Source organism: Type-C symbiont of Plautia stali, from assembly GCF_059730935.1.
This window is the reverse complement of the sequence record NZ_AP035923.1, coordinates 230,015-287,685: the sequence shown is the minus strand read 5'-3', so window position 1 is coordinate 287,685 and position 57,671 is coordinate 230,015. Positions and strand designations below refer to the sequence as shown.

42 protein-coding genes and 1 pseudogene (1 of these 43 cut by a window edge) are annotated in these 57,671 nt (G+C 56.9%); 20 read left to right on the top strand and 23 right to left on the bottom strand.

The window, feature by feature from the left end; all coding sequences use genetic code 11:
• The 4 genes from malP to glpE all read right to left on the bottom strand — a co-directional run.
• Window positions 1-2,304, bottom strand: the 5' portion of a protein-coding gene (gene malP / locus AC6I7J_RS01255; RefSeq protein WP_498006581.1) for a maltodextrin phosphorylase. Its footprint begins 102 nt before the window's first position; only the first 2,304 of its 2,406 coding nucleotides appear in the window; its start codon is at window positions 2,302-2,304; its stop codon lies off the left edge, out of view.
• A gap of 238 nt (window positions 2,305-2,542) precedes the next feature.
• On the bottom strand, window positions 2,543-3,301 hold the full coding sequence (locus AC6I7J_RS01250) for a DeoR/GlpR family transcriptional regulator (protein ID WP_058759319.1): 759 nt from the start codon (window positions 3,299-3,301) through the stop codon (window positions 2,543-2,545).
• 43 nt (window positions 3,302-3,344) lie between these two features.
• On the bottom strand, window positions 3,345-4,169 hold the full coding sequence (gene glpG / locus AC6I7J_RS01245) for a rhomboid family intramembrane serine protease GlpG (protein ID WP_088517946.1): 825 nt from the start codon (window positions 4,167-4,169) through the stop codon (window positions 3,345-3,347).
• A 32-nt stretch (window positions 4,170-4,201) separates the two neighbouring features.
• The gene (glpE, locus tag AC6I7J_RS01240; RefSeq protein ID WP_021313438.1) at window positions 4,202-4,528 is read right to left on the bottom strand and encodes a thiosulfate sulfurtransferase GlpE; all 327 of its coding nucleotides are present in this window, start codon (window positions 4,526-4,528) and stop codon (window positions 4,202-4,204) included.
• Window positions 4,529-4,755: 227 nt separating this feature from the next.
• Here glpE and glpD point away from each other — a divergent pair, with 227 nt between their 5' ends.
• From glpD to AC6I7J_RS01225, 3 genes are all read left to right on the top strand, one after another.
• Window positions 4,756-6,264, top strand: coding sequence for a glycerol-3-phosphate dehydrogenase (gene glpD / locus AC6I7J_RS01235; RefSeq protein ID WP_058759321.1), 1,509 nt, complete (start codon window positions 4,756-4,758; stop codon window positions 6,262-6,264).
• Between the two features lie 180 nt (window positions 6,265-6,444).
• A complete protein-coding gene (locus AC6I7J_RS01230; RefSeq protein ID WP_088516548.1) occupies window positions 6,445-7,281 on the top strand; it encodes a DUF3289 family protein in 837 nt (278 codons plus the stop codon).
• A complete protein-coding gene (locus AC6I7J_RS01225) occupies window positions 7,281-7,730 on the top strand; it encodes a DUF943 family protein (protein ID WP_125309883.1) in 450 nt (149 codons plus the stop codon). Before AC6I7J_RS01230 ends, AC6I7J_RS01225 begins: the two co-directional genes overlap by 1 nt.
• Before the next feature lie 80 nt (window positions 7,731-7,810).
• Here the strand turns inward: AC6I7J_RS01225 and iolE are convergent, their stop codons facing one another.
• From iolE to iolD, 3 genes are all read right to left on the bottom strand, one after another.
• Window positions 7,811-8,707 carry a myo-inosose-2 dehydratase gene (iolE, locus tag AC6I7J_RS01220; protein ID WP_211727642.1) on the bottom strand — a complete coding sequence of 299 codons (897 nt, stop codon included), beginning with the start codon at window positions 8,705-8,707 and terminating at the stop codon, window positions 7,811-7,813.
• 69 nt (window positions 8,708-8,776) lie between these two features.
• Window positions 8,777-9,790, bottom strand: a complete 1,014-nt coding sequence (gene iolG / locus AC6I7J_RS01215; protein ID WP_021507394.1) for a bifunctional inositol 2-dehydrogenase/D-chiro-inositol 1-dehydrogenase — start codon at window positions 9,788-9,790, stop codon at window positions 8,777-8,779.
• A gap of 64 nt (window positions 9,791-9,854) precedes the next feature.
• The gene (iolD, locus tag AC6I7J_RS01210; protein ID WP_498006578.1) at window positions 9,855-11,789 is read right to left on the bottom strand and encodes a 3D-(3,5/4)-trihydroxycyclohexane-1,2-dione acylhydrolase (decyclizing); all 1,935 of its coding nucleotides are present in this window, start codon (window positions 11,787-11,789) and stop codon (window positions 9,855-9,857) included.
• 59 nt (window positions 11,790-11,848) lie between these two features.
• On the opposite strand from iolD, the gene AC6I7J_RS01205 reads away from it, so the two are divergent.
• The 3 genes from AC6I7J_RS01205 (at window position 11,849) to AC6I7J_RS01195 (ending at window position 15,756) form a co-directional block, all read left to right on the top strand.
• The gene (locus tag AC6I7J_RS01205; protein ID WP_153002038.1) at window positions 11,849-12,034 is read left to right on the top strand and encodes a hypothetical protein; all 186 of its coding nucleotides are present in this window, start codon (window positions 11,849-11,851) and stop codon (window positions 12,032-12,034) included.
• 300 nt (window positions 12,035-12,334) lie between these two features.
• Window positions 12,335-14,248, top strand: a complete 1,914-nt coding sequence (locus AC6I7J_RS01200; protein WP_021507392.1) for a bifunctional 5-dehydro-2-deoxygluconokinase/5-dehydro-2-deoxyphosphogluconate aldolase — start codon at window positions 12,335-12,337, stop codon at window positions 14,246-14,248.
• 665 nt (window positions 14,249-14,913) lie between these two features.
• Window positions 14,914-15,756 (top strand): MurR/RpiR family transcriptional regulator, encoded by an 843-nt coding sequence (locus AC6I7J_RS01195; protein WP_031279682.1) that lies wholly within the window; start codon window positions 14,914-14,916, stop codon window positions 15,754-15,756.
• 184 nt (window positions 15,757-15,940) lie between these two features.
• On the opposite strand, the gene iolB is transcribed toward AC6I7J_RS01195, so the two are convergent.
• The 3 genes from iolB to AC6I7J_RS01180 all read right to left on the bottom strand — a co-directional run bounded on the left by iolB (window position 15,941) and on the right by AC6I7J_RS01180 (window position 20,077).
• Window positions 15,941-16,756 carry a 5-deoxy-glucuronate isomerase gene (iolB, locus tag AC6I7J_RS01190; RefSeq protein ID WP_058759327.1) on the bottom strand — a complete coding sequence of 272 codons (816 nt, stop codon included), beginning with the start codon at window positions 16,754-16,756 and terminating at the stop codon, window positions 15,941-15,943.
• A gap of 23 nt (window positions 16,757-16,779) precedes the next feature.
• Complete coding sequence (locus tag AC6I7J_RS01185) at window positions 16,780-18,285, bottom strand: CoA-acylating methylmalonate-semialdehyde dehydrogenase (protein ID WP_021507389.1); 1,506 nt, start codon at window positions 18,283-18,285, stop codon at window positions 16,780-16,782.
• Between the two features lie 568 nt (window positions 18,286-18,853).
• The gene (locus AC6I7J_RS01180) at window positions 18,854-20,077 is read right to left on the bottom strand and encodes an MFS transporter (protein WP_498006575.1); all 1,224 of its coding nucleotides are present in this window, start codon (window positions 20,075-20,077) and stop codon (window positions 18,854-18,856) included.
• A gap of 208 nt (window positions 20,078-20,285) precedes the next feature.
• Here AC6I7J_RS01180 and AC6I7J_RS01175 point away from each other — a divergent pair, with 208 nt between their 5' ends.
• From AC6I7J_RS01175 to AC6I7J_RS01165, 3 genes are all read left to right on the top strand, one after another.
• Window positions 20,286-21,362 carry an AI-2E family transporter gene (locus AC6I7J_RS01175; RefSeq protein ID WP_058759330.1) on the top strand — a complete coding sequence of 359 codons (1,077 nt, stop codon included), beginning with the start codon at window positions 20,286-20,288 and terminating at the stop codon, window positions 21,360-21,362.
• A 339-nt stretch (window positions 21,363-21,701) separates the two neighbouring features.
• Window positions 21,702-23,306: an EAL domain-containing protein gene (locus AC6I7J_RS01170; protein WP_498006573.1), complete on the top strand. Its 1,605-nt coding sequence runs from the start codon at window positions 21,702-21,704 to the stop codon at window positions 23,304-23,306.
• On the top strand, window positions 23,281-24,240 hold the full coding sequence (locus AC6I7J_RS01165) for a D-2-hydroxyacid dehydrogenase family protein (RefSeq protein ID WP_264250288.1): 960 nt from the start codon (window positions 23,281-23,283) through the stop codon (window positions 24,238-24,240). Before AC6I7J_RS01170 ends, AC6I7J_RS01165 begins: the two co-directional genes overlap by 26 nt.
• A 27-nt stretch (window positions 24,241-24,267) precedes the next feature.
• Here AC6I7J_RS01165 and AC6I7J_RS01160 read toward each other — a convergent pair whose 3' ends face one another.
• The gene (locus AC6I7J_RS01160) at window positions 24,268-24,738 is read right to left on the bottom strand and encodes a hypothetical protein (protein WP_021508122.1); all 471 of its coding nucleotides are present in this window, start codon (window positions 24,736-24,738) and stop codon (window positions 24,268-24,270) included.
• Window positions 24,731-25,522 carry a hypothetical protein gene (locus AC6I7J_RS01155; RefSeq protein WP_215480651.1) on the bottom strand — a complete coding sequence of 264 codons (792 nt, stop codon included), beginning with the start codon at window positions 25,520-25,522 and terminating at the stop codon, window positions 24,731-24,733. The genes AC6I7J_RS01160 and AC6I7J_RS01155 overlap by 8 nt, the downstream gene beginning before the upstream one ends.
• A gap of 358 nt (window positions 25,523-25,880) precedes the next feature.
• Between AC6I7J_RS01155 and proP the strand changes: the two genes are divergently transcribed.
• The 3 genes from proP (at window position 25,881) to AC6I7J_RS01140 (ending at window position 29,731) form a co-directional block, all read left to right on the top strand.
• Window positions 25,881-27,386 carry a glycine betaine/L-proline transporter ProP gene (proP, locus tag AC6I7J_RS01150; protein WP_058759333.1) on the top strand — a complete coding sequence of 502 codons (1,506 nt, stop codon included), beginning with the start codon at window positions 25,881-25,883 and terminating at the stop codon, window positions 27,384-27,386.
• Window positions 27,387-27,662: 276 nt separating this feature from the next.
• On the top strand, window positions 27,663-28,640 hold the full coding sequence (hemB, locus tag AC6I7J_RS01145) for a porphobilinogen synthase (RefSeq protein WP_031279816.1): 978 nt from the start codon (window positions 27,663-27,665) through the stop codon (window positions 28,638-28,640).
• A gap of 116 nt (window positions 28,641-28,756) precedes the next feature.
• Complete coding sequence (locus AC6I7J_RS01140) at window positions 28,757-29,731, top strand: GGDEF domain-containing protein (RefSeq protein ID WP_498006570.1); 975 nt, start codon at window positions 28,757-28,759, stop codon at window positions 29,729-29,731.
• A gap of 7 nt (window positions 29,732-29,738) precedes the next feature.
• Here the strand turns inward: AC6I7J_RS01140 and AC6I7J_RS01135 are convergent, their stop codons facing one another.
• Window positions 29,739-30,707: an alpha/beta fold hydrolase gene (locus tag AC6I7J_RS01135; RefSeq protein ID WP_498007199.1), complete on the bottom strand. Its 969-nt coding sequence runs from the start codon at window positions 30,705-30,707 to the stop codon at window positions 29,739-29,741.
• A 372-nt stretch (window positions 30,708-31,079) separates the two neighbouring features.
• Here AC6I7J_RS01135 and AC6I7J_RS01130 point away from each other — a divergent pair, with 372 nt between their 5' ends.
• Window positions 31,080-31,574, top strand: coding sequence for a helix-turn-helix domain-containing protein (locus tag AC6I7J_RS01130; protein WP_058759336.1), 495 nt, complete (start codon window positions 31,080-31,082; stop codon window positions 31,572-31,574).
• An 81-nt stretch (window positions 31,575-31,655) separates the two neighbouring features.
• A complete protein-coding gene (locus AC6I7J_RS01125; protein WP_498006568.1) occupies window positions 31,656-32,339 on the top strand; it encodes a hypothetical protein in 684 nt (227 codons plus the stop codon).
• Here the strand turns inward: AC6I7J_RS01125 and AC6I7J_RS01120 are convergent.
• A complete protein-coding gene (locus tag AC6I7J_RS01120; RefSeq protein ID WP_498006566.1) occupies window positions 32,304-32,651 on the bottom strand; it encodes a hypothetical protein in 348 nt (115 codons plus the stop codon). The genes AC6I7J_RS01125 and AC6I7J_RS01120 overlap by 36 nt on opposite strands.
• A 169-nt stretch (window positions 32,652-32,820) precedes the next feature.
• Between AC6I7J_RS01120 and AC6I7J_RS01115 the strand changes: the two are divergent.
• The 3 genes and pseudogenes from AC6I7J_RS01115 (at window position 32,821) to AC6I7J_RS01105 (ending at window position 35,477) form a co-directional block, all read left to right on the top strand.
• Window positions 32,821-33,582, top strand: a pseudogene (locus AC6I7J_RS01115) (S6 family peptidase).
• Between the two features lie 25 nt (window positions 33,583-33,607).
• On the top strand, window positions 33,608-33,931 hold the full coding sequence (locus tag AC6I7J_RS01110; RefSeq protein ID WP_498006564.1) for a hypothetical protein: 324 nt from the start codon (window positions 33,608-33,610) through the stop codon (window positions 33,929-33,931).
• Window positions 33,932-34,079: 148 nt separating this feature from the next.
• A complete protein-coding gene (locus AC6I7J_RS01105; protein WP_498006562.1) occupies window positions 34,080-35,477 on the top strand; it encodes an autotransporter domain-containing protein in 1,398 nt (465 codons plus the stop codon).
• Between the two features lie 163 nt (window positions 35,478-35,640).
• Here the strand turns inward: AC6I7J_RS01105 and AC6I7J_RS01100 are convergent, their stop codons facing one another.
• Genes AC6I7J_RS01100 through AC6I7J_RS01090 form a run of 3 tightly spaced genes read right to left on the bottom strand, consistent with a single transcriptional unit; the run spans window position 35,641 to window position 40,151 of the window.
• Window positions 35,641-35,877: a hypothetical protein gene (locus AC6I7J_RS01100; protein WP_058780205.1), complete on the bottom strand. Its 237-nt coding sequence runs from the start codon at window positions 35,875-35,877 to the stop codon at window positions 35,641-35,643.
• 21 nt (window positions 35,878-35,898) lie between these two features.
• Window positions 35,899-39,522 carry a response regulator gene (locus AC6I7J_RS01095; RefSeq protein WP_498006560.1) on the bottom strand — a complete coding sequence of 1,208 codons (3,624 nt, stop codon included), beginning with the start codon at window positions 39,520-39,522 and terminating at the stop codon, window positions 35,899-35,901.
• Window positions 39,523-39,524: 2 nt separating this feature from the next.
• Window positions 39,525-40,151 (bottom strand): response regulator, encoded by a 627-nt coding sequence (locus tag AC6I7J_RS01090; RefSeq protein ID WP_059012542.1) that lies wholly within the window; start codon window positions 40,149-40,151, stop codon window positions 39,525-39,527.
• 229 nt (window positions 40,152-40,380) lie between these two features.
• On the opposite strand from AC6I7J_RS01090, the gene AC6I7J_RS01085 reads away from it, so the two are divergent.
• On the top strand, window positions 40,381-41,001 hold the full coding sequence (locus AC6I7J_RS01085; RefSeq protein WP_338670653.1) for a hypothetical protein: 621 nt from the start codon (window positions 40,381-40,383) through the stop codon (window positions 40,999-41,001).
• Window positions 41,002-41,177: 176 nt separating this feature from the next.
• Here the strand turns inward: AC6I7J_RS01085 and AC6I7J_RS01080 are convergent, their stop codons facing one another.
• Both AC6I7J_RS01080 and AC6I7J_RS01075 read right to left on the bottom strand, forming a co-directional pair.
• On the bottom strand, window positions 41,178-41,525 hold the full coding sequence (locus tag AC6I7J_RS01080) for a hypothetical protein (protein WP_394515767.1): 348 nt from the start codon (window positions 41,523-41,525) through the stop codon (window positions 41,178-41,180).
• 348 nt (window positions 41,526-41,873) lie between these two features.
• Entirely contained in the window at window positions 41,874-43,058 is a 1,185-nt protein-coding gene (locus AC6I7J_RS01075; protein WP_498006557.1) for a BaiN/RdsA family NAD(P)/FAD-dependent oxidoreductase, read from the bottom strand.
• A 240-nt stretch (window positions 43,059-43,298) separates the two neighbouring features.
• Here AC6I7J_RS01075 and pitA point away from each other — a divergent pair, with 240 nt between their 5' ends.
• The gene (pitA, locus tag AC6I7J_RS01070; protein WP_021508108.1) at window positions 43,299-44,798 is read left to right on the top strand and encodes an inorganic phosphate transporter PitA; all 1,500 of its coding nucleotides are present in this window, start codon (window positions 43,299-43,301) and stop codon (window positions 44,796-44,798) included.
• A gap of 78 nt (window positions 44,799-44,876) precedes the next feature.
• On the opposite strand, the gene uspB is transcribed toward pitA, so the two are convergent.
• A complete protein-coding gene (gene uspB, locus AC6I7J_RS01065) occupies window positions 44,877-45,212 on the bottom strand; it encodes a universal stress protein UspB (protein ID WP_010618665.1) in 336 nt (111 codons plus the stop codon).
• Window positions 45,213-45,634: 422 nt separating this feature from the next.
• Between uspB and uspA the strand changes: the two genes are divergently transcribed.
• Complete coding sequence (uspA, locus tag AC6I7J_RS01060) at window positions 45,635-46,072, top strand: universal stress protein UspA (RefSeq protein WP_021508107.1); 438 nt, start codon at window positions 45,635-45,637, stop codon at window positions 46,070-46,072.
• Between the two features lie 84 nt (window positions 46,073-46,156).
• Here uspA and AC6I7J_RS01055 read toward each other — a convergent pair whose 3' ends face one another.
• The 3 genes from AC6I7J_RS01055 to AC6I7J_RS01045 form a co-directional block, all read right to left on the bottom strand.
• A complete protein-coding gene (locus tag AC6I7J_RS01055) occupies window positions 46,157-47,047 on the bottom strand; it encodes an OmpA family protein (RefSeq protein WP_498006555.1) in 891 nt (296 codons plus the stop codon).
• Window positions 47,048-47,120: 73 nt separating this feature from the next.
• Window positions 47,121-48,326 carry an Ig-like domain-containing protein gene (locus AC6I7J_RS01050; protein ID WP_498007198.1) on the bottom strand — a complete coding sequence of 402 codons (1,206 nt, stop codon included), beginning with the start codon at window positions 48,324-48,326 and terminating at the stop codon, window positions 47,121-47,123.
• Window positions 48,327-48,329: 3 nt separating this feature from the next.
• The gene (locus AC6I7J_RS01045; RefSeq protein WP_498006553.1) at window positions 48,330-57,293 is read right to left on the bottom strand and encodes an Ig-like domain-containing protein; all 8,964 of its coding nucleotides are present in this window, start codon (window positions 57,291-57,293) and stop codon (window positions 48,330-48,332) included.
• Window positions 57,294-57,671 lie beyond the last annotated feature (378 nt).

Genomic DNA, 57,671 nt, shown 5'->3' with positions numbered 1-57,671 from the left:
CGCTTCCGGATCGCGCCACAGCGCTTCGACGCGCTGCTGCGCCGCGATATAAGCGGCGAAATCGGCCAGCACCAGCCACGGATCGCCCTGTTTGCTCAGGCTCTCCAGCAGCGGCGCAAATACCTGCCGGTCGCCGTCGCTGAATTTGCCCTTTTCCAGCTCCTTCAGCAAACCGTCGAGATAGCGATCGTGCTTGCGCAGTTTCTTCGGACTGTAACCGTCGGCCTTCAGTGCTTTTACCTCATCCACCGTGTTGCCAAAGATAAAGATATTTTTCTCACCGACCGCCTCGGCAATCTCCACGTTAGCCCCGTCCAGCGTGCCAATGGTCAGCGCGCCGTTGAGCGCCAGCTTCATGTTGCCGGTACCGGAGGCTTCGTAACCGGCCGTAGAGATCTGCTCCGAGAGATCGGCTGCCGGAATCATCAGCTCGGCGGCGGTAATCCGGTAATCCGGCACAAACACCACCTTCAGGCGATCGCCCACCAGCGGGTCGTTGTTGATCACCTCCGCGACTTTATTGATGGCACAGATGATGTTTTTTGCCAGCAAATAGCCGGGCGCCGCCTTGGCGCCAAACAGAAAGACGCGCGGCACGAAGTCGGGATTGTCCGGGTTATCGCGTAGCTGGCGATAGCAGTGCAGAATGTGCAGCAGACTGAGATGCTGGCGTTTGTATTCGTGCAGGCGCTTGATCTGCACATCAAATAGCGCGTCAGGATTGATATCAATGCCGGTCACGCGTTTGATGTACACCGTCAGCCGCAGTTTGTTTTGCTGCTTGATGGTGCGGAACTGCTGGCGAAAGCTTTTCTTCTTCGCCAGCGGCGCCAGCCATTCCAGCGCGTCGAGATCGTTGGCCCATTCCACCTGCAGGCTGTCGTCAATCAGCGCGGACAGCAGGGGATTGCACTGCTTCAGCCAGCGGCGCGGCGTAATGCCGTTGGTGACGTTATGAAACTTGTGTGGCCACAGCTGGTGATATTCCGGGAACAGATCGTTAACCACCAGCTGCGAGTGCAGCGCTGCCACACCGTTGACGGCGAAACAGCTCACCACGCACAGATTGGCCATGCGCACTTCGCCGTCGCTCACCACCGCCAGCTTGTGCCAGAGGGCGCTGTCATTCGGCCAGCGCTGTTTAACCTGCTGCTTCAGCTGGCGATTGATCTGTTTGATGATTTGCAGATGGCGCGGCAGCAGTTCGCGCAGCAGGCTCACCGGCCAGCGCTCCAGCGCCTCCGGCATCAGCGTATGGTTGGTATAGGCAAAGGTGCGGCTGGTAATGTGCCAGGCGTCGTCCCAGCTCAGGCCATGCTCATCCAGCAGCAGACGCAGCAGCTCCGGAATAGCGATGGTGGGATGGGTATCGTTGAGCTGAATCACTTCGAAATCCGCCAGCGTATGCAGCGCACGGCCCGCCAGCCGGTGACGACGCAGTATGTCGCTCACCGCGCAGGCGCACTGGAAATACTGCTGCATCAGCCGCAGACGTTTACCTGCCGCATGGTTGTCATTGGGATAGAGCACTTTGGTCAGCTTGTCGGCTTCAATGCCCGGCTGCTCCGCCTGCAGGAACTTCCCGGCGTTAAACAGCGTCAGGTCAAACGGCTGCGCGCTGGTGGCTTGCCACAGGCGCAGCGGCAGCGTGATGCCGTTGCGATAGCCGATTACCGGCAGATCCCAGGCCTGGCCGATCAGCTGCTGTGCCGGACGCCACTCGACGCTGCCGTCGTCGCGCTTTTTGACCTTACCGCCCAGCCCCACCGGCACATCCAGCGCGGCGTTGTGGCGGAACCACGGATAGCGATCGCGCTGCCAGTCATCCGGCGCTTCGTGCTGCTGTCCGGCCACAAACGACTGACGAAACAGACCGTACTGATAGTTGAGGCCGTGCCCCATCGCCGGCTGGCCGACCGTCGCCATCGCATCCATGTAGCAGGCCGCGAGCCGTCCCAGACCGCCATTGCCCAGCGCCGGATCGACCTCCTCCTCCAGCAGTTCATTCAGCTCAACCTCGTGCTCTGCCAGCGCGGCAGCCACCTCGTTATACCAGCCGAGATTGAGCAGGTTGTTACCGGTCAACCGGCCGGGCAGAAACTCCATCGAGAGATAATTAACGTGGCGCTGAGCGCTTTTCGGCGGCACGGGCGGCTGTGCGGCGAGCAGTTCCATCAGCGCCCGGCTGAGCGCCTGCCACCACTGATGCGGCGTCATCTGCCGGGCGGAAGTCAGTCCGAGCTGCTGCCACTGGCGGGTCAGCGCGGCGTCAAAGCGGGTTTTATTGAATTTTAGCGGCGACATAGTGCATCCCTTTGCATCCGAAACGGTAAACACGGGCAAGCGCAAATCTGAAAGAGTAAGTTAAGCCGGGGACGCTGAAAAAAGCGACAGGGAAATGAAGATGCAGTGAAAAAAGGCGTGCCGCTGCGGCCTGGTCGCCATCAATGGCGACCCTACAATAAGCGCGATGACCCAGGGTGCGGTTTGGTAACGATGGCCAGGTGCCTCACAGGGTGCGCATTGATGCGCACCTGGGAAATCAGCACAGCTCCAGATGCACTTCGTGCTGTTCAATCACCTTCAGTACGCTTAACGGCGGGGTTTGATCGGTATACAGGTAATCAATCAGGCTCATGTTGCCAAGGTTAACCATGGCGTTACGGCCAAACTTCGAGTGATCCACCACCAGCATCACGCAGCGCGAGTTTTCGATAATGGCGCGTTTGGTGCGCACTTCGTGATAGTCGAACTCCAGCAGCGAACCGTCCATATCAATACCGCTGATGCCGAGAATGCCGTAATCGAGCCGGAACTGAGAGATAAAATCGAGCGTGGCTTCTCCCATGATACCGCCGTCGCGCGTGCGCACTTCACCGCCGGCGATGATCACACGGAAATCCGGCTTGCCCATCAGCAAAATCGCCACGTTAAGGTTGTTGGTGACAATACGCAGATTGTTGTGGTTGAGCAGCGCATGCGCCACCGCTTCCGGCGTGGTGCCGATATCAATAAACAGCGTGGCGCCGTCCGGGATCTGGCTCGCCACGCGCTCGGCGATGCGTGCCTTTTCCGCCGACCACATCATTTTGCGATCCTGCCACGCGGTGTTTTCCGAGCTGGAAGGCAGCGCTGCGCCGCCGTGATGACGCTGAATTTTGTTTTGATCGGCCAGATCGTTCAGATCGCGCCGGATAGTCTGCGGGCTGACCTCAAAGTGATCCACCAGCTCTTCCGTACTGACATACCCCTGACGCCGGACCAGATCGATAATGGCGTCATGACGTTGCGTCTGCTTCACATCTCTCTCCTCGGCTCAAGGCCGTGTTCTTTTTATCCTGCTGCTAGCGACGTGCGCGTTTGCGCGTATCAACGAACGCCATTGCCAGCCCCACCAGCAAACCGGTGACGTGCGCAGCGTTCGCGATCGACAGGCCAAAGGCGCCGTACCAGCCAATCACCAGCCATACAATAGCGAAGCCAATCAGGCCGCGCTCGAGATAAATGCCACTTTCGGGATCGCGCTCGCCGCGCAGCCAGCAGTAGCCCATCAGCGCATAGACCACGCCGGACAGCCCGCCAAACAGCACGCCGCTGAACTTCGCCTGCATCCAGCCGCTCAGCAGCGCTGAAATCAGCATGATAACGAACAGTTTGCCGCTGCCGAGGCGCTTCTCTACCGCACCGCCGAGATACCACCACCACATCAGGTTGAACAGAATGTGCAGCAGCGAGAAGTGCAGCAGCGCGTGGCTGAACCAGCGCCACACCTGAAAATACTGGGAGGAATCCGCCGGCCAGGCCAGCCAGCTGAGTACCACATCGTCGCCGACAATCTGCATCAGGATAAACACCGCCACGCAGGCGATCATGATGGTCAGCGTGAGCGGACCCGCGCGTTCGCGAATGTTTGCCCAGATATTACCACGCTCATAACGCAGACCGCTGTCGGTGGTACCGCTGTGCCAGCTCGCCGCCTGATAGCGTGGATGGTTGGGATCGCGCACGAACTGCGCGAGTTCGTTTTCGACCATCTCCAGCTTGCTGTCGTCATCCAGCACAATGACACAGTGACTTTCGCGCTCAATGCGCAGCGTGACGCCACGCGTCGCCATGTAATCCACAAACGCCTGCGCCATGCGCGGCTGGTTAAACTGGGTGATGCGCATCGTGCGGTGCTCTCCTTCCTTTAATCGGTCAATCAGAGGCTGCCGGTGGCGACCTGCGTCGGAAACGCCGCGCGCCAGGCATCAAAACCGCCGTCGATGCTGTAGACGTCGCTAAAGCCCTGGCTTAACAGGAACTGCGCCGCGCCTTTACTGCTGTTACCGTGATAGCACATCACCAGCACCGGCTGGTCGTGCCGGGCGCCGGCAATGAACGTCGCCAGATTGTCATTGGTCAGATGTTGCGCACCGGTGGCATGGCCCATGGCGAAGCTTTGCGGATCGCGGATGTCTACCAGTTGCGCTCCCTGTGCCAGATGCTCGTTAGCCTGCAGGACGTTAATACACTCGAAGGTTTCCATGGGTCTCTCATTACCTCGTCATCAATTGGCGTTAGTTTACCCTGATAAGCCGCCGCTATAACCTGACAAATCCTGTGGATATGTGATTTTTTTCCTGCCGAAATGTTAGCTATATCACGCAAGAATGTTTTTATTGAGTTAAGCGCTGGCGTCAATGTTGGTTTCCGATTATTATTACGCTCGAAAACGAACATTTTAGAACTATTCCGAACATCGGAGGAGATGACGTGGAAACCAAAGACCTGATCGTGATCGGCGGCGGCATCAACGGTGCCGGCATTGCAGTGGACGCTGCAGGACGCGGCCTGTCAGTGCTGATGCTGGAGGCGCGGGATTTGGCCTGTGCAACCTCCTCTGCCAGTTCCAAGCTGATTCACGGTGGCCTGCGCTATCTGGAACATTACGAATTCCGTCTGGTGGGCGAAGCGCTGGCCGAACGTGAAGTGCTGCTGAAAATGGCGCCGCACATCGCCTTCCCGATGCGTTTCCGTCTGCCACACCGCCCGCATCTGCGTCCGGCGTGGATGATCCGCATGGGCCTGTTTATGTACGATCGCCTCGGTAAGCGCACTACGCTGCCAGGCAGTAAAGGTCTGCGTTTTGGCGCGGAATCGGCCCTGAAGCCTGAAATTACGCGCGGTTTCGAATATTCCGACTGCTGGGTGGACGATGCGCGCATGGTGGTGCTTAACGCGCAGGAAGTGGTGAAACAGGGCGGCGAAGTGCGCACCCGCACCCGCGTAACCCGCGCCTGGCGTGAAGCCGGCCTGTGGATGGTGGAAGCGGAAGACGTCGATACCGGCAAAACCTACACCTGGCGCGCCAAAGGGTTGGTTAACGCCGCCGGCCCCTGGGTGAAGCAGTTCTTTGACGATGGCCTGAAGCTGAAATCGCCGTACGGTATTCGCCTGATCAAAGGCAGCCATATTGTGGTGCCGCGCGTGCACACCGAAAAGCAGGCTTACATTCTGCAGAACGAAGATAACCGCATCGTGTTTGTGATTCCGTGGATGGATGAGTTTTCAATCATCGGTACCACCGACGTCGAATACAAAGGCGATCCGAAAAATGTCAAAATCGATGACAATGAAATCAGCTACCTGCTGAAGGTGTATAACGCGCACTTTAAAAAGCAGCTGACCAGCGACGATATCGTCTGGACCTACTCCGGCGTGCGTCCGCTGTGCGATGATGAATCCGATTCACCGCAGGCGATCACCCGTGATTACACGCTGGACGTGCACGATGACAACGGTCAGGCACCGCTGCTGTCCGTGTTCGGCGGCAAGCTGACCACCTATCGCAAGCTGGCGGAGCATGCGCTGGAGAAACTGGCGAAATACTACCCCGATGCCGGTCCGGCGTGGACCAAAAACGCCGTGCTGCCAGGCGGTGATTTCTCCGGTACGCGTGAAGATTACGCTGCCAGCCTGCGCCGTCGCTATCCGTTCATCAGCGAAGGCATGGCGCGTCACTTTGCCCGCACCTACGGCAGCCGTACTGAAGTGCTGCTGGAAGGCGCGAAGAGCCGTGAAGATCTGGGTGAAAACTTTGGCCACGAATTCTATGAAGCCGAACTGCGTTACCTGGTGAAACACGAGTGGGTGCGCGAGCTGGACGACGCCATCTGGCGCCGTACCAAGCAGGGTATGTGGCTGAGCGAAGCCGAACAGGCGCGCATCCGCGACTGGCTGGCGGAAAACGGCCAGAAACCGGCGCTGTCGCTGGCTTCGTAATCGCCTTAAGCATTGTCCTCAACCCCGCCACCGCGCGGGGTTTTTGTTTTTTCTCTTTTTGTGTCGGCGAGAGGTTATTCACACAAGGCACTGCACCAGATCAATTCTCACCGCTCCACTTACTGACTAAATAATCCGCGACCGGATTAACGGACTCGTCAGTGACAGGGAGTATCACGCATGGCTTTAGCAACTTTTCCGCTCAATATCTTCACCACACAGCGCATGTTTAATGACTATGGCGCTGACGATATGCGCTACGGCGATATCTGTGAACGCCGGATGAAAAACGAATTCGGCCTCACCCACATTTCCAATGTGGTCGACCCATGGAACATGACGCGGCTGCATCCCTTCCATAATCCCCAGTCGCGCTTTGCTGGTGCTTATGAGAAACCTGGCGAAAAGCTTTCACCGCTGGAGTGCGCCAGGCTGCTGTTTGCTGAGATGCAAACCACGTCATTACCTTTCGCGCTTGTTGGCCCGCAACGTTTCCTGATAAATAAGATGCTGGAGCATTTTATGCGCTCCAGCGGCCTGCCGTTTCGGGATTTGTCGCTGGATATGGCATATAAAGACAGAATTCTCAACGACAAGAGTGATAACAGCACTCGCCTGATCATTACGGACTTTCTGAATGCTAATCTCGACTACAAAAATGGATGTTTGCCTTCAACGAGCGTCTCTTTCCTGAAAAAAGAAATTGGCCGGACGATTCTCCCCAAATTCGACTCTCTCACAGACAGAATCAATGGGCTGGGCATAACGGTGCATGACGTGCATGCAACAAAGATAGATATAATGCATCTTACATTAGCGGGAAATCGCTGGAAGGCGAGACTTCGCTACCATGGACAGGATCATTTTGGCCTCGACATTGCTGATATTCACAAGGCAAAATTTCGCCAGTTTCAATTCTTTAAGATCTGGTTTATTCTGCAGCGTAGCGATAAATTTGGTTTTCGTCCGTTCCTGACAGACATGGAAGCAATAATAGATATTGAAGGAGGCGCCTGATGAAAATATTAATTCTAATAATTATATTTATCGGCGGTAGTTTACTCTTTTTTTATCCCATCTCTTCACCACCTGTCCATGTTATAGCGGTGCATCATTCTGATGGAATTACTGATATTCTTGTCAATGATCTTCCTCACTCTCAACAGAAAGCGATTGCATGGTGGCAAAGTAACAGGCGAACTATCCTGGCTGAGTATCAGATCCCCGCAATAGATAATGGTAACTTTAATAGTGTATCTTTTTTCAGATTTGGCAAAGGCTATCAGGAGCTGGAAAAAAAAGATCGCTTATGCTTTGAGGACATGGCACCGCCCCGAAATTGCATTGACAAATTACTATTAATGTCAGTATCCGTGACGCGTGAGAGAAATTTCCTCTATAGATTTCAGCAAGGTGTCTACATCGAAACGCCAGATGGCAAGGTGATTAAAAAAGAGCAACATTAATATAAAAAACCAATTACGCCGCTAGCAATACGCATACATACCGTAGCGGCGCAATTCATTGCGCTAACTGACCGTCAATCTTACAGCCCGGCATTGTCACGAATATATTTACGGGCTTTCACTGCATATTCGAATGGGTTAGCGATGGCCGGATCCTGTTCCGCTTCGACGACCATCCAGCCTTTATAGCCGTAATCATCGAGGATTTTGAATACCGGTTTGAAATCGATCACGCCATCGCCTGGTACGGTGAAGGTGCCTTTCTTCACTCCGTCGAGGAACGACAGCGAGTTTGCGCGCACCTCTGCCACCACGCTGTCACGCACATCCTTCAGATGCACGTGGAAAATACGCGGCAGATGTTGGGTCAGCACATCCAGCATCACCTGCTGTGATCCTTCGGAGTAGTAAATGTGGCCGGTGTCGTACAGCAGACCGACGTTATCGTGGGTCATTGCCATAAAACGGTCGATCTCGGCTGGCGTCTGAATGCCGGTGCCCATGTGATGATGCAGCGTTACGCGCATCCCTTTCTGCGCCGCAATCGCCGCCAGTTCGTTGTAACCTTCTGCCGTCAGGCGCCACTCTTCGTCAGTGAAAACCGGCTTCTGCTCCAGCACCGGCAGCGACGTGCCCTGAATGCTTTTGCTCTGTTCCGAGCAGCCAATCACGCGCGCGCCCATGGCATGCAGGAAGTTCATGTGGTTGATGAACTGATCGATGGTTTTCGCTTTGTCACCGTTGGCAAAAAAGGTACTAAACCAGGCGTTACAAATCTGCATACCGCGGATATCCAGCATCGGCTTCAGCACCGCCGGATCGCGCGGATACTTGCTGCCCACTTCGCTACCGGTGAAACCCGCCAGCGCCATCTCGCTGACCGTTTGCTGGAAAGTATTTTCGCTGCCGAGTTCCGGCATGTCGTCGTTGGTCCAGCCAATCGGCGCAATCGCCAGTTTGACGTTCTCTTGGTTCATTTTCAGCTCCCTGACACAGAGAGGCAGCGGTAATCCGCTGCCGTGGATAGGTTTAGCGCACGCGCCTGATTATTTCTGGTAAAACGCCGGACGCGGCGGCATGGCAACGGGCTCAATCGCGCCGCTGGTTTGCGCCTTCAGGCAGGCATCGGCAGCCACCGAGGCGGCAAAGCCATCCCAGGCAGAAGGCCCGCTCAGCTGGCCCGCTTTCACATCATTGATAAACGCCTGCAGCTCAACGTCGTAGGCGTCGATAAAGCGATCTTTCCAGTCGGTCAGCAGCGCGTTGCCAAGGCGGGCATCTTTGCGCATCTGAATGGCCGATGGCTCCGGCAGTCTGGCGATGCCCTCTTCGCCCACCACTTCACACTGAATGTCATAGCCGTACGCGCAGTTCACAAAGATCTCCACATCGATGCGGATGCCCTTCTGCGTTTCAAACAGTACGATCTGCGGATCTTTCAGCTTCGCGTGTGACTTTGAGGTCGTGCGCGGGAACACCACCTGCACGCTTTTGTAATCATCCTCGGTCAGCCAGCGCAGGACATCCAGCTCGTGAATCAGGGTGTTGGTGATGGCCATATCGGTGGTGTAATTCTCGCCGACGCTCTGATTACGGTGCGCGCAGTGCAGCATCAGCGGCTCGCCGATGTCACCGTCGGTGATCACCTTTTTCAGCGCGCGATAGCCGGCATCATACGGGCGCATAAAGCCTACCTGCACCAGACGTTTGCCGTGCGCGATCTCGGCGTCGACAATGCGACGGCAGCCCTCCGCGCTTAGCGCCAGCGGCTTCTCGCAGAACACCGGTTTCCCGGCGGCAATCGCGGCCAGCGTGAACTCTTCATGCGTCGGGTCCCACGAGGTCACCAGCACGGCATCCACTTCCGGCGAGTTAATTACCTGATGACCATCCTGATACACTTCGGCCTGGATATTCAGCCGCTGCAGCGCCGCGCGCGCACCTTCCACATTGATGTCTGAAACCGCCACCACTTTTGCGCCCTGCAGCACGTTGTTGCAGCGACGAATATGTTCCTGACCAATTGCGCCGGTACCGATTACACCGAGTTTGAGCGTCATAATTACACCTGTAGAGTCGGATAAGTAGGGTAAAACGGGCCGGGCAGCGCCGGCCTGAAAAGGGTTAGTACTTACGCGCCTGTTGAATATGCTGATTGAGCTTGTCGGCCACCTGCTGCGTCCGCTCTGAGGTGGAAGCCTGCGCCACGCCGACGTGCCACCAGCTGAAGTATTTGTGCACCATGGTTTTCGGCAGCACTTTGATGTCAATCAGGGTCGAAACCGTCTGCTGCTGCGCATCTTCCAGCGCCGCTTTCAGCTGCTCCAGCGTGGTGACACGGTAGGTTTTACAGCCGTAGCCGGCGGCTATCGCCGCGAAATCAACCGGCACGAAGCCGCCATCCAGCTTGCCGCCCTGCGGATTACGGAAGCGAAACTCGGTGTTGAAACTGTCCATGCCGTGTTCCATCTGCAGGTTGTTGATGCAGCCATTGGTCATGTTATCCAGCAGGATGACGTTGATTTTCGCCCCTTCCTGAATCGAGGTGACCAGCTCGGAGTGCAGCATCATGAACGAGCCGTCACCCACCATGGCGTAGACTTCGCGCTGCGGCTGTGCCAGCTTCACGCCCAGCGCGGCATTCACTTCGTAACCCATGCACGAGTAGCCGTACTCAACGTGATACGCGTTGTAATCTTTGGTGCGCCATACGCGCTGCAGGTCACCCGGCAGACTGCCGGCGGCGGCGACAATCACCGCATCCTTTGGCAGTTGTTCGTTTAAGGTGCCCAGCACGCTGCTCTGCGTCAGCACCGACTTTGTCAAACGCTCAAACTCGGCGAACAGCGCGGTGCGATCGATGTGGTCAGCGATTTCCGGAATAAAGTCGTCGGTGTTGAAAGTGGCGGCGTACACGCGCTGCGTCTCTTTCAGCAGCTTGCTCTGCGCCTGTTCAACCTGGCCACCCCAGTGATTCTCAAAGCCGTTCAGTCCGGCTTCCAGCGCGGTTAATCCTTCGCGTGCATCCGCCAGCAGCTGCACGCCATCCAGCTTGTAGCTGTCGAAGTTGTTGACGTTAATGTTGAGGTAGCTGATTTCCGGATGCTGGAAAATCCATTTTGAAGCCGTGGTGAAATCGGTATAGCGCGTACCAATACCGATCACCAGATCGGCCTCTTTGGCCAGCAGGTTCGCCGCCAGACAGCCGGTTTCACCCACGCCGCCCACGTTCAGCGGATGGTCGGAAACGATGGTGCCTTTGCCGGCCTGCGTTTCGGCAAACGGAATATTGAAACGCTCGGCAAAGCTCAGCAGCGCCTGACCGGCATCGGAGTATTTCACGCCGCCACCCACTACAATCAGCGGCTTGTGCTTACGCGCAATCAATGCCAGCGCCGCGTCCAGCTGGGCCGCCGTCGGCAGACGCCGGTCAAGCAAGTGCACGCGTTTCTGGAAGAAGTATTCCGGGAAATCCCAGGCTTCGCCCTGCACATCCTGCGGCAGCGCCAGCGTTACCGCCCCGGTTTCCGCCGGATCGGTCAGCACGCGCAGCGCATTGATACAGGCGGTCATCAGCTGTTCCGGACGGCTCACGCGGTCCCAGTATTTACTCACTGCGCGGAAGGCATCGTTGGTGCTGATGCTGAGATCGTGACTCTGCTCGATTTGCTGCAGCACCGGGTCCGGCTGGCGCGTGGCGAACACATCACCCGGCAGCAGCAGCAGTGGAATCCGATTGGCTGTTGCCGTGGCTGCCGCGGTAATCATGTTGGCGGCACCCGGTCCGACGGAAGAGGTACAGGCAATGATTTGACGGCGCAGCGACTGCCGGGCAAAACCGATGGCAGCGTGCGCCATACCCTGCTCGTTACGGCCCTGATACACCTGTAAATCGCCACTGTCCTGCTCCAGTGCCTGGCCGAGGCCGAGCACATTGCCGTGGCCGAAAATAGCAAAGATGCCGTGCACGAATTTGGTTTCAACGCCGTCAACGTTCAGGTACTGGTTATCCAGAAATTTCACCAGCGCCTGTGCGGTAGTCAGTCTGATAGTGCCCATATGCTTCTTCCTTTACATGTGGTACCCGCTCAGGGGGTACGACGCGGTTCGGGTCGGCGGTGAAAACGCGCCCGACGCTAAGTGAAACGTGTGGCGATTATAAACAAATGTTTTTTCCATTAAACATGATTACAGAAGAAACATTTCATTTTGCGATGAAGATCAAATTCGGCGCTGAAACGTGGCTGGCGATGGGACGCGATGACAGCAAAGTGAAACAGCCTGCTGTACCTCAGCCATCATAACGAAATTTCATTTCACGTCAGCAGCTTCCTCTCATCCGTCATCATTTCCTGCGAGCTGGCTCACAAGCCAGAGCACCCGCGAAACGGGCAAGCCGTAAAGGGCGGGAAAGGTAGCGGCACCAGAGTTTTACCTGGCTCACAAAATCGCGACGGATGTTTCATTTCATATTGTGTTTGGAATTTTTATTCCTCATACTGCCCACATAGCCAGTCAGGCACCCCGAGACCCCGGAAGCATTGCGCTTGATAGTGGGCGGCAGCGCCCGCCGTGTCTGCTTATCACAGAAGGAAACCATCAGTATGAGTACACAACAGAAGCGGCTTGATGTGATTTGTATTGGACGCATCGCCGTTGATCTTTACGGCCAGCAAATTGGCTCGCGCCTGGAAGATATGACCAGCTTTAACAAATACCTCGGCGGCTCTTCCGGCAACGTAGCCTATGGCACCGCGATTCAGGGGCTGAAGTCGGCGATGCTGGCGCGCGTCGGTGACGAACACAATGGCCGCTTCCTGCGTGAAGAGCTGCAGCGCGTGGGCTGCAATACTGACGGGCTGATCACCGATAAGCAGCGCCTGACCGGGCTGGTGATCCTCGGCATCAAAGACGAAGAGACCTTTCCGCTGATTTTTTATCGCGACAACTGTGCGGATATGGGGCTGGTTCCCGAGGACATTCGCGAAGAGTTCATTACCTCGTCCCGCGCCGTGGCGGTAACCGGCACCCACCTGTCGCATCCGGACACGCGGGCGGCGGTGCTGAAAGCGCTGGATATTGCCCGGCGCAACGGTCTGCGCACCGCGCTGGATATCGATTATCGCCCGGTGCTATGGGGTCTGACCTCACTGGGTGACGGTGAAACACGTTTCATTGAATCCGGCCAGGTGACGCAGCAGCTGCAGGAAGTGGTGCACTATTTCGATCTGATCGTCGGAACGGAAGAAGAATTCCATATCGCCGGTGGCAGTACCGATACGCTGACCGCACTGAAAAATGTGCGTAAGGCCAGCAGCGCCACGCTGGTCTGCAAACGTGGGCCGCTGGGTTGTGTGGTGTTTGAGGGCGAGATTCCCGATAGCTGGGAACAGACGCGCCTGCACAGCGGCGTGCGCGTTGAGGTGCTCAACGTGCTGGGCGCCGGCGATGCGTTTATGTCGGGCCTGCTGCGCGGCTGGCTCAACGATGAGAGCTGGGAACAGGCGTGCCGCTACGCCAATGCCTGTGGCGCGCTGGTGGTATCCCGTCACGGCTGTGCACCGGCGATGCCAACGAAAGAGGAGCTGGACGATTTCCTCAGCCGCGATAACGCGGTGAAACGTCCGGATCTGGACGCGCGCCTCAATCATCTGCATCGCGTTACCACGCGTAAGCAGCAGTGGCCGGAGCTGAATGTGTTCGCCTTTGACCACCGTAAACAGCTGGCCGATATGGCGCGCGAAGCGGGCGTCAGCGAGGAGCGCATTCCGCAGCTGAAACTGCTGCTGTTGCAGGCGGCACAGGAGGCGGCTAACGAAGCCGGTCTCAATGAGAAGAGTGGTATCCTGGCGGATACCACGTATGGCCAGAAAGCGCTCAACGCCATCACCGGCAAGCACTGGTGGATTGGGCGGCCCATCGAGCTGCCGAGCTCACGCCCGCTGCGTCTTGAGCACGGCAATATTGGCTCTCAGCTGGTGGACTGGCCGGCCGAACACGTCGTCAAGTGCCTGGTGTTTTATCATCCCCATGACAGTGCTGAACTGCGTAAAGAGCAGGACGAACTGGTTCTTGACGTGTGGCGCAGCTGTAACAAAAGCGGGCACGAGTTGCTGCTGGAAGTGATTCTGCCGGAGAGCAACCCGGACCGTAACGAGTCCTACTATTACGACATGCTGAGCCACTTCTATAGCCTGGGCGTGCAGCCGGACTGGTGGAAGCTACCACCGCTGACGGCGGAGAGCTGGCAGGCGATCGGCGAGCTGATTGAGCAGCAGGATCCGCACTGTCGCGGCATTCTGTTACTCGGCCTTGATGCGCCGGAAGAGAAGCTGAAAGCTGGCTTCGCCGCCGCTGCTCAGGCGACGTGGGTGAAAGGTTTTGCCGTCGGTCGCACCATTTTTGGCCAGCCGTCACGCCAGTGGCTGAACGGTGAGCTGGATGATAAGGCGCTGATTGAGACCGTGAAAGGCAATTATCTGCGCCTGATTGGCTACTGGCGCGCCGCGCGCGGCTGACGGATTTGAAGAGGATGTACCGAGAAGCGGCCTGACGGGCCGCTTTTTAGTGTGTTGCGCGCGGATGCCCTCACCCCAGCCCTCTCCCACCGGGAGAGGGAGCCGTTCAGGCAGGTCGTTAAGCATTGTGCCAGGCCTGTCAGACCGATCAGACCGCTCCGGACTATTCCCTCTCCCGCCTGCGGGAAAGGGTTAAGGAGAGGGAGCCGTTCAGGCAGGTCGTTAAGCATTGTACCAGGCCTGTCAGACCGATCAGACCGCTCCGGACTGTTCCCTCTCCCGCCTGCGGGAGAGGGTTAGGGTGAGGGAGCCGTTCAGGCAGGTCGTTAAGCATTGTGCCAGGCCTGTCAGACCGATCAGACCGCTCCGGACTGTTCCCTCTCCCGCCTGCGGGAGAGGGTTAGGGTGAGGGAGCCGTTCAGGCAGGTCGTTAAGCATTGTGCCAGGCCTGTCAGACCGATCAGACCGCTCCGGACTGTTCCCTCTCCCGCCTGCGGGAGAGGGTTAGGGTGAGGGCAAGCCCTCAACCCCCTGAGTTTTGTGAGGCAATTCATAAACCGATGAAATAGCCTTCACGATAGCGTCAAACAAATGAAATTTTCCATCCATCTGGTACTATAGCGCTCATTATCCAGCCATATTTCCTTTTCTGACGGGCCGAAGTAATGACCAATAACCCAACGCAATTAACCTTGTTACAGGACGATATCCGTCGTCGCTACGAGACGCTGAGTAAACGCCTGAAGCAGGTGGCTCGTTATATCCTTGATAACAGCAACAGCATCGCGTTTGATACCGTCGCTTCTATCGCCCAGCAGGCGGATGTTCCGCCCTCCACGCTGATCCGCTTCGCCAACGCGTTCGGCTTTAGCGGCTTCAACGAAATGAAACAGGTCTTTCGTCAGCACCTGATGGAAGAGACCGTGAACTATACCGAACGGGCGCGCCTGTTCCGCCAGACGGCCACCGACGACAGCGCCAGCTCACCGGAGAGCCCGGTGGAGATCCTCAACGTCTTTACCATGGTCAACAGCCAGGCGCTGCAGCAGCTGGCGATGCAGGTGAATCCCGACCAGCTGAACAAAGCGGTGAAAATGCTCAACGAGGCGGAGAACATCTACATCATCGGTCTGCGCCGCTCGTTCAGCGTGGCCTCGTATCTGGTGTATGCGCTGCGCCATCTGGAGCGTCGCGCTTTTCTGATTGATGGCCTGGGCGGCATGTTCACTGAACAGCTCAGCATGGTGAATCCGAAAGACGTGGTCATCGCCATCAGCTACTCGCCGTATGCGCGCGAAGCGGTGGAACTGGTGGAGCTGGGTGCTAAACGTGGCGCGCACCAGATCGCCATCACCGACAGCCAGGTGAGTCCGCTGGCGGCGTTCAGCGATGTCTGTTTTGTGGTGCGCGAAGCGCAGGTAGATGGCTTCCGCTCGCAGGTGGCCTCGCTGTGCCTGGCGCAAACCCTGGCGGTGTCGCTGGCGCTGAATAACAGCAGCAGCGAATAAACCCCGGGTACCGAATGGAACAAAGGCAGCCATCTGGCTGCCTTTTTTATCTGTGCGCATCAGTGATTGCGTGTGCCGTTTAACCTGGTGCGCATCAATGCTCACCCTACGGCTGTGCACGTTTATATGCTTGCGTACGCCGTTTAACCTGGTGCACATTTCCGGCGACCACGCGGAGACCCGATTAACGGCGCGGATACTGCTCGCTGTTCACCCAGGCGTGATCCTTCTCCCAGGTAAATTTCCACAGCCGTACCGGCCCGGCCATCACGTTCAGATAATAGTTATCGTAACCGGCCAGCGTCGCCACCGGATGATACCCGCGCGGCACCGTCACCACATCGCGGTTATACGGGGCCATACACTCGTCGAGCGAACGGTCGTCGGTGTAGACGCGCTGCATGGCGAAACCGGGCTCGGGATCGAAACGGTGATAATAGGTCTCTTCCAGATAGGTTTCGTCCGGGCTGTCCTTCTCATCGTGCTTGTGGCTGGGGTACGAACTGGTCGCGCCCTCGTCGGTATACACCTCGACCACCAGCAGGCTGTCGGCCGGTTGATTATCCGGCAGAATGTTATGCACCAGGCGCTGGTTGCGCCCTTTGCCACGGTGCTCCACGCCAACATCCTGCGGTGCAATCAGCCGCGCTGGCAGATTGCCACTGCCCGGTGCACTGCATACCGCCAGTTCCAGATCGCTGTCGGCAGTGACTTCAACCTCATCATGATGCGGCACGTAAACCGAGTAAGGCGGCGTGCGCTCAAACGGCGACAGGCGCTTACCGATGCCAGGGAATTCTGCGTCGCGGGTTTTCACCGACGCCAGACCGGCCACCAGCACCAGGCACAACTCTCGCTCGCCGCTGCTTAACCGCAGCGTCTGGCCCTTTTTCAGCAGATAAGCGTCAAAGCCCACGTATTCCCAGCCGGCGCTCTCAGGCGTCACGTGCTGGATACGCCCGTGGCTGTCCGGCTGCTGCACTTTTGAAATCAGTGACATCCTGTTTCTCCTGTTGCGCGACATTAACCCAGCGTTGGCATGCTGAATTCAGAAACGGTCTGCTGACCGCTTGGCCAGCGCACGGTTGCCGTTTTCATGCGGGTGTAGAAACGCACCCCGTCCGGACCGTGCACGTTGAGCGCACCAAACACCGAACGCTTCCAGCCGCCAAAGCTGTGGAACGCCATCGGCACGGGCACCGGCACATTGACACCCACCATGCCCGCTTCCACGTTGTGCACAAATTCACGGGCGGTGTGGCCGTTGCTGGTGAAGATGGCGCTGCCGTTACCAAATTCGTGGCTATTTACCAGCTGCAGCGCGCTGTCGAAGTCGCTGGCGCGCATGATGCTCAGCACCGGTCCGAAAATCTCTTCGCGCCAAATCACCATCTCCGGCGTGACGTTATCGAACAGCGTACCGCCAACGTAGTAGCCTTCTTCGTGGCCCGCGACTTTCACGCCGCGTCCGTCAACCACCAGCGTCGCGCCTTCCTGCTCACCTTTGTCGATGTAGCCCAGCACTTTCTTCTGGTGCGCAGCGGATACCACCGGCCCCATTTCATTCTCTTCGGCACCCTGCTGCATGCCCGGCCCCACGCGCAGCGCTTTGATCAGCGGCGTCAGGCGCGAAATCAGTTTATCAGCTGTATCGTCGCCAACCGCCACCACCACCGGCAGCGCCATGCAGCGTTCCCCGGCAGAACCGAAAGCACCACCCATGATGGCGTTCACGGTGGCATCCAGATCGGCATCCGGCATCACAATGGCGTGGTTTTTCGCGGCGCCGAAGGCCTGCACGCGTTTGCCATGCGCGCTGGCGGTTTTGTAGATGTGCTCGGCCACGCCGGACGAGCCGACGAAGCTGACCGCCGCGATGCGCGGATCTTTATACAGCTGCTCGGCGTCTTCGTTTGAGGAGTGCACCACGTTGAACACGCCATCCGGCAGCCCCGCTTCTTTCAGCAGTTCAGCCATGCGTACCGAGGCAGAAGGATCGAGCGCCGGCGGCTTCAGCACAAAGGTATTACCGCACGCCAGCGCGATGGGGAACATCCACAGCGGCACCATCGCCGGGAAGTTGAACGGCGTAATGCCCGCGACCACACCCACCGGCTGCATCAGTGAATAGCTGTCGACGCCAGAACCGACGTTCGGTGAGTTTTCCCCTTTGATCAGGTGCGGAATGCCGCAGGCAAATTCGATCACTTCGATGCCGCGCGTCAGCTCACCCAGCGCATCGGACCAGACTTTACCGTGCTCAGAAACAATCAGCGCCGCCAGTTCATCGCGATGTTTTTCCATCAGCGCTTTGAAGTTGAACATGACGCGGGCACGACGCAGCGGCGCCGTTTTTGACCATTCCGGAAACGCCGCATGCGCGACCTCAATGGCCTGCGCCACTTCTGCCGCCGTGCTTTGCGTCAGTTCGCGGATCACTTTGCCGGTCGCCGGATCGTAGACCGGAATGGTTTCGTTGCTGGCGCTGTGCGTGATTTTGCCGCCGATAAAGTTTCCTACGATAGTCATGTCGTTGCCTCTTTGATGTGTAAGGTCCCTGCAGGCCGCGGGTCAGTCTGGGTCGCGCCCGATCAGGCAATACGGAAAGCGTGCTATGAAGCTATTACAGTGAAATAAATTTTTCAAATAGTTCTTTTTGGAAAATTAACTTTTAGCGGCCTGGATCGCATTTTTCCGCCAGCGTTAGCGGACTGGCGCAAAGTGCGGGCCTGATGACAATGCCGATGCGGCCTGCACCCGTAATCAGCAGCAGGGAGATTATCAGGACGATCCGTCAGCGAGAGGGTCAGCGCCGGTGCGTGGCTGGATGAAACGAAATATGAAATTCTTGCGAGGCAGATCCAATATCCGTTATTTCATAATTCAATTAAAACGAAATAAATGTTTTCTTTGCAGCATCTGCAGGCAATACGATGTGAAACGAACCCTTATCTGTGTCTTAGCGACACGCTTTTGTTAGTGTTGGCCTCGGTCGGAGGCCTTTTTTTCAGCTGTTTCCCCCATCCGATGTGTGATTGCCGCAGCGGATTGCCTGGTGCGCATCAATGCGCGCTCTGTCATGCTGTAGGGGCGCCATTTATGGCGACCTGGACGCAGCGTCCCCGGCTGGCATCCCAGCCTGACGCTTGATCATCCGCAGGGTACAAAGCAGCGCAAATCCCACCAGCAGCGCAGTCAGCAGGTAGACCAGCTGTACGCCGGCGAAGCTCATGATAAAGCCCGCGATCGGACCGGTGATGCCGAGCGACAGATCCATAAAAGCGGTATATGTGGCCAGCGCGCTGCCCTGGTTCTGCTGCGGCACCACTTTGACTGCGACCACGCCAATCGCCGGGAATACCAGCGAGAAACCGGCGCCGGTGAGAAAAGCGCCGAACTTCGCCATCCACGGTTCGAACGCGCCCGCCACCAGCAGCAGGCCAATCGCCTCGACGGCAAAACACAGGCTGGCGACGCGCAGTCCGCCGAGCTTATTAATGGCATTGGGAAACAGCAGGCGCATGCCGACGAACGCAGCGCTGAACAGCGTCAGCGCGAAGGCGGCACCGTCCCAGCCCTGCTCCTGATAAAACAGGGTGATAAAGGTGGCGATCACGCCAAAGCCCGCCGAGCCCATCGCCAGCAGCAGGCCAAAACCGTACACCTTACCGAGCACCGCGCGGAACGGCAGCGGTTTGGCCTTGCTGCCTTTCACCGGCGCACGGGGCAGCGCCAGCACTATCGCCAGCACGCTGATGGCGATAATCACGCTGGAGAGCAGCAGCAGGCCGCCGCTGCGAAAGATCATCACCCCAAGCGGTGCGCCAATCGCCATTGCGCCATAGGTGACAATGCCGTTCCAGGAGATCACCCGGCCAATATGCAGCGAGCCGACTTTCGCCATGCCCCACAGCGAGGTGCCGGTGCCGCAGAAACTCTGACCGACGCCCAGCAGCACGCGCCCGAGGCACAACAGCGCGAGGCTGAGCACCTCCTGCTCCTCTACCAGCGCCGACAGCAAAATACACAGCCCGCTCACCAGGCTGCCAAACAGCCCAAGCACCACCACTTTTTTGGGTCCCCAGCTGTCGGCATAGCGACCGGCATGCGGACGGCTCAGCAGCGTGGCGACATATTGCAGGCTGATCACCACGCCGGCCCAGAAAGCGCTGTAGCCCAGGCCGTCATGGACAAAGCCCGGCAGCACCGCCAGCGGCAGGCCAATGGTCAGATAGGTGGCGAAGTTGAACTTCACGATGGAGAGAATCTGTAAATTCAGACGAAAGCGGCTGTATTCGGCCGCGGCGGGCTGGTCAGGCATGAGTGATTGCGCTCGTGTTTGACGGAATTTTTATAGCTGAAGCTTCACTATACGCCTTTTCTCGCCGTGCGCACCGTCGATTAGCGGCGGGCTGATGGCGGTATCTCCGGCGGTGCTTATCGGGTTCGCTTCGCTTACTCCTAAACAAACAATTACTTACTGGCGTTCAACTACACTTTCCACAGCGAACCACCATTCAGGAGAGGGAATGAACGAAAAGCCACAGGAGAAAATTGGCCAGAACATCCTGGTCAAGCTGGCGATGTTAGTGATTATTCTGGCGGGCATTCGTGCCGCGTCAGATATTCTGGTGCCCTTCTTACTCGCCAGCTTCCTGGCGATTGTGCTTAATCCGCTGGTGACCCTGCTGATGCGCCGGGGTCTGCGGCGCGGCGTGGCGATCTCGCTGGTGATCACGGTGATCTTCATTGTGATGCTGCTGCTGGTCGGGGTGCTGGCCAGTTCGGTAAGCGAGTTCAGCGATACCTATCCACAAATCCGCAGCCTGCTGGAACAGAAGCTGACGGTGCTGCAGCATTTCGCCGCACAGTTTCATATCAATATCTCCACCAGCGCACTGGCGGCACGGCTCGATCCCAATGTGATTATGAACATGGCCACCACGCTGCTGGCGCAGTTCTCCGGTGCCATGACCAATGTGGTGCTGTTGATTCTGACCGTGGTGTTCATGCTGTTTGAGGTGCACCATCTGCCGTACAAATTGCGCAATGCGATGATGAATCCGCAGATCCGCATCGCCGGATTGCACAAAGCGCTAAAGGGCGTCACGCACTATCTGGCACTGAAAACGCTGGTCAGTCTGATTACCGGGCTGGCGGTGTGGCTGGTGCTGATGCTGCTGGACGTCAAATTTGCGCTGTTCTGGGGCGTTGTCGCCTTTATCCTCAATTTTATCCCCAATATCGGCCCGATTATCGCCGGTGTGCCGCCGTTTATTCAGGCGCTGGTGCTGAATGATGTGTATGACGCCGTGCTGGTGGCGGCGCTGTTCAGTGCCATTCACATGGTGTTTGGCAATATGCTGGAACCGCGCCTGATGGGACGTGGGCTGGGGCTGTCAACGCTGGTGGTGTTTCTGTCGCTGATTTTCTGGGGCTGGCTGCTCGGTCCGGTCGGGATGCTGCTGTCGGTGCCGCTGACCAGCGTCACCAAAATCCTGATGGAAACCACGCCGGGCGGCAGCCGGCTGGCGATAATGCTGGGTAATGGCCGCCCCAAACCTCGCCTGCGCGTCAAAGCTAACCGGCCCGCGCCGCGCCCGTAACGTCTTACCACGCCACGATGCCAGACAATCGGTATTTGCCGATCGTCTGGCAGCTTCCCTGCGCAGTGACGCCACCGCCGTATGGCGTCAGCGCGCATCGCCATGCCTGATGATTCTGGCGCAACACTCTTACTCATCTCGTGCCACAGGCTTTTTCCTGCCGGGAAATGCCAGTAACGGCAAAACATTGTCAATAAACGCAAAGCGCGAACCATAATTGACTTGTATCAGATTGGTGGAAAATCAAAACGCTAACATGCACGGCCGCGGGAAAGTGTTATGCTGCTGACGCCGTAACGCGCTCCCTGAATGCTGCTTAAACCGACCGAGGAAAGTCTGGTGCCTCTGCAAAAACGACAACGCGATTTTGGCTGGCTGTTGATTGTCTGTGCCGGGTTATTACCGCTGGTGCTGGGCATATTTTGCACAGCCATTGAGGCGCGCCATACGGTCAGCCAGCAGCAAATTGCCACCGCCAATGCCCTGCTGACGCAGGCAGAAAAGATGAGCGACAGCGCCTGGGACATGGTGACCCGCCTGCGTCAGTACCAGAATCGTCGCTGCGCCGATATTGATGAAGATTTGCAGCGCGCCGGCACCCTTAATGCCTATTTCCGCTCGATTGGCACCCTGCAGGGCAGCGAAATCACCTGCTCGTCGGCTTACGGGCTGCAGCACGACACGCTGGCCGGGATGATGATGCAGTCGCCGCCGGTGACCGGCAAAGCCTGGTGGAGCCTGTCGATTCGCGGCACCTCCGGCGTACCGGATCGCCCGGCGGTGATTTTCGTGCGTCACCTGCCGGACAGCAGCGGTTTCTGGGCGGTGATTGATGGCCAGTATCTGATGGACTTCATGCGCGCCATCGGCGAGTCGAACCGTTATCAGATGAGCCTGCGCTTCAACGGCGGCAGCCCCATCGCCAGCGGTCCGGACGACCAGCCAGAGCTGCTGTACCTCAGCAGCGCCAACTATCAGGCGGAGTCCAGCCGCTATCCAATCAGCGTCAGCGTGACGGTACCCGCCGCCGAGCTGATCAAAGCCTGGCGTCAGGCGCTGCTTATTTTCCTGCCAATGGCCGCCATCTTTTCGATTTTGCTGATGGTGCTGACCGCCAACTGGCTGCGCCGCCGCCTCTCATGGGCGGATGAAATTCGCCGGGCGATACGCAACCGTGAGTTCACGGTGCACTATCAGCCGGTGTACAGCACCGGGATTCAGCGCTGCACCGGTGCGGAAGCGCTGATGCGCTGGCAGCGGCCCAACGGCGAAATGATCCGCCCGGACATCTTCATCAGCCATGCCGAAGCGGAAGGCATGATCGTGCCGCTGACCCAGCATCTGCTGGCGATGATGGCGGAAGATATCCAGAGCTGGCAGGTTGAACCGGGCTTCCACATTGGCTTTAACCTCGCAGCTGAGCATCTGCAACACCCCGATTTTGTGCAGGACATGATGCGTTTTGCCCGCAACATCCGTGACAAACAGATGCTGATCACGCTGGAGCTTACCGAGCGCAGCCTGATCGAGGACGGCGACGCGGTGTCGCGCAAGCTGCGCTATCTGCAGTCGCACGGCATGAAGGTGGCGATTGACGACTTCGGCACCGGCCACTGTGCGCTCTCCTATCTGATGACCTTCCCGCTCGATTACCTGAAGATTGACCGCGGCTTTATCAACGCCATTGAAGGACTGGAGATCGAAACCCCGGTGCTGGATGCCATCATCAATCTGTGCCACAAGCTGCAGCTCGATGTACTGGGTGAAGGGGTAGAAACCGCGTTGCAATTTCAGTATCTGCAGCAGCGTGGCGTGGTATTTATTCAGGGCTATTATTACGCCCGTCCGATGGACAATAACCAGCTTCGCGCCTGGCTTAATCAGCAGGGGCGCCAACCGCTTCCCGTTGAGGACCACCATGAGCCTGAACTGCATCATTCTTGATGATTATCAAAATGTTGCCCTGTCGCTGGCCGACTGGGCATCGCTGCAACCGCAGGTACAAACTACCGCGCTGCACCGCCACTACGCCGACGAAGATGAACTGGTCGCTCACATCGCGCACGCCGACATTCTGGTGGTGATGCGCGAACGCACCCCGCTCAGCGCCCGGCTGATAGGCCGCCTGCCCAATCTGAAGCTGATTGTCACCTCCGGTATGCGCAATGCCTCAATCGATCTGCACGCCTGTGCCGAACGGCTGATTGCGGTGTGCGGCACCGCCAGTAGCAGCGCGGCGCCGCTGGAACTGAGCTGGGGGCTGCTGCTCGGTCTGGCACGCCATATCCCGGCGGAGAGCCAGGCGCTGCGCAGCAACGGTGCGTGGCAGCATACGCTGGGCATGGCGCTGCACGGCAAAACCCTCGGCCTGCTTGGGCTGGGCAAGATTGGCGGTGAGATGGCTAACGTGGCGCGCGCCTTTGGCATGCGCGTGTGCGCCTGGAGCCAGAACCTGAGCGAAGCACGCGCAGCGGCGTGCGGCGCAGAGAAGATGGCTTCGCTGCCGGCGCTGCTCAGGGCGAGCGATGTGGTATCGATTCATCTGGTGCTGAGTGAGCGCACCCGTCATCTGCTGGACGACGCGGCGCTGGCGCACATGAAGTCGGGCGCGCTGCTGATTAACACCTCGCGCGCCGGGATTGTCGATCAGCAGGCGATGATCAGCGCACTGCAGTCTGGTCAGCTGGCGGGCGCCGGGCTGGATGTCTTTGAACAGGAGCCGCTACCGGCCGATCATCCGCTGCGTCAGCTGCCGAACGTGCTGGCGACGCCGCATCTGGGCTATGTCGCCGACACCAATTACCGCACCTACTTCAGCGAGGCGGTGGAAGATATTGCTGGCTGGCTGCACGGCGCGCCGCTGCGCTCGCTGCTTTAAGCCCCCGGCGCGTCGACAGCACCGGGGTTAGCTGTGGCAGTACAGGCGCGGCAGCCCGGCATAATTAATCATCTGGTCGCCATTGGGCAGCTGGTACATCTGGTAATAATCGTTATTGCCCTCGCGCGCTGGCGAAAACACGATCTGCGCCGCCAGTGCGGGCGGTACGGTGTCGTCTGCCAGGATACGTACGTTGCGCGTGGTGCTAAGCATGAAATCGCCCTGGCGGCGCCAGGTGGTATCGGATACGCGATGCAGGCGATAGTGGCGATCGCGTACCGTGACGGTGCCGGTCAGCGTTGAGCTGCCGCTGCCGTCCGCCTTAAAGCGCGTGCGAATGGTGGCATCAATCGCGCCAGCCGGCGCGCCTTCATGATCAATACGATACGGTACTTCACACCACTCCGGCACCGGTTCTGCCGGCCGCAGCAGCAGCGCCAGAGCCCACGGCAGCACAAAGGCCAGCACCACTGCCGTGGTGATTATCGCTTTACGCATCGGGTATCTCCTGCGCTGACACCATCCATGAAATACATTCGTTGTCCTTCTGCGCGATCGGTTTGGCGCACAGGAAGGTGCTGGAAAAGAGTCGGGTGCGCACCGGGTTGATATACACCATCGGCGGCGCTGAGCCATCCGGCAGGCGCGGCTGCCACTGCCGATAGCGCCGCAGCGCGTCCTGCACCACCCACGAATCGGCTTTCAGATGGCTGGGGATAAACACCTGGCTGTTCTGGATGCGCAGCAGCGGTCGGAAATCCAGCGCATCGTGCTGCACCGGCGCGAACATCTGGCGTGCCAGCAGCGCCAGCGCGACATTCACCAGCAGCAGCGCAACGATTACCCAGCGCAGCACAGGCCGCTTCTTCTTTACGCTGGCCGGCGCGGGCGCCGGTTGCGGACTGACCACCGCTGCCGCTGGCGTAGCCATCGGCTCATCGCTCAGCGGCGCCACATCGACCTGATCGGCCAGCACGCAGCCAATCAGCGGCACCTGATGCACCAGCGGACCCGGCGCGTGTGCCAGCTGTGCCTGCTGATTGATGGCGGCAATGGTGGCCGTCAGACGTTCGGCGAACGGTGTGTCGCTGGGGACGCGCTGGAACAGCGCATGCAGGGTCTGGTTGCGCACCAGTTTGCCATCCGCATCAATCACGCGCCGCAGAATGGCGGTTTGCAGCGGCGTCAGTGCCACGCGGTGCGCGGGCGACTGCACCGGAAAGAGGACCTGCTGGTCAACGTCAAAACAGAGACTTTTTGCAAATAAAACAAAGCGTGCCATGCGGCGCCCGATCTCCGGCAGAGAAACTGGCGCAAGTATAGATATTTTCGCTCGCCCGCGCATCTGCGCTGCGGCCTGCGTCGCGATTCAGACAATTTTTTTGCCGCGATTGCGGACCAAAACGGCCATAGTTTTAGCCAAAAAATAGCCAGTTATTGGCGGAAACATGACAAATATCACATTTAAACGGTATACTCTGTCGCGGGATGCAATAATTACCTGAGTAATAATTGCTTTGGCAGGCCAGGGAAAAAACCACTTTCACGGCTATGCTTTAATTTTCTCAACGCCGCGGACTGAACGCTCCACCGAGTCCGCAGCGTTGAGGACTTTTTGAATTCCAATACAGGGTAACCTCATGAAATTACGTAGGAAGCGTGTAAAACCTATTGGGCTGGATGACGTCACGATTATCGATGACGCTCGTTTACGTAAGGCCATTACCGCCGCGTCACTCGGTAACGCGATGGAATGGTTCGATTTCGGTGTTTATGGCTTTGTGGCCTACGCGCTGGGTAAAGTGTTCTTCCCGGACGCCTCGCCAGGCGTGCAGATGATTGCCGCGCTCGGGACCTTCTCGGTGCCGTTCCTGATCCGTCCGCTGGGCGGCCTGTTCTTCGGCATGCTGGGCGATAAATACGGTCGCCAGAAAATCCTGTCGATTACCATTGTCATCATGTCGATCAGTACCTTCTGTATCGGCCTGATACCGTCTTACGCCTCGATTGGCATCTGGGCACCGATACTGCTGCTGCTGGCGAAAATGGCGCAGGGCTTCTCGGTGGGCGGGGAATATACCGGTGCGTCGATCTTCGTCGCCGAGTATTCGCCGGACCGTAAGCGCGGCTTCATGGGAAGCTGGCTGGACTTTGGTTCGATTGCCGGCTTCGTGCTGGGCGCGGGCGTAGTGGTGCTGATCTCAACGGTGATTGGCGAGCAGAAATTCCTCGACTGGGGCTGGCGTATTCCGTTCTTCCTCGCGCTGCCGCTGGGCATTATCGGCCTGTATCTGCGTCACGCACTGGAAGAGACGCCAGCGTTCCAGCAGCATGTCGATAAGCTGGAGCAAGGCGACCGCGAAGGTCTGCGCGACGGCCCAAAAGTGTCGTTTAAAGAGATTGCCAGCAAACACTGGAAAAGCCTGCTGGCCTGTATCGGTCTGGTGCTTGCCACCAACGTGACCTATTACATGCTGCTGACCTACATGCCGAGCTATCTGTCGCATAACCTGCACTACTCGGAAGATCACGGCGTGCTGATTATCATCGCCATCATGATGGGGATGCTGTTTGTGCAACCGGTGATGGGCATGCTGAGCGACCGCTTCGGCCGTCGTCCGTTCGTGATCGTCGGCAGTATCGCCCTGTTCTTCTGTGCGATTCCGGCCTTTATGCTGATCAACAGTAACGTACTGGGGCTGATTTTTGCCGGTCTGCTGCTGCTGGCGGTGATCCTCAACGCCTTCACCGGCGTGATGGCCTCGTCACTGCCGGCGATGTTCCCGACGCACATTCGCTACAGTGCGCTGGCAAGCGCCTTCAATATCTCGATTCTGATTGCCGGTCTGACGCCAACCGTGACCGCCTGGGCGGTGGAAGCCAGCAACAATCTGTATATGCCGGCTTACTATCTGATGGTGGTGGCGGTGGTCGGTCTGGTGACCGGTCTGTACATGAAAGAGACCGCCAACAAACCGCTGCGCGGCGCGACACCGGCGGCATCGGACCTCGAAGAAGCGCGTGAGATTCTGCAGGAGCATCACGACAATATCGAGCAGAAGATTGAAGATATTGATGAAGAGATCGCCCGCCTTGAGGCGAAGCGGAAAAACCTGGTGCAGCAGCACCCGGACATCAACGAGTAATTTGCCCTTTCACTCCCGCCACCTGGCGGGAGTTTTGTTTCTGCGGTTGCCGGGTGCGTGAGAATGTGTGCTGCGGTGATGCTTCCAGGTGCGCATGAATGCGCACCCTACGGGTAACGGCGGGTTGGGATGCTGCAGTTGCCTGGTGCGCTGTAGGGTCGGCATTCATGCCGACCGGTAACAACGCCCGGCCCGCACCGCACACAATCCTTCATGCTACCCGGCGAAAAAGGGTAAACTGTCGCCACTTTTTTCACCAGCATAAGTTAACCGAGCATGTCTGATTTCAATCTCATTCAGCGCCCAAGAAGACTGCGCAAAAGCGCGTCGATGCGCGAACTGTTCCAGGAATCCCACCTCAGCCTGAACGATCTGGCCCTGCCGATCTTCGTTGAAGAAGGTGTGGATGATTACGTGCCAATCAACGCCATGCCGGGCGTGATGCGCATTCCGGAAAAACGTCTGGCGTACGAAATCGAACGCATCGCCAAAGCCGGTATCCGTTCGGTCATGACCTTCGGTATCTCGCACCACACCGATGCCACCGGCAGCGATGCGTGGAACGAAAACGGCCTGGTGGCGCGCATGTCGCGCATTTGCAAAGACACAGTGCCGGAAATGATCGTCATGTCCGATACCTGCTTCTGTGAATACACCAGTCACGGCCACTGCGGCGTACTGTGCGATCACGGCGTCGACAACGACCAGACGTTGATTAACCTCGGCAAACAGGCGGTGGTTGCTGCGCAGGCCGGTGCCGACTTCATCGCGCCGTCAGCAGCAATGGATGGCCAGGTGAAAGCGATTCGCCAGGCGCTGGACGCGGCCGGTTTTACCGATACCGCTATCATGTCCTACTCCACCAAATTCGCCTCGTCGTTCTACGGCCCGTTCCGTGAAGCAGCGGGCACCGCGCTGAAAGGCGACCGCAAAACCTATCAGATGAACCCGATGAACCGCCGTGAAGCGATTCGCGAGTCGCTGATTGATGAAGCGGAAGGTGCAGATTCGCTGATGGTCAAACCGGCAGGCGCTTACCTCGATATTCTGCGTGATATCCGCGAGCGCACCACGCTGCCGCTGGCGGCTTACCAGGTGAGCGGTGAGTACGCGATGATCAAATTTGCCGCTCAGGCGGGCGCCATTGATGAACGTAATGTGGTGCTGGAGAGCTTAGGTGCCATTAAGCGTGCCGGTGCAGATCTCATTTTCAGCTATTTCGCCCTTGATCTTGCCGAGCAAAAAGTGCTCTGATCCTCTCGTTACGCTAAACAATCGCGCATTGCCGCGGTTGTTTAGTGCTCTCTGCCCCTGCGCGGGCACGACATCCGGTTTGCTGTAACACATCCATCATTAACAAGAGTTACGCGATGAAAGCACCTGCACTGCCTGCGGACGAATCACAGCGTCTGGCCCAGTTACGTGCGCTCAACATTCTGCACACACCCACAGAAGAGCGTTTTGACCGTTTAACCCGCCTTGCCCGACGTCTGTTTGACGTTCCGGTCGCGATGGTCAGTCTGCTGGAGAATGACTATCAATGGTTTAAATCCAGCGACGGTTTTGATCGGCCAACCACCGCGCGTAACATCTCTTTTTGCGGTCATACCATCCTGCAGGATGAAGTGATGGTGGTAGAGGACGCGCTGGCCGACACGCGCTTCAGCGATAATCCGCTGGTTACCGATGCAGACAATCCGGTGCGTTTCTACGCGGGCTATCCGCTGCGCACGCCGTCCGGCGCCAAAGTCGGTACGCTGTGCATCATCGATAACCATGCGCGCCAGTTTAACGCGGAGGATCTGCACGCGCTGCGCGATCTGGCGGCCATGGCCGAAGCCGAGCTGGTAGCGTTTCAGACCGCGACGTCCGATGAGCTGACGCAAATCACCAACCGGCGCGGCTTTATGACGCTGGGTCAGATGGCGCTGAATGAGTGCCTGCTGAGACAGCTGCCCGCCAGCCTGACGTTTCTCGATCTCGACGGTTTTAAGGCCATCAATGACCGGCATGGTCACCGCGAGGGCGACCGCGCGCTGATGGACTTTGCCGATGCCATGAAGGTGAGTTTTCGCCATGCCGATATCTTTGCCCGGCTCGGCGGCGATGAGTTTGTGGTGCTGCTGAACGGCATTCGTCAGGACGAGGCGGAAGCGACGCTGGCGCGCTTCGCCCACTATCTGCAGAAACAGATGCAGGATCTGGAGCGGCGTTACACGCTGCAGTTTTCATCGGGCATCGTGGAATTTGATCCGCAGCAGCCGCAATCGCTGGAGCAGCTGCTGGAAAGCAGCGACGCACGTATGTACGCCGCCAAGTACCAGAAAAGGCAGCCGCGCAGATAGCCGCTCCTTAATGCGCCAGGTCGTCAATCAGCGTCTGATTAAACTTCGCTGGCGCTTCCATCTGCGGCGCGTGCCCCATGCCAGGGAACTCAATCAGTCGCGCGCCAGGAATCAGCTGTGCCACCTGTTTGCCCAGCACATTGTAATGGCCGAGCTGCGCTTTCACCGCCGGTGAAGCGATATCGCTGCCAATCGCGGTGGTATCGGCCGTGCCGATCATCAGCGTGGTCGGCACCTTCAGGTCTTTAAACTCGTAATAGACCGGCTGGGTGAAAATCATGTCGTAGATCAGCGCCGAATTCCACGCCACTTTCTCATGCCCCGGTCCTTTATTCAGCCCGGCCAACATCTGCACCCATTTGTCATATTCCGGCTTCCACTGGCCGCTGTAATAGGTGTGCTGCTCATATTTCTTAATGCCCGCCGCGTCGAGCTTCAGCTCGCGCTGATACCACTGATCCACCGAGCGCCACGGCGCGCCCTTCGCCTTCCAGTCCTCAAGGCCAATCGGATTGACCAGCACCAGCTTCTGCGTCTGCTGCGGATACATCAGTGCGTAACGCGTCGCCAGCATACCGCCGGTCGAGTGGCCAACGATCACCGCGTTCTCAACGCCGAGCTGCGCTAACAGTTGATGGGTGTTTTGCGCCAGTTGCTGGAAGCTGTACTGATAGCGGGCGGGTTTGGTGGAGGTGCAGAAACCAATCTGATCCGGCGCAATGACGCGATAGCCCTGCTGGCTCAGCGCGTTGATGGTGTCTTCCCAGGTGGCAGCGCAGAAGTTTTTACCGTGCATCAGAACCACTGTCTGACCGTTGGCCTGCTGCGCCGGCTTCACGTCCATATAGCCCATGCTGAGCGACTGCTGCTGGGAGGAGAAGGTAAAATGCTGCAGCGGATAAGGATAGTGAAACCCCTCCAGCTGCTCGCCATACACGGCCTCTGCGGCCTGCGCGCTGAGCGTGCCGCACAGCATCGCTGACGCCAGCGCTACGCTGAGTAACGGTTTTAATCGAAAACGAAACGTCATGTGACCTCTTCTGTACAGGGAAAAACCCTCAGTCTGGCACGAAAACCGCCGGTGGATATTGATGCGCCGTGCCGCCGCCCGTCACACCTTTAACTGTTAAGCCGCGCAAAGCGATAATCCATTTGCGTTAATAATAACGGCCGTAATTACGGCAACTATTCAACATCATCACAACATGTCGGCGATTAATTTCACGATAAACAAGACCAGTCTTGATGACAATTAATAAAAAAGCCATTTCCTGATAAAACTTTACGTTACGACAGTGCTTAAAAAGTTTAATTTAATTACACTGTGTCGAGTTATTGGAGGACCATAATGATGCAGCAAAAATACAACCAAGGGGTGATTGATTCGGTGACCGAATGGATTATGGCCAACCTGGATCAACGTTTGAGCATTGATGATATTGCACTGAAATCTGGCTATTCCAAATGGTATTTACAGAAACTGTTTGCCCGTTACCATAACGAAACGCTGGCGCGTTATATTCGCAAAAAGAAACTGATTTGTTGTGTGAACGAGCTGAAATTCAGCCGCACGCCAATTATCAGTCTGGCGGTTAAATACCATTTCGAAAGTCAGCAATCCTTTACCCGCTCGTTTAAACAGGTGATGGGCTGCACGCCGCTATTCTGCCGTAAACGCCAGCTGAGCGATGCTGCCGAAGCCCTGTTGCGCAGCAGTGACGATCCCTGTGCGCTGTGTCGCAAGGTCGGGTTTAATCGCAGCGAGCAGGAAAAACAGGTTGTTAATCCGGTAAGCGAAAATAATGGGAAGTTTCCAGCGCGTATTAGCTGCGCGGTACGTTAATCACGTCTGATATTTCGGGAAAATATTTTAACCGCACAGGTTTAAGCGGCGCGATTTATTGTGCTGATGTTCAGGTGCACCGTGCCCACTCAGGCATTGCGCAATAAATTGCGCCGCTACGGTACGTGCGAAAACTCATTTCGGTGCCTGTCGACCGCACAGATTGTAGCGGCGCGATTTATCGCGCTGATGTTGAATTGCACCGTGTCCATTCAGGCATCGCGCAATAAATTGCGCCGTTACGGTACGCGCGAAATGTCATTTCGGTGCCTGTTGACCGCACAGATTGTAGCGGCGCGATTTATCGCGCTGATGTTGAGTTGCACCGTGCCCATTCAGGCATCGCGCAATAAATTGCGCCGTTACGGTACGTGCAAAATGTCATTTCGGTGCCTGTTGACCGCACAGATTGTAGCGGCGCGATTTATCGCGCTGATGTTGAGTTGCACCGTGCCCATTCAGGCATCGCGCAATAAATTGCGCCGTTACGGTACGTGCAAAATGTCATTTCGGTGCCTGTCAACCGCACAGATTGTAGCGGCGCGATTTATCGCGCTGATGTTGAGGTGCACCGTGTCCATTCAGGCATTGCGCAATAAATTGCGCCGCTACGGTACGTGCGAAATATCATTTCGGTGCCTGTTGACCGCACAGATTGTAGCGGCGCGATTTATCGCGCTGATGTTCCGCCGCACCGTGCCTGTCCGGCCGGTGAAACCCTGTTATTTCTCAGCGCACCGGCTGGCCCGGCAGCAGCTTATCTGACATCAACTGGCGGCAGACAAATGCGTCCTGCCGCGCCTGCTGCTGCTGTTGCGGTGACAAATCCTGCCACACCGTTTGCAGATGCTCCGCCAGCCCGGACTGGAAATAAATCTTCTGCAGCGCGTAATCCGAATTACCGCCTTCAATAATCTGCTGCATCGCCTGCGCGCTGTTATCGCGCCCGTCATGGGTCAGCGTACAAAAGGTCGCGATGTAATAAGCCTTGTCCTCATCACTGTAATGCGGCATCAGCCACCAGACCAGCGCACTGATAACCAGCAGCAGCGGCAGCAGGAATTTGATTTTTAACATGGATTTATTGACCAGCTGAAAAAGAAACCGCCGCGATCTTAACAGATTCGCCGCGCCATGCCGCACGCCATTTTCAGGCTTTTCTCCGGCAGATTGAGACGAGGCTTAACGGGTGATACACCGATGTGCTTATAAAGTAGCCCGCTCAATTTTCCTCGTCATTCAGGGAATGAACATCATGAAAAAAAGCCAGCTGGCGCTGCTGATTGGTACCTTATGCCTTAGCGGTTCACCCTATGCCGGGATTATGCGCCATGACATTGACGTGCAGGAATACCGCGATTTTGCCGAAAACCGGGGCAAATATGCTATCGGTGCCACCGATATTCCTCTCTATCGCAAAGATGGCACTTTTTAAGGCTATGTACTGGACGTGCCGATGCCGGACTTTAGCATGGTCAGCGACGAGGGTTTCAGCTCATTTATCGCGCCATCTTTTGTCACAGGCGCCAAACATATTCGATATGTCCTGTCGCTGAACTTAGGCAACAAAGCCAGGTTCGCGCCGACTTACCGCGGCATTAACTATAACGATGATCCTTCGAGAGATTTTCACTTGCCGCGGGTGAATAAGGTAATTGTTGAAAGCGCGCCTACCCCATACATCACCGAAGAAGACTTTCTGTCAAATCGCAGTCGTTATACCGTATATGCGCGCCTGGGTGCCGGTTATCAGCAAATTGATGATTCCGAATCCGGTAAATTGATACCCATCGATGGGGCCTACGTCTATAACACTGGTGGAACCTTCAAACCCGAAGCCATTACAACTTTCTATCATTACTACATAAAGTGGCGAACCTTCGCGCCAGATAATCCGGCATTTTCTCCGTTGAGCATTGGTACCCGTCCAGGTGATAGCGGTAGTCCGATATTTGCCTGGGACAGTATCGACAAGCGCTGTAAAACTGCAGGCCAGCTGGATCGATAGCGATCGCAACCACAACGGCGCACAGGTGAGCTACGATAATCCGCTGCAATGGCAGCTCTCCGGCGGCGTAAAATACGACTTCCGCCTCAACGAGAAGCTGAAGCTGGGCGCGGAAACGCGCTACGTGCAGCGCATCAGCCAGCGCGATGGGGTGGCGATTGGTGACGGCCAGCAGGCGGCGCGCTTCGCCACCGGACGCGGCGGCAACAGCCTGCAGTACAGCGGTTACGCCGGCTGGCAGGTGCTGGATAATCTGGAGCTTAACACCCAGCTTCAGGGCCAGCAGCGCCTGACGCAGGAAGGCATCAGCGACTGGAATCTGCAGGCCGGTGTGAAAATCAGTTTTTAATCGCGGCTCTCATCACGCATCAGCCCGGGACATGTCTTACCGGGCTTTTTTATGCTTTTCTGAAAAAAAACCAGACAAAACTTAATTGCCACGTTAGTCGGTCGCTTTAGGTTTGCGATTCTCGCTATTTTCATCCATGGAAGAGAATATGAAACTTACCCCGCTGACGCTGGTGATCAGTACGTTCTGTTATAGCCTTCCTGCATTCGCTGATGAGCGCTACCCTGCATTTTCCACATCACAAAATAATAACGTTAACGCTGCGAATATTCCGCACCCACCGGAATCCTTTCATGGTCCATCAACCCAGGAAATCCCTGAGCTGCCGCTGATGGCGCAGGTCAGCCGCCAGACCGGCGAAGGGATTAAACAGCTTGGGAAAATGATCGCCCGCGGCTCGTGGTTTGATGAGATCAATCCGGCAACCTCGGGCCTGGTGCGATCCAGCGTGCTGGCCGGCAATAACAGCCATCATTTGTGGTATTACCGGTTACAAAACGTGGTTGTGACCGGTGAGCCAGACAATGGTATTCCTCAGTTAATTGATACACCGGAAGGCGTGACGCCAGCACCCGGTCGTGGCGAAGTTGTCATATTGCCGCCACCGCCGCCGCCTGAGCCGGAACCGCCACAGCTCACACCCGCGCCACAAATCCCGACCTATCTCGCCCTGCCCAACTTGCTGTATGCCTTCAACGACACCATGCAAACCCGCTTCCACTTTGCTGCCCGGCAGATGAGCCTGGATGATCATCACAACCTGTTTGTCTATGGCTATAGCGGCGGCGAGCGTTACCGCAGTGCGCAGGGCGATAGCGATGCCACCAGCCGCTACCAGGGCTGGATGCTGGGCGCGCGCTGGACGCCAGAAGCGGAACAGAGCCCGCTGGCCTTGAGTGCGGGCGTGCACAAAGGCGTAGTGACTATGCTGTCGGATACGCCGGCGGGACGCAGCCAGCTGCGTATGCAAACCCAGGGTATTAATGCGCTGATCGGCATTCAGCCGCCTGAGGGCTGGCAGCTGGAGGTACCGCTGGGGCTGACGCATTATCGCGGCACTTTACGCCATGAAACCCAGGGTGAAGTGGCGCGGATCAGCGCTGTTAGCGGCAATATCGGCGCAGAAGCCGGCTGGCGCTGGCAGCAGGATGCGCATAGCCTGATGCCGCTGGCCGCAGCCGGTGTGCAGTGGTTGCATATTGCGGATTTTACCGAGCAACAGGGTGCACAGGTGAACTATCAGCTGGCGCCGCAGTTCAGCCTGGCTGGCGGTGTTAAGTATGATTATCAGCCGCTATCGTCAGTGAAGATGGGGCTGGAGGCGCGTTATGTCTGGCACAGCGGTAGGCAGAATACGCTGGATGCCGGCGATATGCGTGGGTTATCGATTGAGCGCGCCCGTCACAGCGCCCAGCTGGGCGGTTACGTCAGCTGGCAGCTGCATGAAAACGTCGAGATCGGCACGCAGTTGCAGGTGCAGCAGCGGCTGGATCGCCCCGGCGTGAGCGACTGGAATGTACTGAGCGGCGTGAAAGTGGCGTTTTAAACCAGTAGAAGGACGCAGATTGTTGTAGCGGCACGATTTATCGCGCAATTTCAATTACCGCACCGCGGCGGAATGCGCAATAAATTACGCCGCTACCATCCGTGCGGTTATCTGCGGCATCACATGGAAGGGATATCTGCACGATACGTCGCGCCATCATGATTTATTGCGGATGAGATATCTGCATTATCCCGCCGCACAAACCGTAGCGGCGCGATTCATCGCGCATTTCAATTACCGCACCGCGGCGGAATGCGCAATAAATTGCGCCGCTACCATCCGTGCGGTTATCTGCGGCATCACATGGAAGGGATATCTGCACGATACGTCGCGCCATCTGCGGATGCGATTTCTGCATTATCCAGTCGCACAAACCGTAGCGGCGCGATTCATCGCGCATTTCAATTACCGCACTACTCCATCACGACGCCTGCAAATAATGCATTACCGACTGGTTCAGCGTATCCAGCTTCTCTTCCAGCAGCAGAAGCCCTTCGCGGATGACCTCCTGATCTTCAGCGCTTTGGCAGGCGCGCTCGATCTGCCCGCACAGATCATCGATCTCGCCGGCGTAAATGATCTGCGCCGATCCGCCCAGCCGGTGCAGCGATGAGGCCAGTGCCGGCCAGTCCTGCGCATCAAAATGGCGCCAGCACTGCTGCATATCGTTGCGGCTCTCCTCGCCGACCTTTTCCAGCATCTTCGCCACCATCGCATCGTCGTGATACACCATGGCGCGCAGCGATTCGAGCGACAGCAGCGAATCCAGCGCCGGCACTTCGGCGGCCGGCTCGTTGCTGCTCAGCAGCTCGGCCAGCTTGTCAATTTTCAGCGGCTTGAACAGGCAGGCATTCATGCCCGCTTCCAGACAGCGCACGCGCACGTCCGACTGCGCATTCGCCGTCAGACCAAAAATTTTCACCGCGTTGCCGCTGCGGCGCAGGGTCTGCGTCAGTTCGATGCCGCTCATGCCCGGCATATTGCAGTCGGTAATGATCAGATCGAACGCCTGATGCGCCAGCAGCGCCAGCGCCTCTTCGCCGCTGCTGGCTTCGCTGATCTGCTGGCCCAGCTCGCTGAGCTGGCTTCGCAGCAGCAGGCGGTTGGCCGGATGGTCGTCGACCACCAGAATATTCAGCTGCGGCAGCGCACGGCTGCGCGCCACGCGGGTTTTCTCCAGCAGCTTGCGCGCCCGGCGTGCCGGCATCATCACGTTAAGCTGAATCAGCGTGCCGCGTCCCGGCTGGCTGTTGAGGTTCATGGTGTCCTGCATCTTCTCCAGCAGCTGGGCGCTAATCACCAGGCCAAGGCCGGTGCCGGTCTGCTTGCGGCCCTCTTCGGTCTGGGCAAACGGCTGAAACAGTTTGGCCTGGTCGGCAGCGCTGATGCCTACGCCGCTGTCTTCGATCTCAATTTCCAGCTCCAGCGAACCGTCTTCCCACTCATGGCCGATCACCCGCACTTCCACGCCGCCTTCGTGGGTAAACTTGATGGCGTTATTGATGTAATTGGCGATCACCTGGCGGAAGCGCGCGGCATCGATAAACACTTCCAGCCCCGGCGGCGTGTCGCTGTGATAGTGCAGCGTCAGATTTTTGCCGCTGGCCATGCCGTCAAATAACCGCACCACCGGCAGCACCAGCTGCTCGGTGCTGACCCACTCCGGCATCAGCTCCAGCTGACCGCTCTCAATCTTGGCCATGTCGAGGATATCGCCAATCAGCCCCAGCAGCGTATTGGCCGACTCGTAGGCGATTTGAATGGCTTCGTTGTCGCGCTGTTTACGCCCTTCCAGTTCCAGCAGGCCGATGATGGCGCTGATCGGCGTGCGGATCTCATGGCTCATGGTGGCGAGGAACGAACTCTTGGCGCGGTTGGCCTCATCCGCCACCTTTTTCTCCGCCTGCAGCGCCAGCATCAGCAGTTCGTAGGCGGTGACATCCTGCCAGCCGCAGATCAGCCCGGTAATATTGCCCTGCGCATCACGCTGCTCCTGCGCCCAGTGGTGCACCATGCGCGCTTCGCTGCCGTTTTCGATCTCAATTTCCAGATCCTGTGCGGTATCGCCCCACAAACTGTTGTGCGCCAGCGCCACCAGTTCCGGGTCGTTGACCGCTTCCGGGCTCATCAGCGGATAGAGTTTGCTGATCAGCGGCGACAGCGGATGGCGCTGATCGTAAAGCGAAAAGCTCAGGCGTTGCGCGTCAACGCCGGCAAAAAAGCGCTGAAACGCACCGTTAGCACTGACCACGTTCCAGTTGCGATCCAGCACGTAGACCGGCGTTGGCAGGCCATTCAGCAGCGCATCGCGAAAGCGCAGTTCAGCCTGCAGGTCAGCTTCTGCGCGACGGCGATGCTTCACCTCTTTGCCGCGATAGTAAACCCACGCCAGACAGGCGATCAGCAGCAGCGCGGTCAGCAGAGAGATGGCGTAAAACTGCGCGCGGTACAGCGGCCAGGTAGTGCGCGTAGTCTGCGGTGTGCCCTGCCAGCGGCTGGCAATCAGCGAGATTTCGCTCGGCTGAATGTCGGCCAGCGCCTTATCAATAATGCTCAGCAACTCCGGCTGATCGCGGCTGACGGCAAAGCTCAGCTCCACCGGCGGCAGCGCCAGGCGCGACACGATCTTCAGCGGCTGCTGCGCGTAGCGCGCCAGTAACGTGTTCACGCTCAGCTGGTTATCGATCAGCCCGGCGACCTTGCCCTCCTGCAATAGCTGCAGCGCCAGGCTGGCGTTATCCACTTCAGACAGCTGCAGCGTGGGGAAGCGATCCAGCAGCGCCTGACGCGCCGGATTGCCTTTGACGATACTGAGCTTCATGCCGGGATAGAGCGCCTGCGGCGCATCGGGCTGGTCCGGCACCAGCAGCACCAGCGGCACCTTCAGGTAAGGCCGGGTAAAGCGCACCTCCTCCTGATGGCCGCCATCCTGCTCCACCGCCGCCAGCATCGCTACCTGATGCTGCTCCAGCTGCTGTAGGCCGTCACGCCACGAATACGCCGGCACCGGGGTGAAAAACAGCCCGGTGCGCAGCTGGATCAGATGCAGCAGATCGGCGCTAATGCCCTGAAATTCACCCTGCTCATCCAGCAGCGCCAGCGGTGCAGAGAACGGATTGAACGCCACTTTCACCTGCGCATGCTGCTGCAGCCACTGCTGCTCGCGCGGCGTCAGGCTGAGCGGCTCCTGCAGGCGCCAGACGTCCGGCCGCTGCGTCCACTGCCGCGAAATCAGCCGCTGCTGTTCGCCGGGAATGGCGGCGATGGCGGCATTCAGTGCTTGCAACAACGGCTGATTATCGGCTTTCACCACCAGACGGCTGCCATAGAGGGCGTCCTGCGGCAAAATCGCGGCCAGCGCCAGCTGATTGACATAGCTGCGCTCAATCAGAAATGCTGCCGCCAGCAGGCTGCCGAGCGCATAGTCCGCTTCGCCACTGGCCACTGCCGCCAGCGCCGCCTGGCTGGAGGGATAACGCACTATACTGGCCTGCGGAAAACGCTGTTTGATTTGAGCATCGGTAAGAGAGCCTTCGCGCATGGCGAGGCGCAGCGGCGCATCGTAGGGCACCGGCTGTGAGGCCTGCTTCTCCGCAGCAATCACCACCGGACGATTGATGAGAAAACTGTCTGTCGCCCTGAAGGCCGCCGCATCGTGCAGTTCGCGCCCCGGCGAGCTAAACAAGGCGTCCGCCGCGCCGCTTTTCACCGCTGCCTGCGCCGCCGTCTGACTGGGATAACGCACCATCACCGCCTGCACGCCAAGATTACGCGCCAGCAGTTGCAGATAATCGGCGTAGATCCCTTCCACGCTGTTGCCGCTGCCCGCTGCCTCCTGAAAGATCAGATAAGGCGGCAGCTCCGGTGCCCACACCGCGATGCGCAGCTCATGTTTAATGCGCAGCCAGCGCCACTCGTCACCGCTCAACTCAATATGCATCGGTGCCAGCTTTTCACGGCTGAACAACTGAAATATCTCGGGCTGCGGCTGGGCGGCTAACAGCGGGCTCAACAGCAGCAGAAGCAGAGTGACCAGGCGCAGCATCGCTACTCCATATGATTACGATTGGCAAAGGCAAAGAGATCGCGCAGGCTCTGACAATGCAACTTATCCAGCAGACGGCTTTTATAAGTAGAAACGGTTTTATTGCTAAGATTCATGCGGTTAGCAATGCGCATGTTATCCAGCCCCTTCAACAGGTAGTTAAATACCTGAAACTCCTGCGGCGAAAGCGACTCCAGTAGCCGGATATCGGGATGAGTGCTGCTCTGTTCCGGGGGTGCATTAATACCGGCTAACGGAAAGTAGCCATAACCATTTTGTGCCGCCCGAATTGCGGTGATGATTTCCGGCAAATTGTCTTTTTTACTGATAAAACCATTTGCGCCACAGCGAATACTCTGTATTGCATAGAAACTCTGATTCTTACCTGAGACGATAATAATAATACCCGGAAAACTCCTGGCGCGCAGAGTTTTTACGACTTCAATACCATTTATCGAGTGAATATCAATATCCATTACGACGATTTCCGGGTAATGCTGATCAACCAGCTCGAGTGCTTCGCGACCATCATCAGTTTCGGCAATTAAGGTATGCCCTTCTTTTTCAAGTAAAAAAGTTACAGCCATACGCGCCATGGGATGATCGTCGACGACGATAAAGTTCGCCATGATTCATTTCCTGTCAGTAGCCAAATATAAACTTCCTCTATCCAACTATTAGACTAATAAATTCAACAAATAATCAATAATAATCAAATAACAAAACGTAGGCCACGTCCTACACGGCACCGATGAACAATCCCATATCTTTGTAAGAACATTAATCGTATGATCTTCATGTCGCAATTAATCACCCTGTAAACAATTTCACAAACCGTCATAAAATAAGAGCACAAAAATGGGAATGGATATTCTGTTCAACACTGGTGACGATAATAAACCAAAAAAAATCATTATTGCGCTAAGCTGCAATTTTGCACTGACGGGGTTACACGAGCTTTGCCGTTCACTCCCGGGATGTGAAGTGCAAACGATACTGGGTGCGCCAGAAGCGATATCAGATGAGCTCATGTTTAGTTATGCCGATTTAGTGATTACCGACCTGCCTCGTGATGCAGCAGGTCTGGCAGAATTACTTCTCATCCCTGAGTGGTTCAAAGGCAATACGTTGATTTTATTGGATGAAGAGACTACAGCGATGCGTCGCACGCTTCTGGACGCAGACTTCAGTGATGTAGTAATGAAAAAAGAAAATTTAACGACACTACGTCAGGTAATACATAATCTGTTGCAAGCTAAACCTGAATCGGTTGAAGAACAGTTAATCGGGAAAAACGCCCTCATACGTGAAAAACGCGTCATTTGCGCTTTATTACGCGGAGTGAAACCGTCTTTGATTGCCCGAGAGATGGGACTGCACCCACGTGAAATCAGTCGTAGCAAAATTAATTGCCTGGCAAGAAGCGGTTTTTCATCGCTTAATGCCATGCTGGCGTGCGCATCAAGGACATCACAATGATGTCACTTTCAGTTAATAAAATTTTCTTGCGTTAACAGCGCTCGATTTTTAACACGGAGGGAATAATCCGATAACAACAAAATGCTAACTTTAACAGCGCGACACAATTTTGTTGAAGCAGTATCCTTCAGGCTTTAATTTCCCCTGCCATGGCCGTGTCCAAAACAAATCAGACGTTAAATACCACCTATCCATACATCGCCTGTCTGGTCGAACAGGAAAAATTTCCCGGCTGCAGGGCTGATCACCAGCCTTAGCTTACACCTTTGCGGCTGCAGCTCCCCCAGCGCCAGCGTGCGCGCGTCATTGAAATCCGTCACCAGCGCCGGAAAATGCGCCATGCCGTTAATCTGCGCCCGGTACTCGCGCATCATGCCGCGTCGCAGGTGCTGCACATCGTTAGTGAGCCAGCGCGGCAGGCTGTTCGCCAGCTGATGCGCTGCCACCGGCCCGCCGGTGTAAGCCAGCAAACGCACGCGCGCCTGGCGCGGTGGCTGAATAAAGTGGTGAATGAACCAATCCATATATGCGTCTTTCATCCCTGCGCTTCCCCTGTGCTGACCGGCTGGCCTCAGGCTATTTTAAGGACTGGCAGGTTTAAGGTTAATGAGACCAGGCCTACGCGCCGGTCAGTGCAGTCTGACAAATGGGGGAGATTCTTAGTCGTTTGGGTTTGGGTTTGCCCTCACCCCGGCCCTCTCCCGCAAGCGGGAGAGGGAGTGGTCCGCTGCGGGCGGGGAATGCAGTACGTAACATTTGTTAACCGGGAAGGCGCAGCGAGTGGAAATGTGAAAGGCATGCACCGGCCAGTTCCCTCTCCCGCTTGCGGGAGAGGGTTAGGGTGAGGGAAAAACCACTCGACTATTAAAAAATTAAACCGCCTGCGCGCACGCCCACGCCGAGCTCCACGCCCACTGGAAATTGTAGCCACCGAGCCAGCCCGTCACGTCCACCACTTCGCCGATGAAATAGAGCCCCGGCACGTCGCGCGCTTCCATGGTCTTTGACGACAGCTGCGAAGTATCCACGCCGCCCAGCGTCACTTCGGCGGTGCGATAGCCTTCGGTGCCGTTTGGCTGCACGCGCCACTGGTGCAGCGTGGTGACCAGCTCGCTCTGTTGCTTGCTGTTGAGCTGCTTCAGCGTCACGTCGGGAATCTGCTGCAGCTCCTGCAGCACTTCCACCAGCCGCTTCGGCAGGATCTTCGCCAGGCTGTTTTTCAGGCTGAGGTTGGGATGCGCCGCGCGCTGCACGTCGATAAAATCGTCCAGTGCGGTCTCCGGCGACAGGTTGACGGTGACAAACTCGCCCGGCTGCCAGTAGCTGGAGATCTGCAGCACCGCCGGACCGGACAGGCCGCGGTGGGTAAACAGCATCGCCTCTTTAAACAGCGTGCCGTCCTGAGCGGTGATGGTGGTCGGCAGCGCCACGCCGGAAAGCGTGTTCAGCTGCTCCAGCAGCGGCTTGTGCAGCGTAAACGGTACCAGCGCGGCGCGCGTCGGATGGACGCGCAGGCCAAACTGTTCCGCCACTTTATAACCGAACGGTGTTGCCCCCAGTCCCGGCATCGACAGACCACCGCTGGCGATCACCAGCTTGTCCGCGTGAACCGCCGAGCCATTCAGCTGCAGCGTATAACCGTCGTCGTCGCGCGCCACGCTCAGCACTTCGCTGCGCAGCCGCAGCGTCACCTGGCCGGCTTCACACTCTTTCAGCAGCAGATCAACAATCTGCTGCGCCGAATCATCGCAGAACAGCTGGCCGAGAGTTTTCTCGTGCCAGGCGATGCCGTGACGATTAACCAGATCGATAAAATCCCACTGGGTGTAGCGCGCCAGCGCCGATTTGCAGAAGTGCGGATTATGTGACAGGTACGCCGCCGGTTCGGTGTACAGATTAGTGAAGTTGCAGCGGCCGCCGCCGGACATCAGAATTTTGCGCCCTGCCTTCTTGCCGTTATCCAGCAGCAGCACGCGACGGCCTAATTGCCCGGCCTGCGCCGCGCAGAACATGCCGGCCGCGCCTGCACCAATAATGATAACGTCAAACTTTTCCACTGCCTTAACCCACCTGATTGAAAGGCGCTGATTGTAGAGATCTGCGGCTTTTCGCGCCAGCGACAAAAAATTGCCGTAAATGTGTCATATTGTAACTTGCTCATTTTGCGGTCTTTTTGCCATTAATTACCTGCTGGATGACAAATTTAAGACAAAAAAGAGCTATATTTTTCTTTCCCATAGCGCACGTTGTCGCAGATAATGCGCCGCGTTCATGTCCTCCAAAATGGCGTAACGTTTATGCTACATCTGTTTGCTGGTCTTGACCTAAGCACCGGCCTGTTATTGGTTCTTGCTCTGCTGTTTGTGTTGTTTTACGAAGCAATCAACGGCTTTCACGACACTGCCAACGCGGTCGCTACAGTCATTTACACCCGTGCGATGCGGGCGCAACTGGCGGTTGTGATGGCCGGTGTGTTCAACTTCTTAGGTGTGCTGCTCGGCGGTTTGAGCGTGGCCTATGCCATTGTGCATATGCTGCCAACCGATTTGCTGTTGAATGTCGGTTCGGCGCATGGGCTCGCCATGGTGTTCTCCATGTTGCTGGCGGCGATTATCTGGAACCTCGGTACCTGGTATCTCGGCTTACCGGCGTCCAGTTCGCACACGCTGATCGGCGCCATCATCGGTATTGGTCTCACCAATGCGCTGATGACCGGCACGTCGGTGGTGGATGCGCTGAACCTGCCGAAAGTCATCAATATTTTCCTCTCCCTGATTCTGTCGCCGATTGTTGGTCTGATCATTGCGGGTGGCCTGATTTTCCTGCTGCGTCGCTACTGGAGCAGCACCAAAAAACGGGCTCGCATTCACATGACGCCTGCTGACCGCGAGAAGATCGACGGCAAGAAAAAGCCACCGTTCTGGACACGTATCGCGCTGATTGTCTCCGCCATTGGCGTGAGCTATTCGCACGGTGCCAACGACGGTCAGAAAGGCATCGGCCTGATCATGCTGGTGCTGATTGGCGTCGCGCCGGCGGGATTTGTGGTGAATATGAATGCCTCCGGTTATGACATCACCCGTACGCGCGATGCGGTGAATCATCTTGAGCAGTATTACCAGCAGCACGGCCAGTCGCTGACGCACATCGTGCAGATGGCACCACCGGCGGTGCCGACGCCGGAAGAGTCGCTCGGCGGCCCGCAGGAGTTCCATTGTGATAGCTCCCGTGCGCTTGATGCGATTAACCGTGCGCAGGGTCTGCTGGGTAACCTGCAGAGCTACAGCGATCTCACGCCTGACCAGCGCGGTCAGATGCGTCGTCTGCTGCTGTGCATCTCCGACACCGCGGACAAAGCCGCTAAGCTGCCGGAGACCAGCGCCGACGATAAGCGCTTCCTCAATAAGCTGAAAGGCGATCTGCTCGGCACCATCGAGTATGCGCCGGTCTGGATTATCGTGGCGGTCGCGCTGGCGCTCGGCATCGGTACCATGATTGGCTGGCGCCGCGTGGCGACCACCATCGGCGAGAAGATCGGTAAAAAAGGCATGACGTATGCGCAGGGCATGTCGGCCCAGGTCACGGCGGCGGTGTCGATTGGTATCGCCAGCTACACCGGGATGCCGGTTTCGACCACGCACATTCTGTCATCGTCGGTTGCCGGTACCATGCTGGTAGATGGCGGTGGGCTGCAGAGCCGCACCATCAAAAATATCGCGATGGCCTGGGTATTCACCCTGCCAGTGTGTATTTTGCTGTCTGGCTCGCTGTACTGGATTGCGCTAAAGCTGATTTAACGCTTCAGCGTTGCAGGGTTCTGTCGTGGTGCGTTGCGAATACAATACAGCGCGCCGCGACAGAACCCGCTCCCCTTCTCAGTGCCAAATCGCTAAGGCGATCAGGCTCACCACCACCAGAAAACACAGCCCGCTGGTCAGAACAAACTGACCACGCACCCGCTCGCAGCGACGAATAAATTCATCGTCGTGATGATCGCGATAGCGTTTCTCCCAGATATAGCGCACCAGCCGCACCTGCTTGCTCGGCTGACCGTGGGACGTAAAGAAACCGGCACCATCAACATACTGATACAGCAACGGATCGCACCCGCGCAGCACCGCCAGCAGTGAGCGCAACGATGAGAAGTAACGCGCCATATTCACCAGACAAACCACACACAGAGCCCAAAAAAGCGCGATAGTGCTGATCATGTTCCCCTCCCGGCTGGAGCCGCAATGACGTTACCTGCAGCGGGGAAAAGCTGCAGACGCCCCACGGGAAATAAGCCAGCCACAGATGAATCGAATTGCATTGTTGTTATGCGGACCTGAGCGCGCTACCCGGACGGGAGTGGCCCTCATTTTCAGTGTAGGAGATCTGTTTAAATTTTTTCCAGCGATGATTTTCGTTCAGCGCGAGCGAAAAAAGCGATAACCCATGATCTGACTCACAGCCGGGCTTCGGTTTGCAGCATTTGCTACCCACTCTGGCTATACTCGGGATATAACAATTATTCGCCTGCGTGGCTGACATTGTGGTTGGTGGCGCTTCATCGCCGTTACGCGCAAAGGATTACGCCAGCCGAACGGCAGAAATTCGGGTTGCCCCAGAATCTTGAGAAAGGAGTTTTATCATGGCTTATAAACACATCCTGATTGCAGTAGACCTTTCCCCGGAAAGCCAGTTGCTGGTTGATAAAGCGGTATCACTGGCCCGTCCTTATGATGCAAAAATCTCGCTGATTCACGTTGATGTGAACTATTCAGATCTCTACACCGGGCTGATTGACGTCAACCTCGGCGACATGCAGAAGCGTATTTCGGAAGAGACGCACACCGCGCTGCGCGAGCTTTCCACCAATGCCGGTTATCCGATTAGCGAAACCCTGAGCGGCAGCGGCGATCTCGGCCAGGTGCTGGTGGACGCGATTAAAAAATACGATGTCGATTTGGTGGTGTGCGGCCATCATCAGGATTTCTGGAGCAAGCTGATGTCGTCGGCGCGCCAGCTGATCAATACCGTGCATATCGATATGCTGATTGTGCCGCTGCGCGACGAGGAAGAGGAATAACCAGTAAAAAAGCCCCTCGGACCGAGGGGCAAAAGACTGCAATAACAGAACAACTACAACATGGCTTAGGGAAATGAGTGACGCTTACGGCTGTTGGTTCAGCGCCACCCGCACCACCACCCGGCGATTCGGCGCGTTACAGGCAATCTGCGCGGCGCGCGATCCTTCACAAAACTCCACCACCGGTTCACTGCTGCCCGCGCTGCTGGCGCGGATCACAGTGGCCGGCAGGCCGCCGTCAATCAGCATCTGGCGTACCGTAGCAGCGCGCTGCTGGCCGAGCTGGCGGTTGGCGCTGGCGTTACCAATCGGGTCGGTGTGACCAATCACTTCGAGGCTTTTCAGCTCGGCGCGATCGCGCTGCAGCTCGGCAATCAGCGCACCGACCGCGCGGCGGCCGGCGGCGGAGATATCGCCAATCGACGATTTGCCAAAGTTGAACAGCACGTCACCGGCCAGCACGTAGTCTTTATAGCTGCGCGGCGCCAGGTTGTCACACTTCACGACCGATGACGCACGCGACAGCGCGTGGATCTGCTGCTGCGCCCCGTTGAGTTCCCGCTCCGCCTGCTGGCGGCTGACCACCTGCGGCTGGCCGGTAGTGACGTTGCCGAGGCGCACAAAGTAGGTGGTGCCGCCGGCAAAGTTGTCGCGCCACGCCTGGGCGCGCTTACCGCTGTAGCGCGGCGCGTCTTTCATGTAGTTATCCAGCGAGTGGCTGCCCGGTTTGAGGCAGAAGACGCTGAAACCGCCCGGCAGCAGCGCGGTCTGGAATTCGCCGTCGACATACACATGCGCCGCGTCTTTGCCCGTCTGGGCAAGGGTGCGGTAATAAACTACCTGCGATTGCGACGCCGGCACGCCGCTCACCGGCTGATACAGCTCGCCAAACGGTTTTGCTGCCAGCGCGGTATGACTAAATGTAACGGAGCCGGCCAGCAGTGCGGCCAGCAGGGTAAGGCTGAAAGTTTTCATAACTCCTCCACGGGTGCCCAAAAGGGCACCCGATTAGTATTGATGGTTAACAGGTTAAAAAAGCCACGGCTGATTAATGATTATCCAGTTCGACTTTTACCCCCTGCTGCACCAGAAGTTCTATCTCTGTTCCTGAGTGTTGATAAACATCATACTTTTCACCGCCAACGGTTATTACACCAGTTATCTGTTTCCAGTCTCCCATATCAGAACCGTCTTTGAGTAAATCAGAAAGAGTAATAATGTCGGTACTTTCACCTTTTAATAGAGCCAGCTTTTTATCGTCTTCAATAAATTGGCCTTCAACAGCATGATCAAGTAAATGATCCAGATTCAGAACTGCTTGTAGGGTACCTGCTCGCAACTCCTCAAATGATTCATCAATTTTTTCCTCGACCAAGATCGTTTTAATATCAATAAGTGCTGATAGCCCATTTACATTTTCATCAGACATCAAATTAACATCTTCAAAAGCTAGCTGTTGATTATCCTCAACTAAACACTTCATTTTAACATTATCAAAACCAATTCCAGCTATTTCATTGACCTGCTGAATCTCCACAAATTTAATTGGGGTCCCGCTATAAGTGACATTTATGAGAGTATGATTACCCGAGACTGGAACCTCCTTTATAAGGTTGTGATTTTCATCATAAAATCTGACATATACAGAAGGTACCCCATTATGTCCCGCAGGTGGGTTCACATGTAATAAATCTATTGAAAAATCTGTTGCTAAATAATCAAGCTTAAATCCTGTTGTTGCATTAACCGGAGTGCTGGGGTTACCACTTGAGGTCCCCGTAACTAAAATTCTCGTCGGAACACCTCCCACATCTGCTACCTGGAGGTATTGGTTAGTTATGTCTATTGTAAAGCCATTGAATTGACGTCCAATAGACACCCGACCTTGAGCACTATTGTTAAAGTCTTCTAAAAATTCTTTTTCGACAATATCGGGCCCAATGGCTACACTCCAACTATCTGATTTAGCATTATTTCCCGCTTTATCTACCGATATAACGCTAAATGTATGATTACCATTATTTAGTGCAGGCGATGGCGTAAAGCTCCATGAACCATCCGCGCCCGCTGTCACCGAACCCAGTTTGGTGCTGCCATCATAAATGGTCACCACACTGTTGGCTTCCGCCTTGCCTGACAGCGTCGGCGTGGTGTCATCGGTTTTACCGCCGTTAGCCACGTTACCGGTTTTGCTGCCGGCGTTGTCATACACCGTATCGATGGTCGGGGTACTGATCACTGTATCAACGGTGATATCCTAGGTCACAGCCTCACCGCTGCTGTTGCCAGCGCTATCACTGGCTTTGGCGCTGATGTGATGCAGTCCGTCCGACAGGTCACTGGCCGGGATGAAGCTCCAGTTACCGCTGCCATTGGCGCGGGTGCTGCCCACCGCTTTGCCGTCGATGTAGATGGTTACCAGGCTGTTGACCTCGGCGGTGCCGTTGATGGTTGGCCGCTTGTCGTCAGTGAAGCCATTTTTATCGATGTTGCCCTTAATGCTGCCGATATCATCTTCAATGGTGACAATGACCGGTGCGTTCGGTGCCACGGTGTCTACGGTAATGTTCCACGCCGCGGTCTGGCCGCTGGTGTTGCCCGCGGTATCGGTGGCGGTGGCGGTAATGCGGTGCAGACCATCGGCCAGATCGCTGCCCGGGGTAAAGCTCCAGTTACCGCTGCCATCGGTGCGTACGGTACCGGCAGGCGTACCGTCGATGTATACGGTAACGGTGCTGTTGGCCTCGGCGGTGCCGCTGATGGTCGGCCGCTTATCATCGGTAATGCCGTTGTTCAGCACATCACCGGTGATGCTGCCGGCGTCATCGTAGACGCGTACAATCGCTGGCAGGTTCGGCGCTACGGTATCAACGGTTATCGCCCACGGCTGGGTTGGGTAGCTGGTGTTACCGGCCGCGTCGGTGGCAGTGACGGTGAACTCATAGCGTCCATCAGCCAGATCGCTGCCCGGCGTAAAGCTCCAGTTGCCGCTGGCATCAGCTTTCACCGAGCCTACTGCAACTTCACCAATGTAAATGGTCACCAGGCTGTCACGCTCGGCGGTGCCATTCAGCGTTGGCCGCTTATCATCGGTCGTGCCGTCGCGCTGAATCGGGCCGGTCACGCTGCCAACGTTATCCATAATGCTGGTGAGCACTACCGGATTCGGCGCCTGGGTATCGACAATCACCGGCCAGACGTCAGACGGTGCCGAGCTGTTGCCCACCGGATCGGTCATCACCACGGTGAAGTTGTGCGTACCATCGTTAAGCGGCGTAGTCGGGGTAAAGCTCCAGCGCCCGTCGTTGCCAACGGTTGCTTCACCAATCGGCGTACCGTTATCGATGATGGTGACCTTATCACCTGGCGTACCGCGGCCGGACAGAGTTGGTGTGGTGTCATCGGTATAGCCGCCTTTGCCAATTGGTCCCTGAACCGTGCCGACGTCGTCGCTGACGGAGTCAATCACGCCCTTGTTCGGCGCGGTGATGTCAATCAGCAGATCGAACTGACTGGTTGGCTCACTTTCGCCGTGTGCTTCCGTGGTCGCCGTCACGGTCAGGGCGTGCGAACCTTCGCTGAGCGCTGTGCCCGGCGTGAAGTTCCACTGGCCCTGCGCGTTAGCGCTTACCTGACCAATCAGCTTGCCGTTGTCATAAATTTTCACCAGCGCGTTCGGCGTCGCGGTGCCGTACAGCGTTGGCGTGGTGTCATCGGTGGCCTGACCGGAACTCAGATCGCCTCTGACACTGCCAGCGTTGTCTTCCACGCGGGTCAGCGCTATCACCACCGCAGAAGTGTCGACGGTAAAGTCAATCGCCCCGCCAATCGGGCCCTGGTTACCGGCGAGATCGACCGGCTGCGCGGTGAAGCTGTGCTTGCCATCCGTCAGCGGCGTGCCCGGGGTAAACGTCCAGTTACCGCTGTCATCGGCGACCACTCTGCCCAGCTCTTTGCCGTTGTCGCGCACAATTACCGTAGCGCCCGGCTCAGTTTTACCGCTAAAGGTCGGCGTGGCATCGTCGGTGGTCTCGCCGCTGCGAATCGGCCCCTGTACCTGGCCGACATCATCCGTCAGTACCGGATTGATGATGTTGCCTGGCGCCGTGGTATCCACTTCAATCGGATAGACGCCGGTTTCCGGGCTGACGTTGCCGGCAGCATTGGTGGAAGTCGCGCTGATGTTATGCACGCCGTCACGCAGATCGCTGGCTGGCGTATAGCTCCAGTTACCGTTGGCGTCTGCCGTTACCGTGCCCAGCTTAATGCCGTCTGCATAAAGCGTAACGAGGCTGTTCGGCTGTGCGGTACCGTTAATGGTTGGTCGTGCATCGTCGGTGACGCTTCCCTTCTGCACCAGGCCCTGAATGTCTCCTACGTTATCCATTACGCTGGTAATCGCCGGCGCATTCGGCACACCGCCGCTGATCAGGCCAAACTCAAACTTGTCTGACGACTCGCTGACGTTACCAGCGGCATCTACCGCTTCCGCTGTCAGCGCATGGGCACCGTTGGCCAGCGGTAACGGTGGCTCGAAGCTCCAGTTGCCTTTGCCGTCAGTGCGGGTTGAGCCTATCAGCACGCCATTGTCATAAATATTCACCAGACTGTCGGCTTCAGCGGTACCGCGTACCGTCGGTGTCGCATCATCAGTGGTGTCGCCTGCAGCGATTGGTCCACGGCGATCGCCCTGATCGTCATACACTTCAGTGATCGCTGGCTTATTCGGTGCCTGCGTATCCACATTCACTACATAAGGATCCGACGGCTTACTGCTGTTGCCCGCCGGGTCGGTGATCACGGTTTCAAATTTGTGCTCACCGTCGTTGAGCGGAGTTTCCGGCGTGAAGGTCCACTTGCCATTCTCGCCAATTACCGCGCTGCCGATGGTTTCACCGTTATCGATGATGGTTACCACGTCGCCCGGTTTACCGCCGCCAGTCAGCGTTGGCGTGGTATCGTCAGTCGCGCCGCCGTTGTCCACGGTGCCCTGTTCCGTACCCACGTCATCACGGACATCCTCGATGCCAGCGTTGTTCGGCGCCGTGATATCAATAGTGATATCGAAGGCGGCTGTGGCCTCACTCTCGCCGTGTGCCGGCGTGGTGGCGGTCGCCGTCAGGCTGTGCGGCCCTTCGCTCAGCGCAACGCCAGGCGTAAAGCTCCAGCTGCCGTCTTTGGCTGCCACCGTGCTGCCAATCAGCTGGCCATTGTCGTAAATTTTCACCAGCGCGTTGCCGGTTGCGGTGCCTTTCAGGGTCGGCGTGGTGTCATCTGTCACCTGACCGGACGTGAGATTACCGGTAATGCTGCCCGCATCGTCATACACCTGAGTGATAGCAATCACCACTTTGGAGGTGTCTACGGTGAAGTCAATGGCGTCAGTTTCCGGCCCTTTGTTACCGGCCTTATCCACCGGCTGAACGGTAAAGCTGTGGTCGCCATCCGCCAGCGGCTGATCCGGCGTGAAGCTCCAGTTACCGTCTTTATCAGCTACCGCGCGACCCAGTTCATTACCGTTATCGCGCACGATTACCGTGGCGCCCGGCTCGGTTTTACCTTTAAAGGTGGGCGTCGCGTCATCGGTGATGTCGCCGCTGTTAATCGGACCCTGCACCAGGCCAACGTCGTCAATCAGCTGATTACCTTTGCTGGCTTCTGGCGCGGAGGTATCGATATCAATTGGATACGCCCCGGTTTCCGGACTGATATTACCGGCCGCGTTAGTGGCGGTAGCGGTGATGTTGCGCACACCATCCGCCAAATCGCTGTCCGGCGTAAATGACCAGTTCCCGGCGCCATCGGCCTGGGTGCTGCCCACAGCTTTGCCATCAACCAGCAGCGTAACGATGCTGCCCGGCTGGGCGGTACCGTTGATGGTCGGACGCGCGTCGTCGGTCAGACCGCCTTTCTGGATTGCACCCTGAATGTCACCTACGTTGTCCATCACGCCAGTGATAGCCGGTGCCGTTGGCTTACCGCCGGCTGCCAGCGAGAAGTCAAACTTCTCTGATGGCTCGCTAGCGTTGCCCGCCGCGTCGATCGCTTCCACGGTTAGCGAGTGTGCGCCGTTAACCAGCGGTTTGCCCGGTTCGAAGCGCCAGTTGCCCTGCCCGTCAGCGCGCACGCTACCGATCAGTTCACCGTTGTCATAAATCTTCACCAGGCTGTTGGCTTCCGCAGTGCCCTTCACGGTAGGAATGCTGTCATCGGTGGTATCACCGGATTTCAGCGCACCGGTGCGATCGCCCTGGTCATCAAACACTTCGGTAATCGCTGGCTTGTTCGGCGCCTGCGTATCAACAGTCACAATGTACGGATCGGACGGCTGGCTGCTGTTGCCGGCCGGATCGGTGATCACGGTTTCAAATTTGTGCTCGCCGTCGTTGAGCGGGGTTTCCGGCGTGAAGGTCCACTTGCCATTCTCGCCAATTACCGCGCTGCCGATGGTTTCACCGTTGTCGATAATGGTCACCACATCGCCCGGCACGCCTTCGCCTACCAGCGTAGGCGTGGTGTCGTCAGTAATGCCACCGTTGTCGACCGGGCCCTGCACCGTGCCCACGTCATCCAGTACGCTATCAATACCGCCCACGACTGGCGGGGTCAGATCGATGGTGAGGTCAAAAGGTGACGACTCGGCGCTGGTTCCGGCGGCGTTTGTCGCGGTGGCCGTGAAGTGATGTTCACCTTCTGCCAGCGCAACATCTGGCGTAAAGCTCCACTCGCCTTTGTAGTTGGCTTTTGCGGAACCGATGAGCGTGCCGTTGTTATAGATATGAATCAGTGCGTCTGGCGTCGCCGAACCGTTGAGGGTTGGCGTGGTGTCATCGCTGACCGCACCGCTGGTCAGGTTGCCCGTGACAGAACCCGCATCGTCATAAACGCTATTGATGGTCACCAGCACCGCAGAGGTATCGACAATGAAGTCAACTGGCTGGCTTTCCGTACCTTTATTACCGGCTTTATCAACTGGCTGCGCAGTGAAGCTGTGATCGCCATCCGCCAGCGGCTGGTCCGGCGTAAAGCGCCAGTTGCCGTCTTTACCGGCGACCGCGCTGCCAATCGGCTGGCCGTTGTCGCGGATAATAATGGTCGCACCCGGCTCGGTCACACCGCTGAAGGTTGGTTGCGCGTCATCCGTAGTGTCGCCGCTATTAATCGGCCCCTGAATGTCGCCAACGTCATCCGTCAGCTGATTATCGCTGCTGGCATCAGGCGCGGTGGTGTCAATCACAATCGGGTAGAGTCCGGTTGACGGGCTGATATTACCGGCCGCGTTGGTCGCGGTAGCACTCAGATTACGCAGCCCTTCGGCCAGGTCACTATCTGGCGTGAATGACCATTTGCCTGCGGCATCCGTCAGGGCGGTCCCCAGCACTTTGCCATCGGCATACACGGTGACTACGCTGTCCGGCTGCGCGGTACCGTTAATGGTAGGACGGACATCATCGGTCACGCCGCCTTTTTCAATTGCGCCCTGCACATCTCCGACGTTGTCCACTACGCCAGTGATCGCCGGTGCGGTCGGCGCGCCGCCGGCCTCCAGCATGAAGTCAAAGCTGTCGGACGGTTCGCTAATGTTACCGGCCGCATCAACTGCTTCCACAGTGAGTGAATGCGCACCGTTCAGCAGCGGTCGGGTTGGCGTGAATTCCCATTGGCCTTCAGCATTCGTGACAGCTGAACCCACCAGTTGGCCATTGTCATACAGGTTGACCAGGCTACCCGGCTCCGCTTCGCCGCGCACGGTCGGCTGGGCGTCATCCGTCACCTCACCCGGATTGAGTGCACCATGCTTATCACCTTGATTATCATATACTTCTTTAATTACAGGTTTTTCTGGCGCCTGCGTATCCACGATAATGGTGTAATCGTCAGACGGTGAGGATTCATTACCTGCCGGATCTGTCACGATGATGCCGATATTGTGTTCGCCGTCTTCCAGCGGCTCTTCCGGGGTAAATTCCCACTTGCCGTCGTCACCGATCACGGTGCTGCCGATTGGATTACCGTTGTCGATGATAGTCACTACGTCACCCGGTGTGCCGCCACCGCCGATGGTCGGCTGCGTGTCGTCGGTTGATTCGCCGTTTTCGATCGGCCCGGTTTCGTTACCGACATCGTCAATGATATCGCCGATTTCCGGTTTCACTGGTGGGGTGGTATCCACGATGACAGTGTAAGGATCGGATGGTTCGCTGGTGTTACCCGCCGGATCGGTGATTACGGTTTCAAACTTGTGTTCACCGTCGTTGAGTGGCGTTTCTGGCGTGAATTCCCACTTGCCGTCATCACCGATGACGGTACTACCGATGGTTTCGCCGTTATCAATAATGGTCACCACGTCACCCGGCGTGCCGCCACCAACCAGCGTTGGCGTGCTGTCATCAGTCACCTCGCCGCTTTCAACGGGTCCCTGAACGCTACCTACGTCATCCTGCACCTCGTCAATGCCGTCATTGCCTGGGGCAGTGATATCAATGATCAGATCAAACGGTGCGGTCGGTGCGCTGACGCCATTGGCTTCGGTCGTCGCCGTGGCAGTAAAGCTGTGTTCGCCTTCATTCAGCGGCTCCGCTGGTGTAAATGACCATTCACCCTTGTAATTTGCCAGCGCGGAGCCAATCAGCTCACCGTTGTCATAAATATGGATCAGCGCACCTGGCGTCGCTGAACCATTGATGGTCGGCGTAGCATCGTTAGTCACGCCACCTTTTTGCACGTAGCCAGCTTCGCCTGCGTCGTCATAGACGTTGATAATCGTCACTTCAACACCAGAGGTATCGACGATGAAGTCGACTGGCGCGCTTTCTTCACCTTTGTTACCGGCGTTATCTACCGGTTGCGCAGAAAAGCTGTGATCGCCTTCGGCCAGCGGTTGTTCCGGGGTGAATGTCCAGTTACCGTCTTTGTCCGCGACAACGCGGCCAATTTCTTCACCGTTATCACGGATAATCACCACAGCGCCCGGCTCAGTTTTACCGTCAAAGGTAGGTGTGGCATCATCAGTGGTATCGCCACTGTTAATCGGGCCCTGAATCGCGCCGACATCATCAGTCAGGGTGTTGTCGCCGCTATTTTCTGGCGGGGTAGTGTCAATGATAATCGGATACACGCCGGTCTGCGGACTGATGTTGCCCGCCGCATCGGTAGCAGTAGCGGACAGCTGATGTTCACCTTCAGCCAGGTCCACTTCCGGTGTAAAGCGCCAGCGGCCGTTTTCATCAGCGGTGGTGGTGCCCAGCAGCACATCACCGTCATAAACGGAAACGGTATAGCCTGGCTGCGCCGTGCCATGCACGGTTGGGCGGGTGTCATCGGTGACACCGTTTTTCGCGACGTTGCCCTGAATATCACCCACATCGTCCAGCACACCAATAATCGCCGGCGCGCTTGGCACACCACCGGTGATCAGGGTGAAATCAAAGCTGTCAGACGTTTCGCTGACGTTACCCGCCGCGTCAGTTGCTTCTGCCGTGAGAGAGTGTCCGCCATTGCTGAGCGGTTTGTTCGGAGTAAATTCCCAGTTGCCTGCGGCGTCTGCACGCGCGGAGCCAATCAGCACGCCATTGTCATACAGGTTAACAATGCTGCCAGCTTCAGCCTCGCCTTTTATGGTCGGGAGCGCATCATCGGTCGTATCGCCCGGCTGCAGTTCACCCTGCTGTTCACCCTGATTGTCGATAACCGCAACAATGCGCGGCTTATCCGGTGCCTGGGTATCGACAATAATGGTGTAATCATCTGAAGGTGCAGACTCGTTGCCGACCGGATCGGTGATGATGATACCGATGTTGTGCTCACCCTCTTCCAGGGGCTGTTCTGGCGTAAACTCCCACTTGCCGTCATCACCCACGACAGTGCTGCCAATCGGCTTGCCGTCATCAATAATGGTTACCACGTCGCCAGGCGTGCCGCCGCCGCCGATGGTAGGTGTCCTGTCGTCGGTGCTACCGCCGTTGTCTACCGGTCCGACAATGCTACCCACGTTGTCAGTGACTTCACCAATGCCCGGATTTACCGGTGCCTGCGTATCAATAGTGATGATGTGAGGAGCAGAGGGCAGGCCGATATTACCGGCACGGTCGGCAGCAACCACGGTGAATGCGTGCTCACCATCAGCCAGTGCCGTTGCAGGGGTGAAGGTCCAGTTGCCGTTGGCATCAGTCAGTGCTTCACCGATTTTTTCACCGTTGTCGTAGATCGATACGGTACTGTACGGTTCCGCTTTGCCGGAGAGGGTCGGCGTATTGTCATCGGTGGCCTCGCCGTTGCCAATCAACCCGGTGAGCGAACCGTGATCGTCGAATACGCTGTCCAGCGTAGCCTGTGCTGGCGCTTTGAGATCGATAATTAGCTCAAACGGTTCGGAAGGCTGGCTGGTGTTACCCTTACCGTCGCGTTCAATCACCGTAAAGCTATGGTCGCCTTCAGCCAGCGCCGTGCCTGGCGTAAATGTCCAGTTACCGTCCTGATCAACAATGGCTTCACCAATTTTTGTGCCGTTATCCCAGATCTCAACAGTATTACCAGGATTGGTGCCAGTGCCGCTCAGAGTTGGCGTCGCGTCATCGGTATAGTCGCCGCTGGCCAGCGGTCCCTGAATTGCGCCCACGTTATCCGTCACCGCATCAATGGTTGCGCCTCGCGTGAATACCGGATCGGGCAGATTCCCGCCTTCACCCTCACCTGACTTACCGTGATCTTTTTTATTGTTGTGATAAATGATGCCAGCCGCTGCACCAATCGCGCTAAGTAAACCCAGACCCAACAGCATCGGGTTAATCAGACCATTTTCGGCAATCAGCAGATTATCCAGCCCCGGAACGGATTCTGAACCAAGCACCAGCGCCGAATAATCGCCGTCAGCAAGCGCTGCAGCTTCGTGATCATCACGCGCATCAGAGGCGATGTATTCATGGAAAGCGTTGTCTTCTGCTTTACCAACCAGCTGGCCGGGGTAGACAAAAAAATCCTCAATGATGAGGTCGGGTTTATCCAGATCGCCATCCTCCAGGATAACCCAGAGACTTTTGCCTACGCGCTTGACGGTGATGTTTTCAGGTGCAACACCCTTCTCACCTTCAGCAAGGATATATTTCCCATTGGCAATGGCTTTGATTTTTACCGGTTTTCCATTTTTACCGTTGCGAAGCACCTGCGCTTCGACAACCGTTTTTTTGTCTACAACGGCGACATTAACGGGGGTGGCGTTCATAATTTATATAGTCCATGTGTTTTAATAATCACGCTAAACAATAAGGTTAGCGTTGAGAAATTTCCCGGATGAGAGAGCACAATGAAAGCCCCATCCTTAACGCGGAAATAATATCAACAAGGACCGCACTTTCTTATTGAGACATGTCGCAAAACAAATTCAGACAAAAAATACAAATAATAAATTTTATCAATGACTTAAAAAAATAATAAGATTAATCTCTTAGGGGAAAAATCTTATATAGCCGGATGTTTATCAGTAATTTCACCCCTAAAAATAAAAACCATAAAAATAGCAATACTGACATCAAAAAAAATAACGGAAATATGCTTGATGGGTTGGCATAAGTCTGGAAGGAGTCAATTACCGGGCGGAAGA

Coding starts and splice junctions, on each gene's coding strand:
- proP (WP_058759333.1), top strand. CDS start 25,881: ATGAAATTACGTAGGAAGCGTGTAAAACCTATTGGGCTGGATGACGTC.
- AC6I7J_RS01100 (WP_058780205.1), bottom strand. CDS start 35,877: ATGCGCGATGAATCGCGCCGCTACGGTTTGTGCGACTGGATAATGCAG.
- AC6I7J_RS01155 (WP_215480651.1), bottom strand. CDS start 25,522: ATGGCACGCTTTGTTTTATTTGCAAAAAGTCTCTGTTTTGACGTTGAC.
- AC6I7J_RS01165 (WP_264250288.1), top strand. CDS start 23,281: ATGAGCCTGAACTGCATCATTCTTGATGATTATCAAAATGTTGCCCTG.
- AC6I7J_RS01140 (WP_498006570.1), top strand. CDS start 28,757: ATGAAAGCACCTGCACTGCCTGCGGACGAATCACAGCGTCTGGCCCAG.
- AC6I7J_RS01195 (WP_031279682.1), top strand. CDS start 14,914: ATGACCAATAACCCAACGCAATTAACCTTGTTACAGGACGATATCCGT.
- AC6I7J_RS01225 (WP_125309883.1), top strand. CDS start 7,281: ATGAAAATATTAATTCTAATAATTATATTTATCGGCGGTAGTTTACTC.
- hemB (WP_031279816.1), top strand. CDS start 27,663: ATGTCTGATTTCAATCTCATTCAGCGCCCAAGAAGACTGCGCAAAAGC.
- AC6I7J_RS01160 (WP_021508122.1), bottom strand. CDS start 24,738: ATGCGTAAAGCGATAATCACCACGGCAGTGGTGCTGGCCTTTGTGCTG.
- AC6I7J_RS01175 (WP_058759330.1), top strand. CDS start 20,286: ATGAACGAAAAGCCACAGGAGAAAATTGGCCAGAACATCCTGGTCAAG.
- AC6I7J_RS01180 (WP_498006575.1), bottom strand. CDS start 20,077: ATGCCTGACCAGCCCGCCGCGGCCGAATACAGCCGCTTTCGTCTGAAT.
- pitA (WP_021508108.1), top strand. CDS start 43,299: ATGCTACATCTGTTTGCTGGTCTTGACCTAAGCACCGGCCTGTTATTG.
- AC6I7J_RS01055 (WP_498006555.1), bottom strand. CDS start 47,047: ATGAAAACTTTCAGCCTTACCCTGCTGGCCGCACTGCTGGCCGGCTCC.
- AC6I7J_RS01105 (WP_498006562.1), top strand. CDS start 34,080: ATGAAACTTACCCCGCTGACGCTGGTGATCAGTACGTTCTGTTATAGC.
- AC6I7J_RS01120 (WP_498006566.1), bottom strand. CDS start 32,651: ATGTTAAAAATCAAATTCCTGCTGCCGCTGCTGCTGGTTATCAGTGCG.
- iolB (WP_058759327.1), bottom strand. CDS start 16,756: ATGTCACTGATTTCAAAAGTGCAGCAGCCGGACAGCCACGGGCGTATC.
- AC6I7J_RS01045 (WP_498006553.1), bottom strand. CDS start 57,293: ATGAACGCCACCCCCGTTAATGTCGCCGTTGTAGACAAAAAAACGGTT.
- AC6I7J_RS01080 (WP_394515767.1), bottom strand. CDS start 41,525: ATGGATTGGTTCATTCACCACTTTATTCAGCCACCGCGCCAGGCGCGC.
- AC6I7J_RS01130 (WP_058759336.1), top strand. CDS start 31,080: ATGATGCAGCAAAAATACAACCAAGGGGTGATTGATTCGGTGACCGAA.
- iolD (WP_498006578.1), bottom strand. CDS start 11,789: ATGGGCACTATCAGACTGACTACCGCACAGGCGCTGGTGAAATTTCTG.
- AC6I7J_RS01085 (WP_338670653.1), top strand. CDS start 40,381: ATGGGAATGGATATTCTGTTCAACACTGGTGACGATAATAAACCAAAA.
- uspB (WP_010618665.1), bottom strand. CDS start 45,212: ATGATCAGCACTATCGCGCTTTTTTGGGCTCTGTGTGTGGTTTGTCTG.
- AC6I7J_RS01090 (WP_059012542.1), bottom strand. CDS start 40,151: ATGGCGAACTTTATCGTCGTCGACGATCATCCCATGGCGCGTATGGCT.
- uspA (WP_021508107.1), top strand. CDS start 45,635: ATGGCTTATAAACACATCCTGATTGCAGTAGACCTTTCCCCGGAAAGC.
- AC6I7J_RS01200 (WP_021507392.1), top strand. CDS start 12,335: ATGAGTACACAACAGAAGCGGCTTGATGTGATTTGTATTGGACGCATC.
- AC6I7J_RS01135 (WP_498007199.1), bottom strand. CDS start 30,707: ATGCTGTGCGGCACGCTCAGCGCGCAGGCCGCAGAGGCCGTGTATGGC.
- AC6I7J_RS01185 (WP_021507389.1), bottom strand. CDS start 18,285: ATGACTATCGTAGGAAACTTTATCGGCGGCAAAATCACGCACAGCGCC.
- iolE (WP_211727642.1), bottom strand. CDS start 8,707: ATGAACCAAGAGAACGTCAAACTGGCGATTGCGCCGATTGGCTGGACC.
- glpE (WP_021313438.1), bottom strand. CDS start 4,528: ATGGAAACCTTCGAGTGTATTAACGTCCTGCAGGCTAACGAGCATCTG.
- AC6I7J_RS01230 (WP_088516548.1), top strand. CDS start 6,445: ATGGCTTTAGCAACTTTTCCGCTCAATATCTTCACCACACAGCGCATG.
- glpG (WP_088517946.1), bottom strand. CDS start 4,169: ATGCGCATCACCCAGTTTAACCAGCCGCGCATGGCGCAGGCGTTTGTG.
- iolG (WP_021507394.1), bottom strand. CDS start 9,790: ATGACGCTCAAACTCGGTGTAATCGGTACCGGCGCAATTGGTCAGGAA.
- AC6I7J_RS01095 (WP_498006560.1), bottom strand. CDS start 39,522: ATGCTGCGCCTGGTCACTCTGCTTCTGCTGCTGTTGAGCCCGCTGTTA.